The sequence below is a fragment of the Cupriavidus numazuensis genome (genome assembly GCF_905397435.1).
Classification (GTDB): domain Bacteria; phylum Pseudomonadota; class Gammaproteobacteria; order Burkholderiales; family Burkholderiaceae; genus Cupriavidus; species Cupriavidus numazuensis.
On sequence record NZ_CAJPVI010000033.1, the window covers coordinates 1 to 56,357 of the forward strand.

Annotated in this window: 54 protein-coding genes and 2 pseudogenes; 32 read left to right on the forward strand and 24 right to left on the reverse strand. The window is 61.5% G+C overall.

The annotated features are described in order from the left end of the window. Window positions 1-493: 493 nt before the first annotated feature. Window positions 494-1,666 carry a porin gene (locus KHO41_RS24140; RefSeq protein WP_211955784.1) on the reverse strand — a complete coding sequence of 391 codons (1,173 nt, stop codon included), beginning with the start codon at window positions 1,664-1,666 and terminating at the stop codon, window positions 494-496. A gap of 758 nt (window positions 1,667-2,424) precedes the next feature. On the opposite strand from KHO41_RS24140, the pseudogene KHO41_RS42085 reads away from it, so the two are divergent. Further along, a pseudogene (locus tag KHO41_RS42085) lies at window positions 2,425-2,961 on the forward strand (IS110 family transposase); the annotation flags it as partial. A gap of 132 nt (window positions 2,962-3,093) precedes the next feature. Here KHO41_RS42085 and KHO41_RS24150 read toward each other — a convergent pair. The 8 genes from KHO41_RS24150 to KHO41_RS24185 form a co-directional block, all read right to left on the reverse strand. Further along, window positions 3,094-3,456, reverse strand: a complete 363-nt coding sequence (locus KHO41_RS24150) for a type II toxin-antitoxin system PemK/MazF family toxin (RefSeq protein WP_211955785.1) — start codon at window positions 3,454-3,456, stop codon at window positions 3,094-3,096. Further along, window positions 3,456-3,710 carry an AbrB/MazE/SpoVT family DNA-binding domain-containing protein gene (locus KHO41_RS24155; RefSeq protein WP_211955786.1) on the reverse strand — a complete coding sequence of 85 codons (255 nt, stop codon included), beginning with the start codon at window positions 3,708-3,710 and terminating at the stop codon, window positions 3,456-3,458. Before KHO41_RS24155 ends, KHO41_RS24150 begins: the two co-directional genes overlap by 1 nt. A gap of 209 nt (window positions 3,711-3,919) precedes the next feature. Next, window positions 3,920-4,129: a hypothetical protein gene (locus tag KHO41_RS41325; protein ID WP_244874002.1), complete on the reverse strand. Its 210-nt coding sequence runs from the start codon at window positions 4,127-4,129 to the stop codon at window positions 3,920-3,922. 852 nt (window positions 4,130-4,981) lie between these two features. Continuing rightward, window positions 4,982-5,242, reverse strand: a complete 261-nt coding sequence (locus tag KHO41_RS24165) for a hypothetical protein (protein WP_211955787.1) — start codon at window positions 5,240-5,242, stop codon at window positions 4,982-4,984. A gap of 404 nt (window positions 5,243-5,646) precedes the next feature. Further along, window positions 5,647-5,970 (reverse strand): helix-turn-helix domain-containing protein, encoded by a 324-nt coding sequence (locus KHO41_RS24170; RefSeq protein WP_211955788.1) that lies wholly within the window; start codon window positions 5,968-5,970, stop codon window positions 5,647-5,649. 235 nt (window positions 5,971-6,205) lie between these two features. Next, the gene (locus KHO41_RS41935; RefSeq protein ID WP_211955789.1) at window positions 6,206-6,763 is read right to left on the reverse strand and encodes a TniQ family protein; all 558 of its coding nucleotides are present in this window, start codon (window positions 6,761-6,763) and stop codon (window positions 6,206-6,208) included. Continuing rightward, window positions 6,723-7,577, reverse strand: a complete 855-nt coding sequence (locus KHO41_RS24180; RefSeq protein ID WP_244874004.1) for a TniB family NTP-binding protein — start codon at window positions 7,575-7,577, stop codon at window positions 6,723-6,725. Before KHO41_RS24180 ends, KHO41_RS41935 begins: the two co-directional genes overlap by 41 nt. Window positions 7,578-7,596: 19 nt before the next feature. Continuing rightward, a complete protein-coding gene (locus tag KHO41_RS24185) occupies window positions 7,597-8,802 on the reverse strand; it encodes a Mu transposase C-terminal domain-containing protein (protein WP_244874005.1) in 1,206 nt (401 codons plus the stop codon). A gap of 644 nt (window positions 8,803-9,446) precedes the next feature. Here KHO41_RS24185 and KHO41_RS24190 point away from each other — a divergent pair. The 3 genes and pseudogenes from KHO41_RS24190 (at window position 9,447) to KHO41_RS24200 (ending at window position 11,541) form a co-directional block, all read left to right on the forward strand. Further along, complete coding sequence (locus KHO41_RS24190) at window positions 9,447-10,733, forward strand: IS701 family transposase (RefSeq protein WP_211955792.1); 1,287 nt, start codon at window positions 9,447-9,449, stop codon at window positions 10,731-10,733. Window positions 10,734-11,010: 277 nt separating this feature from the next. Continuing rightward, a pseudogene (locus tag KHO41_RS24195) lies at window positions 11,011-11,229 on the forward strand (IS630 family transposase); the annotation flags it as partial. A gap of 12 nt (window positions 11,230-11,241) precedes the next feature. Continuing rightward, entirely contained in the window at window positions 11,242-11,541 is a 300-nt protein-coding gene (locus KHO41_RS24200; RefSeq protein WP_209765686.1) for a hypothetical protein, read from the forward strand. Window positions 11,542-11,660: 119 nt separating this feature from the next. Here KHO41_RS24200 and KHO41_RS24205 read toward each other — a convergent pair whose 3' ends face one another. From KHO41_RS24205 to KHO41_RS24215, 3 genes are all read right to left on the reverse strand, one after another. Further along, window positions 11,661-12,800: an acyl-CoA dehydrogenase family protein gene (locus tag KHO41_RS24205; RefSeq protein ID WP_211955793.1), complete on the reverse strand. Its 1,140-nt coding sequence runs from the start codon at window positions 12,798-12,800 to the stop codon at window positions 11,661-11,663. 119 nt (window positions 12,801-12,919) lie between these two features. After that, window positions 12,920-15,583 (reverse strand): LuxR C-terminal-related transcriptional regulator, encoded by a 2,664-nt coding sequence (locus tag KHO41_RS24210; protein WP_211955794.1) that lies wholly within the window; start codon window positions 15,581-15,583, stop codon window positions 12,920-12,922. A gap of 559 nt (window positions 15,584-16,142) precedes the next feature. Further along, window positions 16,143-17,036, reverse strand: a complete 894-nt coding sequence (locus KHO41_RS24215; protein WP_211955795.1) for a LysR family transcriptional regulator — start codon at window positions 17,034-17,036, stop codon at window positions 16,143-16,145. Between the two features lie 114 nt (window positions 17,037-17,150). On the opposite strand from KHO41_RS24215, the gene KHO41_RS24220 reads away from it, so the two are divergent. The 4 genes from KHO41_RS24220 to KHO41_RS24235 all read left to right on the forward strand — a co-directional run bounded on the left by KHO41_RS24220 (window position 17,151) and on the right by KHO41_RS24235 (window position 21,820). Beyond that, window positions 17,151-18,119: a Bug family tripartite tricarboxylate transporter substrate binding protein gene (locus tag KHO41_RS24220; protein ID WP_211955796.1), complete on the forward strand. Its 969-nt coding sequence runs from the start codon at window positions 17,151-17,153 to the stop codon at window positions 18,117-18,119. 5 nt (window positions 18,120-18,124) lie between these two features. Beyond that, window positions 18,125-19,327: an FAD-dependent monooxygenase gene (locus KHO41_RS24225; protein WP_211955871.1), complete on the forward strand. Its 1,203-nt coding sequence runs from the start codon at window positions 18,125-18,127 to the stop codon at window positions 19,325-19,327. Between the two features lie 166 nt (window positions 19,328-19,493). Beyond that, on the forward strand, window positions 19,494-20,939 hold the full coding sequence (locus KHO41_RS24230) for an IS1182 family transposase (protein WP_211955797.1): 1,446 nt from the start codon (window positions 19,494-19,496) through the stop codon (window positions 20,937-20,939). Window positions 20,940-21,493: 554 nt separating this feature from the next. Next, the gene (locus KHO41_RS24235; RefSeq protein ID WP_244874006.1) at window positions 21,494-21,820 is read left to right on the forward strand and encodes a hypothetical protein; all 327 of its coding nucleotides are present in this window, start codon (window positions 21,494-21,496) and stop codon (window positions 21,818-21,820) included. Window positions 21,821-22,292: 472 nt separating this feature from the next. On the opposite strand, the gene KHO41_RS24240 is transcribed toward KHO41_RS24235, so the two are convergent. Together KHO41_RS24240 and KHO41_RS24245 are read right to left on the reverse strand one after the other, a co-directional pair. Next, window positions 22,293-22,997, reverse strand: a complete 705-nt coding sequence (locus KHO41_RS24240; RefSeq protein ID WP_280519716.1) for a GntR family transcriptional regulator — start codon at window positions 22,995-22,997, stop codon at window positions 22,293-22,295. 26 nt (window positions 22,998-23,023) lie between these two features. Then, window positions 23,024-24,052: an asparaginase gene (locus tag KHO41_RS24245; protein WP_211955800.1), complete on the reverse strand. Its 1,029-nt coding sequence runs from the start codon at window positions 24,050-24,052 to the stop codon at window positions 23,024-23,026. Between the two features lie 94 nt (window positions 24,053-24,146). Here KHO41_RS24245 and KHO41_RS24250 point away from each other — a divergent pair, with 94 nt between their 5' ends. Continuing rightward, complete coding sequence (locus tag KHO41_RS24250; protein ID WP_211955801.1) at window positions 24,147-25,487, forward strand: MFS transporter; 1,341 nt, start codon at window positions 24,147-24,149, stop codon at window positions 25,485-25,487. A gap of 505 nt (window positions 25,488-25,992) precedes the next feature. Here the strand turns inward: KHO41_RS24250 and KHO41_RS24255 are convergent. Then, the gene (locus KHO41_RS24255; protein WP_211955802.1) at window positions 25,993-26,424 is read right to left on the reverse strand and encodes a carboxypeptidase-like regulatory domain-containing protein; all 432 of its coding nucleotides are present in this window, start codon (window positions 26,422-26,424) and stop codon (window positions 25,993-25,995) included. Between the two features lie 426 nt (window positions 26,425-26,850). Here KHO41_RS24255 and KHO41_RS41940 point away from each other — a divergent pair, with 426 nt between their 5' ends. Further along, complete coding sequence (locus KHO41_RS41940; RefSeq protein WP_376989738.1) at window positions 26,851-27,075, forward strand: PDZ domain-containing protein; 225 nt, start codon at window positions 26,851-26,853, stop codon at window positions 27,073-27,075. Between the two features lie 325 nt (window positions 27,076-27,400). Here KHO41_RS41940 and KHO41_RS24265 read toward each other — a convergent pair whose 3' ends face one another. The 3 genes from KHO41_RS24265 to KHO41_RS24275 form a co-directional block, all read right to left on the reverse strand. Beyond that, window positions 27,401-28,591: a trypsin-like peptidase domain-containing protein gene (locus tag KHO41_RS24265; RefSeq protein ID WP_211955804.1), complete on the reverse strand. Its 1,191-nt coding sequence runs from the start codon at window positions 28,589-28,591 to the stop codon at window positions 27,401-27,403. Window positions 28,592-29,007: 416 nt separating this feature from the next. Further along, window positions 29,008-29,457: a universal stress protein gene (locus KHO41_RS24270; RefSeq protein ID WP_211955805.1), complete on the reverse strand. Its 450-nt coding sequence runs from the start codon at window positions 29,455-29,457 to the stop codon at window positions 29,008-29,010. 382 nt (window positions 29,458-29,839) lie between these two features. After that, window positions 29,840-30,265, reverse strand: a complete 426-nt coding sequence (locus KHO41_RS24275; RefSeq protein ID WP_211955806.1) for a hypothetical protein — start codon at window positions 30,263-30,265, stop codon at window positions 29,840-29,842. Window positions 30,266-30,377: 112 nt separating this feature from the next. On the opposite strand from KHO41_RS24275, the gene KHO41_RS41945 reads away from it, so the two are divergent. Further along, window positions 30,378-30,572 carry a hypothetical protein gene (locus KHO41_RS41945; protein ID WP_376989739.1) on the forward strand — a complete coding sequence of 65 codons (195 nt, stop codon included), beginning with the start codon at window positions 30,378-30,380 and terminating at the stop codon, window positions 30,570-30,572. On the opposite strand, the gene KHO41_RS41950 is transcribed toward KHO41_RS41945, so the two are convergent. After that, window positions 30,569-31,504 (reverse strand): trehalase-like domain-containing protein, encoded by a 936-nt coding sequence (locus tag KHO41_RS41950; protein ID WP_376989740.1) that lies wholly within the window; start codon window positions 31,502-31,504, stop codon window positions 30,569-30,571. The two genes, KHO41_RS41945 and KHO41_RS41950, sit on opposite strands and share 4 nt — an antisense overlap. Window positions 31,505-31,849: 345 nt before the next feature. On the opposite strand from KHO41_RS41950, the gene KHO41_RS24285 reads away from it, so the two are divergent. From KHO41_RS24285 to KHO41_RS24320, 8 genes are all read left to right on the forward strand, one after another. Beyond that, entirely contained in the window at window positions 31,850-32,578 is a 729-nt protein-coding gene (locus tag KHO41_RS24285) for a slipin family protein (RefSeq protein ID WP_211955807.1), read from the forward strand. 531 nt (window positions 32,579-33,109) lie between these two features. Continuing rightward, the gene (nhaA, locus tag KHO41_RS24290; protein ID WP_211955808.1) at window positions 33,110-34,504 is read left to right on the forward strand and encodes a Na+/H+ antiporter NhaA; all 1,395 of its coding nucleotides are present in this window, start codon (window positions 33,110-33,112) and stop codon (window positions 34,502-34,504) included. 124 nt (window positions 34,505-34,628) lie between these two features. Continuing rightward, window positions 34,629-34,790, forward strand: a complete 162-nt coding sequence (locus KHO41_RS24295) for a hypothetical protein (RefSeq protein ID WP_211955809.1) — start codon at window positions 34,629-34,631, stop codon at window positions 34,788-34,790. Between the two features lie 256 nt (window positions 34,791-35,046). After that, window positions 35,047-35,319: a DUF883 family protein gene (locus KHO41_RS24300; protein WP_211955810.1), complete on the forward strand. Its 273-nt coding sequence runs from the start codon at window positions 35,047-35,049 to the stop codon at window positions 35,317-35,319. A 320-nt stretch (window positions 35,320-35,639) separates the two neighbouring features. After that, entirely contained in the window at window positions 35,640-37,031 is a 1,392-nt protein-coding gene (locus tag KHO41_RS24305; protein ID WP_211955811.1) for an ABC transporter substrate-binding protein, read from the forward strand. A gap of 17 nt (window positions 37,032-37,048) precedes the next feature. Next, on the forward strand, window positions 37,049-38,077 hold the full coding sequence (locus tag KHO41_RS24310) for an ABC transporter ATP-binding protein (RefSeq protein WP_211955812.1): 1,029 nt from the start codon (window positions 37,049-37,051) through the stop codon (window positions 38,075-38,077). Beyond that, the gene (locus KHO41_RS24315) at window positions 38,074-39,021 is read left to right on the forward strand and encodes a carbohydrate ABC transporter permease (protein WP_244874007.1); all 948 of its coding nucleotides are present in this window, start codon (window positions 38,074-38,076) and stop codon (window positions 39,019-39,021) included. Before KHO41_RS24310 ends, KHO41_RS24315 begins: the two co-directional genes overlap by 4 nt. A 1-nt stretch (window position 39,022) precedes the next feature. Continuing rightward, on the forward strand, window positions 39,023-39,877 hold the full coding sequence (locus tag KHO41_RS24320; RefSeq protein WP_211955813.1) for a carbohydrate ABC transporter permease: 855 nt from the start codon (window positions 39,023-39,025) through the stop codon (window positions 39,875-39,877). Window positions 39,878-39,936: 59 nt separating this feature from the next. On the opposite strand, the gene KHO41_RS24325 is transcribed toward KHO41_RS24320, so the two are convergent. After that, window positions 39,937-43,029, reverse strand: coding sequence for a transglycosylase domain-containing protein (locus tag KHO41_RS24325; RefSeq protein ID WP_211955814.1), 3,093 nt, complete (start codon window positions 43,027-43,029; stop codon window positions 39,937-39,939). 299 nt (window positions 43,030-43,328) lie between these two features. On the opposite strand from KHO41_RS24325, the gene KHO41_RS41955 reads away from it, so the two are divergent. Both KHO41_RS41955 and KHO41_RS24335 read left to right on the forward strand, forming a co-directional pair. Next, entirely contained in the window at window positions 43,329-43,697 is a 369-nt protein-coding gene (locus KHO41_RS41955) for an ATP-binding cassette domain-containing protein (RefSeq protein ID WP_211955815.1), read from the forward strand. Between the two features lie 199 nt (window positions 43,698-43,896). Next, window positions 43,897-44,172 carry an ABC transporter permease subunit gene (locus KHO41_RS24335; RefSeq protein WP_211955816.1) on the forward strand — a complete coding sequence of 92 codons (276 nt, stop codon included), beginning with the start codon at window positions 43,897-43,899 and terminating at the stop codon, window positions 44,170-44,172. Between the two features lie 334 nt (window positions 44,173-44,506). On the opposite strand, the gene KHO41_RS24340 is transcribed toward KHO41_RS24335, so the two are convergent. Next, entirely contained in the window at window positions 44,507-44,734 is a 228-nt protein-coding gene (locus KHO41_RS24340; RefSeq protein ID WP_211955817.1) for a hypothetical protein, read from the reverse strand. A 171-nt stretch (window positions 44,735-44,905) separates the two neighbouring features. Here KHO41_RS24340 and KHO41_RS24345 point away from each other — a divergent pair, with 171 nt between their 5' ends. From KHO41_RS24345 to KHO41_RS24385, 9 genes are read left to right on the forward strand one after another with little or no spacing between them, the layout of a single operon-like run. After that, on the forward strand, window positions 44,906-45,418 hold the full coding sequence (locus tag KHO41_RS24345) for a periplasmic heavy metal sensor (protein WP_211955873.1): 513 nt from the start codon (window positions 44,906-44,908) through the stop codon (window positions 45,416-45,418). 55 nt (window positions 45,419-45,473) lie between these two features. Next, entirely contained in the window at window positions 45,474-46,838 is a 1,365-nt protein-coding gene (gene atpD, locus KHO41_RS24350) for a F0F1 ATP synthase subunit beta (protein ID WP_211955818.1), read from the forward strand. Window positions 46,839-46,855: 17 nt separating this feature from the next. Next, on the forward strand, window positions 46,856-47,251 hold the full coding sequence (locus tag KHO41_RS24355) for a hypothetical protein (protein WP_211955819.1): 396 nt from the start codon (window positions 46,856-46,858) through the stop codon (window positions 47,249-47,251). Then, complete coding sequence (locus KHO41_RS24360; RefSeq protein WP_211955820.1) at window positions 47,248-47,523, forward strand: AtpZ/AtpI family protein; 276 nt, start codon at window positions 47,248-47,250, stop codon at window positions 47,521-47,523. Before KHO41_RS24355 ends, KHO41_RS24360 begins: the two co-directional genes overlap by 4 nt. Next, window positions 47,520-48,209, forward strand: coding sequence for a F0F1 ATP synthase subunit A (locus tag KHO41_RS24365; protein WP_211955821.1), 690 nt, complete (start codon window positions 47,520-47,522; stop codon window positions 48,207-48,209). Before KHO41_RS24360 ends, KHO41_RS24365 begins: the two co-directional genes overlap by 4 nt. After that, window positions 48,209-48,475 carry an ATP synthase F0 subunit C gene (gene atpE, locus KHO41_RS24370; RefSeq protein ID WP_211955822.1) on the forward strand — a complete coding sequence of 89 codons (267 nt, stop codon included), beginning with the start codon at window positions 48,209-48,211 and terminating at the stop codon, window positions 48,473-48,475. Before KHO41_RS24365 ends, atpE begins: the two co-directional genes overlap by 1 nt. An 8-nt stretch (window positions 48,476-48,483) precedes the next feature. Continuing rightward, window positions 48,484-49,233, forward strand: coding sequence for a F0F1 ATP synthase subunit delta (locus tag KHO41_RS24375; protein ID WP_211955823.1), 750 nt, complete (start codon window positions 48,484-48,486; stop codon window positions 49,231-49,233). Continuing rightward, window positions 49,230-50,660 carry a F0F1 ATP synthase subunit alpha gene (locus tag KHO41_RS24380; protein WP_211955824.1) on the forward strand — a complete coding sequence of 477 codons (1,431 nt, stop codon included), beginning with the start codon at window positions 49,230-49,232 and terminating at the stop codon, window positions 50,658-50,660. The genes KHO41_RS24375 and KHO41_RS24380 overlap by 4 nt, the downstream gene beginning before the upstream one ends. Further along, window positions 50,657-51,490, forward strand: coding sequence for a F0F1 ATP synthase subunit gamma (locus KHO41_RS24385; RefSeq protein WP_211955825.1), 834 nt, complete (start codon window positions 50,657-50,659; stop codon window positions 51,488-51,490). Before KHO41_RS24380 ends, KHO41_RS24385 begins: the two co-directional genes overlap by 4 nt. A gap of 34 nt (window positions 51,491-51,524) precedes the next feature. On the opposite strand, the gene KHO41_RS24390 is transcribed toward KHO41_RS24385, so the two are convergent. Continuing rightward, window positions 51,525-52,424: a glutamate/aspartate ABC transporter substrate-binding protein gene (locus tag KHO41_RS24390; protein WP_211955874.1), complete on the reverse strand. Its 900-nt coding sequence runs from the start codon at window positions 52,422-52,424 to the stop codon at window positions 51,525-51,527. A 340-nt stretch (window positions 52,425-52,764) separates the two neighbouring features. Between KHO41_RS24390 and petA the strand changes: the two genes are divergently transcribed. After that, window positions 52,765-53,361 carry a ubiquinol-cytochrome c reductase iron-sulfur subunit gene (gene petA / locus KHO41_RS24395; RefSeq protein WP_211955826.1) on the forward strand — a complete coding sequence of 199 codons (597 nt, stop codon included), beginning with the start codon at window positions 52,765-52,767 and terminating at the stop codon, window positions 53,359-53,361. A gap of 53 nt (window positions 53,362-53,414) precedes the next feature. Further along, window positions 53,415-54,851 carry a Do family serine endopeptidase gene (locus KHO41_RS24400; protein WP_211955827.1) on the forward strand — a complete coding sequence of 479 codons (1,437 nt, stop codon included), beginning with the start codon at window positions 53,415-53,417 and terminating at the stop codon, window positions 54,849-54,851. Between the two features lie 61 nt (window positions 54,852-54,912). Here KHO41_RS24400 and KHO41_RS24405 read toward each other — a convergent pair whose 3' ends face one another. Further along, on the reverse strand, window positions 54,913-55,386 hold the full coding sequence (locus tag KHO41_RS24405; RefSeq protein WP_211955828.1) for a carboxypeptidase regulatory-like domain-containing protein: 474 nt from the start codon (window positions 55,384-55,386) through the stop codon (window positions 54,913-54,915). 473 nt (window positions 55,387-55,859) lie between these two features. Continuing rightward, window positions 55,860-56,252, reverse strand: coding sequence for a SpoIIAA family protein (locus KHO41_RS24410; protein ID WP_211955829.1), 393 nt, complete (start codon window positions 56,250-56,252; stop codon window positions 55,860-55,862). Between the last annotated feature and the right edge of the window lie 105 nt (window positions 56,253-56,357).

Sequence of the window (56,357 nt, forward strand, 5' to 3'; positions counted from 1 at the left end):
CCCTGCTCGGCATCGCTGGTGACGTCACCGCGCCGACCTATGCCGAGCTCTACGCCAAAAAATCGCTACCCACTACATCTAGTAGGTCTGGGAGCTAACCGGATAAGCACGGTCCCAACATGAAATTAAATTCGCGCTAATGGCATGCAACGGTACGCCGATCGCGCCCACTCTATCGAGCGCTTACTAACACAATCTGAATTGACGTTGATATGGACAGATGTGGCACGGCTCGCCCCCCTATCAAACACGTTCTCACTCATTCTGACTCTACAACCCCGAGATTTTCTTCCACACCAGATTGACTTATACGTACGAATATTCTTTACTTATTTGAACATTTGTTTATCAAAAACTTTTCTGTCAACGTGACGGTACAAAACTGAGTGGGAAATCTATATAAGAACTAAAAAACAACCCCCTTTCATCCAGGTCGGGGGCTAAAATTCCTGATGGCAGCCGACGCCACCATCAGGGTGGAGACAATGAGCAATTAGAACTTGTGGCGAATACCCACAGCCGCGCCGAACTGATTACTACTGCCCTGCGAGAGGAAATAGCCGTTGGCGAAACCATTGGCCGAAGTGTCAAAGTTCAGGCCGGCATTCTTTGCATAGGCCGTGGTCAGATACACATCAGTGCGCTTGGACAGGGTGTAATCTGCAATAAAGCCGACTTGCCACGGATTCGCGGGGTTAGCCGCCGGCGCTGTGGAACTCAGCCGCAACGTCTTCAGATCGTCATAGTAGTACCCCAGGCTCAAGGAGAGGGCTGCAGTTGCCTGGTAATTTGCACCAATCCAATAGTAGTCATCCCGAACCAGCGAATTTCCAGTGGCGTCCTTGTTATCACCCCAGCGATAGCCAACATAAAATTTGGCTGGACCCACGCTGTAGCTCGCAGCGACGCTCGCCTTTTTTACAGTCCCCGGGTTTCCTACCGTCACCGCGGGATTCCACTGGTCGTAACCGACCGCTACGCCAAATGGGCCTCCGGCATACGTCAAGGCAGCCCCGTATGCTGAATTGTCGCGGAAATGACCTGCAGTTTCCCCAGCACCTCCGCCGGCCAGCGGCTGTACCGCTAGAGCCCCCACACCCGCACCAAAGCTCCAGTGAGCAACGGCTGTGACACCCCCGAATACCCCCGTGTATTTCATCATATTATCTTCCCGGAAGGTCGAGCCTAGCTGTACGACAATGGGGTCATATAGTGGCGCCCAGCTCAGCGGCCCGAAATTCGTGAAAGCATCGAACATCGAGGTGTACTGACGCCCAAAAGTCAGCGTTCCGTACTGTCCGTGTCGCAGACCGACAAAAGCCTGCCGTCCAAAAAGGCGGCCACCTTGCTGTGATTTGCCATCATCAACGCCGAATCCACTTTCAAGCACGTACAGTGCTTGCATACCGCTACCAAGATCTTCGACCCCGCGCAGCCCCCAGCGGGGTCCCGACAACCCACCAGTAGTCTGTAGTGCAAAGCGGTTCCCGCCGGGCTGCTGAGTGACAGTGCCCGTCGCCGCATTGACGGTAGGGGCAGCGCTGGCCATGTGATTGACGTATTCGATCGGTAAGTCGAGCACTCCATACAGGGTGACGCCAGACTGCGCATGCGCCGTTCCCGTAAAGGCACCCAGCATCCCAATCACCATAGCCATCTTCTTCATGTTCACTTGTCTCCTCTCTATGTTATTTCTGGCATCTGGGCCGGCCGCCGTCAGTGCACGATCGCGTGGCTTTGAACATTGCTGCGGTGACGGCAACACGCCACTTCACGCGCTTGCCTAGCGTCCCGTCACGATTCACCACCCCGTGTAGCCCAAATCGCAGAACGCATTCACCCCATCGCCATGCAGCAAGGCAAGGGCTACGAAACGTCAAACAGAGTTGCCGCCGTGCCGTTACATTCCTCTTCAGTAAAACTGCTCTAACGCTGAATCTTTGGCTCATCCCTGGTCACGGACGTGGCGGCGCTTCCAAGCCGCTCAAGGCTAACTGCTGCAGAGAACAAATCATGCTCTCTTTGCACATACATGTAATGATGAATCGTGATTCATCATATTGCCGTGTATCTACGCTGTCAACGACGGAAGCGCTCAGGGGAAACCACTACTTTGAAGGAGCTTGCGGGGATCCAAGTCGACGGCTACGTCCGGCCACTTCGGCTCTTCCGGGCTGTAACGATTCCCATCGTTCGGCATGTCAAGTACGTGGCATGGCAAACGCCTTCGACCCTCAATGGTCGTCGTACTTCGCGCGCCGTCGCGCCGTGGACGCATCTGATTGATTGACCGGTTCCCGATACAGCGGGCTTCTCACGAAGCTCGTCGTGCAGCCCGACTTTACATTTCCCGATAGCTAGCTCGAGCGAGACCGCCAGTATGACTTCGTCGGTATGGGCGACCGATGGCTGATTTGCGCACATCCGGTGGCCCAACCACAAGCCCGGACCCGCCTACAGGCGCTGCTGGATCTGATCGAGAAACAAAAAGAGAAATGGTCACTGCCAGCCGACGTTCGTGTTGTTGTCAGCTACGAAGCCGGCCAGGACGGCTTCCGGATCTATCACGCACTGCGTGCTCGCGGCGTTGAGTGTTATGTGATCGACGCGGCGAGCATTCCGATCCGACGTTCAAGCGACGCGCGAAGACTGATCGGCTCGATGTGGTCAGTCTGGTCATCAACCTGCGCGCCTGGCGATCGCATGCACGTGGTTCGTGTACCGTGCCCACAGGACGAGGCCTCGCGGCATCTAATGGCGTGATCGAGGTCAGCCGCAAAAGGAAGTACTGCCCGCATGAGAGAACTACTCATGACCGTTGGCTGCTGGGACGAAGTTGACCATAAGGCGTTCGCTGACCGGCTCGAAAGCGGCAAGGTCGCCTGTCACGACGGCGCGGCCCTGCCAGCGGAATTGCGCGAGCAGTTGCTACGCGAGACAGAACGGCTCGCGCTGGCCGAGAAATCGTGTCCTGATGGGCAGGCCCTTTCGATGGCGGGCGCCGAAGTTGACCAACGTAGGTGTTGCAGGAAGCTCGATATTCGCGCGGCCATACATTTGGCGCTTGAGGAGCTTGTACCGCCAGGCACGCCCTTACTCTGCAATGGCGATGATCTGGTTCAGTTGCTCACAAGCAGCGGCAAAGACGTCCAAGGGAGCCTGCTTCCAAGGGTGGGCCTTGGCATTGCGGGCTCGCCAGTCGAACGACTTCGGTTGGTGAGCCAACACGTAGCTGTTCTTTCCCTTCGGCCCCTGAAACTTGATGGCAAATGGATTGGTCTCGTTATAGGCTGCCGTTGTCATCGGCATGCCAATGACGATACTGGTCCGCTCATTAAACGGCCGCGGTGAGAGCACCAGCATCGGATGCATGTCCTTCATCTCCCGGCCAGCTTGCGGATTGCAGTCGATCCAAATAATGTCACGTCGTTCCGGCACCCACAGCTTACCCGCCATTACATGGCCTCCGCGCCGACACGCTGCGTGACCATGGCTTCCCCACCGTGCTGATTCGGGTCGAATAGCGCCAGCTTCTCCGCGAGCGTGAGGGCACGGCGGCCGACAGGCCTGACCGTGACACCGATCTCGTCGACCGACACCTCGACTTGCTGCCCTTCAGCAAAGTGCGCGGAACGAGCCACCGCCGTGGGGATGCGGACGGCCAGGCTGTTGCCCCACTTTTGAATCGTCAGGGTTGCACTTTTGCGCATGATGGATACTCCTCGCTATGTTGATACAAGTTTAAACGTCTCCATCATTTGTTTCAACAAGTAGATACATTGCCTCCTTATGCCTTGTCGGCGCCGCCCAATTTGATGTGGCTCCTGCGTCGCCTCGTAACGCGCATCCTCCTCGCTGTGCAGGTAGGCGCTCGTGGTTGCCATCGAGCATGGCCAAAGTTGTCGGGCACTGTTGAGGATCAGGGATCGCGCGCAGTGGTCGCGCCATCCCGATCCTCAACAACGGTAGTCCGATCGCCATCCCATGCGGGTAAGCTCACGCGGCCGGCATCCACTGACTGCCCGCCCATCTGGCTGAAGACGCAGGGCAATTCAGTGGCGATCCCATCGTCAAAGTCATCGTCAATGCGGCGCAACAGCGAAACCAAGGCAGGCAGGGCTTCGGTCATTTTGAGTGCCCCGAGAATTTTCCAGGCATGCACGGGGGCGAATGGCACAGGCACGGATCCCGTGTGTAGCGCTTCTTCAGCGACGACAGCCATCAACCCAGGGAGGTGGCGTTGTCAACGCCGAGTTTTGCCTACCTCTTCCACGCTTCGAGTCTCCGGTCTACCGCCTCGAAGGATTGGCCCAGGGCAAGAAGCTGGCTGACAGGGTATGAATATGAGGGGTTCATTGGCGTAGGATCAGTAGGTGGGGCGGGTTCGATTACCCAGTCACGCAGCGGTGGCGCCCCGCGCCCACGCAGGGCAGCAACGTCGACACCGCTCCGGCTGATAGCGAAATGGCCCGGCGCCGAAGGGCCTTGAAGACGGGGGGCGTCGTTCCTGCCGTTTGCTGGTTCGATCATTGCCGCGACGGTACCTGCCCCTCCGTTCCGCTGTCCAGAATTCTGAGGAACTCGGGATAAGCGAACACCCGCCCGCGTTGCTTCCCCGAGGCTGAAGACGGTGAGCAAGGCCGGTCGATAGGGTCGCAAGCCCGTCTTGGGCCGACGCGTCGTCGTAGGACGGGAGGCTTCGCCTAAGTGAGGGCTGCTTAACGACCGTCACACGCTAATAAAATATTAGCCGCAAATTTTACCTAGCTTAGATTAGTGCGACCCGGCTTCCGCACCGGGTGGCAGCACGTGCGCGGCTAGCCTCCTCTGCTCGAGCGCTTCAATGGTTCTTTTTTGCCGTTGGGTACAGCTCACCCCCTCGGTTGCTTACCTGCCTGGCCCGAAGCCGCAACGGCTTCCGCAATGCCGCGCACCCCAAGCGACTGCAGGAAGTGGATGTCGTGCGCAGGCATGGCTGCCCTTACTTCGGCACGGCGCGCACAAGACTCTGGCCGTGGATGGTGGCCTCGGGTGGCACGACAAAGAAGTGATAGTCCAGCGGGTTGAGTGCCAGGATCGGACATTCGAGCCGCGTGGCCACGCCTGCCTCTGGCGACCAGTTGCCATAGATCACCTTGGTAGTCAGATCCACCGAATCCACGCGCGCGTAGAGCGCGGTGGCAGGATAAAGGGTGGCAGTATCCGGCGGTGACTGCACCTCTTTTCTGTGAGTGGTCATCATGGACCTCCGCTGTCTCCTGTGCTGCCTGACAGCATAGGCACTGGGCGGCTGCCCCTAAAGTGAAAATTTTGGAGGGTGCATGCCAGCGCAGGTCTTCCAGTTGCAGAGTTGCAGGATGTCGATTTCCGGCAGATTCAGGACACCATGCTGATGCCGCCCGCCAGCCGAGCAGGAGGTAGACCCCGATGCTCGTCTCGAGTGAAACCGTAAAACGGCCTGGGAAGCCAACGCGCACGAGATATCGTCTCCGTAACTACGAGACGCCTGGATAACGATTGAGCTCAGGGGCACGGCACCAGCGAAACGCCCTTCCCCGCGCAGCATCCTGGCCAACCTCGCAACCGGACATTTCACCCCCGCGACATCCGAGATTTACGCTTTTTGGCGCCACGCCACGCCTGCGCCTACGCATGCGGTTCCCACGCAGCCCCCTCGCCGATCCTGGCCGCATGGGCCGCGGCCTGTTCGAGCCAAGGCGCATGCGCCTTGGGCACGGCCAGCATCGTCAAACCCAGTCCGTCCATCACACGCAGGGCGTGCTCGAGATTGACGCCCTTGCCGTTTTCCAGCTTGGACAACATGCCGACGGAGACCCCGCAATGACTCGCTGCCTGGTCAATGGGCATGCCTTCTGCAGCCCGGGTGGCTCGGATGCGGTCGCCCAGCTGCTGGATGGTGCGAATCGTTGCACGCGAAGGCGGGGTTGGGTCAGGGAGTGGTCGTGGCATGGTGGGTCGGTCCGTGGAGAAGGAGGCGCGGAGGCTGTTGTTTCATTAACATGAAATTATACGCTGCGTGGGACTGACCCCCTTTGTTGCTGGCTCCACAGTTGTGTGGATTGCGAGCAGTAGGCGATTAATTGCGTTTTTAAATTTTCGCGATCAAAGCTTCCGTCTGTTGTTGTTGAAGATCGCGGTTCATGAGACTCACGCTCAACGATCATGAGATTATTGGTTTTTTTGCTCAGAATTCATGCGACAGTATCTTTTCCATGCGAACAAGGTCCCGGTGGGGCGTTGCGTAGGCTCTTCGCAGCAGTTGATGGAAATTGCCAACGTCATGGAGATTCCAGTACCAAGTCGTTTCGAGCTTGCCAGGATGGCGTACGCACATTGAAAAGGCTGGATCCAGCCACTCGCGTTTCCAGAATGGCGAACAGACATCGGCGCGATCCAAGGTCAAGCAGGGATAGCAATACCGTAAGCGACGTCTTTCGTAGATCCAACTAATTGGAGTCTGCATCGTTCTCAGGCGATCCACGCTCACGTGGGTAAGCTGTGAGAGACGTTCCAAGGTCTCGATCGGCACTGGCGGAAACAGTAGCCATTTCCTTTGCGTCAGGGTTGGCATCGGGCCGAGATTGGCCTGGGTCCAAAGCTGTTCGACCGTCAAGTAGTACTTGGCAGCGAGTCGTCCAAGCCAGCCTCCAAATGCCTCTCCCTCAAAGGGACGCGGCGCAACTGGCCACGGCCTCGGCCGGTTAGAACACGCTGCTTCGAGCTTGTTCAATGTGGGAGACATCAATCATTTCCCTGCCATCGCGGATCGCAAGCTCGGTGGCTGCATTCAAGAGCCGCGAGACCTCACCGGTCAAACCTCCGCTCGCCGCCAGAACGGCCGAGACAACTTCTCGCTTCGCCAGATTTGATGGCCGTCGCAAAGGAAGAATGCGCTCGAATGCCGCCAGTAGACCCCGGAAGGCTTCCGACTCCTGCCATCGAGGCATCACGAAGCGTGCAAAGCGACTGCTCATTTGCGAATCAGTTTGCAGTGCAAACTCGGCATCTTGCGTTCCCACAAGGACAATCGTCATCTGGAGGTCGTTGGCCAGAAATTTGAGCAGGTTTAGTGAGGCGCGCTGCTCGCGATAACTTCCCGCCAAGAGGTGATGAACTTCATCGACAACCAGCATGCGCGGTGAAATTTCCCGTAGTACCTCGCGAGTCAGCTTCTCGAGTACGCTGAGCTTCGCTGCGGCGTTGAACGGCGCTCCCAGCTCGAACAGGAGCGATGTGTAGAAGCGGCTCTGGTCGGGCGTCGGTGGCATTTGCATAGACACAATCTTCCGGTGCTCCACGCCCTTTTCTTCGTCATATTCCGGAGGATGGCGTCGCTCAAATTTCGCGATGACCTGGGTCTTCCCGATGTTCGAGTCGCCATACAACAGCACGCACGGCATACGCTGCCGTGGCGGAATCTTCACCATCCAGTCCAACAGCTTGAACGCCTGTGTTGCGCGGGGATAGTCAATCCATCGATCGCGAGCCAAAGCGAGAATGCGAACATTGTCGTCGCTCTTTGCTAAAGAACGGACTTCCGGCAGAAGGTGTGTCAAGGAAGCACCCATTGCCTGATCACAGTTGCTCGACGTGATAAGTTGGAGCCGGCTTGCTGTAGTCGACATCCGGCGTTGGCGATGACGTATCGGGGGATTTCGCCTGCCGACTGGACGGCCCGCTCGCCGGGAAAGGTGACGTCTGCCCTGCTCTGCCGCGTCTGTCTGCCGATCGCCGCCTCGCTGTTGCCCCCTCTACGATGCTGCGTTGTGCGGCGATCGCGTTGAAGATCGCAGACTCCGTGACGTGGGATTTTCCCTGCGACCGGAGATGCTTCAGTACCGCCTGTTGCTCCCACAGGGAGATTCGGCCACGCCGCAAGTCGGCAAAGCTTGCCTCAACGTATTCCTTGCCATCGGCACTGACGAAGATTCTCGATAGGTCCTCTGGATGGTAGCGCACCACGACGCGACGGTTAGCTGCCCGCCAGGCGGTGAAGATCGGATGCCAATAGTGCAGATAGAACAGGGTCAAGCCGTCAGCCTGGATGGTGCGTCGGTTCATCGGCAGGAACTGAATGAGGAAGCGAAGTTCTTCAGCAACTGAGTCGGGAAGAAGCCGCGGCTTCGATGCTTCAGACAACGTCGACCACGCGGAGTATGGCGTCGCGCCGCTTAAGCCTCGATGGGCACTGTGATGGTAGGTCTGTCCGATTTCATACATCAGCCACTGCTCGAACTCCGGGAGGGTTAATGCGGCCTCCGCTTCTGGCTTGCGAGCCTTTCGTCCTTTCGTCGACGATCCGGTCGAGCCTGGCAGACTGTGCACCTTCTCCATCATGGTACGGTTCAGTCTTTCTATATGGCCCCCGAAGTAGGGTCGGCCAGGCGGGCGATACATCAGTTCGATGCCGTACTGATTGCAACCCGCTTGCAGTGCTTTACTTTTGAACTCAGCAGCATTGTCCAGATGCAGTACCTTCGGCACGCCATGCATCGGCCAGTCTACGGCGACCTCCCGGCTCGCCAACCAGGGCGCCTTGGGCAGGACCATCCGCGTGAGGAGTAAAGCGACAGTCGCCGCGTTAGGGCGGTCGAAACCGACATACATTGCCACGACCGATCGTGTCGCAATGTCGATTGCCAAAGTCAGCCACGGTCTGCCAATCGTGTGGCGAAACACCTCATCGACCAGCATGATGTCGGCAAGTGTGTGATCGATCTGCACAATATCCAAAGGGTGCTTTGCCACAAGGTGGCCCGGCGCGGCGCCCGAAAGCTTCATGCATTCTTTGTCACGGTGTTCCGCCCACCGGCGGGAAATCGTTGCGCGCGATGGTGCTGTGGCGCCTGCAGCGGCGCACCGCATGCCGACCTCTCGACAAATGGCATAGAGGGGATGCGCTGGATGCTTTTGCCGCGGAAGCCAATCGGATAGGACCTCCTGGACGATGGCCTCTACTTGGTCCGATAACAAATGTCGGCCGCGCGGCGGTCCTGGTCGACACCGCACCAATGACGCTGTCACCGGATCTGCCAGATAGCGTCGGCGCAACCGGTAAACTGAAGAACGGTGTAAGCCTAATAACTTCCCTGCAAGCAATGCCTGCTTGTGCGTGAGCGGTGCCTCGCCAAGGGGTTGGAAGATTTGCGCCGCGGCTAGTTCACGCTTGTCGGGCTCCTCTGTCATCGAAGGTCCCTGAGAATTTTTCTTCGTCTTACATTAGGCGATTTTGACCGCTTCGACGTAGTCTCACTGGACTTTAGACATTCAGCGCCCCGAATCGGGGGGCGAGAAAGTAGTTGGAAATCGGAAAAACGCTTGACATGGATAGGCAATCGTGAGGCCGCTGCGCTGCTTGCGCGGGTTTTTAGCGCAAGCAGCGCAGCGGCCAATGAGGATCGTTTTCGATCCTTATTGGCCCATCGATGTCCCTGTCTGAACGTACACGGTTTTACCTGTCCGAATGGATCAACATTCTCCTCATCGCCGTCCCGCTTCGCTCGCAGGCCAGCTTCGTGGAACTGCTGTGCGGCTGCATGGTTTCGCCGGAGGGTTGGGTGACGCGAGCGATCTCGGCGATCGACAGCAAGAAGCACTGGACGACGTACTACAAGTTGCTGGAACGCGGCAGCCTGCGCACGGTACGGCTCGCACGGGCACTGCTGCGGTTGGTGATTGCGGTATTGCCCTGCGATATGCTCACGTTGGTCCTCGACGACACGCTGGTGATGCGCTGCTCGGAGAAGGCCCCGGGTGTTGCCTGGCGGCGCGAGCACAGCGGCAAGACCAATCGCCCCCGAAATGTCTGGGCACAATGCATCGTGACCTTGGCGGTGAGCGTGTTGGGCAGCAGCGGCATCGGTATGGCGCTGCCGATCGTCTCGCGTCTGGTTCCCCAGCGGGGCAACACCAACAAGCTCAAGATCGCGCTGGCACTCGTGCGAGCGATCTCCGGCGTGACCGACAAGCCCATCCGCGTGCTGTTCGACTCGTGGTTCATGCGCGCACGCCTGGTCTTGCCACTGTTGCGCCGGAACATGCATGTCATTGGCCAGGCTCGTATCGATACCGCCTTGTTCCAGTTGCCCGTGATGCCCAAGAGGCTCCGGCGTGGCCGACCGCGTACCTATGGCGAACGACTGAGCAAGGAAGCTATCGAAGCGCTGCCGGCGACCGAATTGAGCCTGCCGGTCTACGGCCAGGAGCAACGCGTTCGCTTGCGCTCGATGATTGCCGTGGTCCGCTTCCTCAAGGGCAAGCCAATGCGTGCCGTCTGGTGTCAGTTCTACGACGAAAAGCGACAGTGCTGGACGAGGGCACGATTGATGCTGGCCTCCGAAACGGAACTGGACGCTCAAACGGTCGTGCTGCTGTACGCGCGACGCTGGGCGATAGAACCGCTGTTCCACAACCTCAAACGCTGGTTTGGCTTCAACAATCTCTGGCAGCAGACGCGTACCGTGCTGGAGTTGTGGATGCAGATCCGATCGTGCGCGTGGACGCTCACGCAATTGCTCAGCCTGGCGATCGCCGACGCGTTCCCGATGGACACGATCGCACCGTGGCGTGTCGGCCAGCCCGTCACTGCCGGGCTGGTGGCCCAGTGGCTGCGCCGCGAATTTACCGGACTTGCACTGGGGTTGGCCGAATTGGCCAAGTGCTGGAAATTCCGCCGGCCAGAACCGAGGCATGCTCCCGCAGCAACCGGGTAACGCCGCTTCCGCGGCCTTGCTCGTACGTTTCATCGCAATCACCATCTCGTTTGTCACTCCACGATCGCTCTGCTACGCGCGGTCGCGGAGGGCATTCGAGTGTCTAAAGTTGAGGTAGTCTCAATAACGCTGAGAATCGAGGGCCTGGACGTTGCTTTTCAGCAACTGCCGAAAAACGTACTTGCGGGCGGATTTCCCATAAGAATCACGGCTGAACGCCCGCGTGATCTGTCGCGCATACGCGCGCAGTAGTCGCGCTATCCCCGATCCTCAACAGCGGTTTCACTTCCACTTCACGCCGTTGCACGCGAGTTGGGTCAATCAGATCGAGCTCTGGTTTGCCTGCTACACGCGCCGAGTGCTGCGCCATGCGAGCCACACCAGCATCGCGCACCTGCGCGAACGCACCGAGCAGTTTGTCGGCGCGCACAATCAGGTGGCCCGCCCGTTCAAATGGAGCTTCCGGGGCTATCCACTGCAAACCGGCGCATCGTAATCGAGAATCGACATGCCAGCCTTACCCGCCAAACACTACGCTGCCGAATTGCAGCGGCAACTGCGCAGCCTGCTCGGCCACGAGCAGATCATCACGCAAGCCTACGGACGTCACCTGCTGATCAAACGTCTGGACGACGAGGAGCCGACGGTGGTGGCCCGGCTGACCGAGCTCGGCCGCCAACGCTATGGAGCCGCCTTTCGTACCCACAGTGGGCGTTGGGAGCCACTGCCTGGCACCGGCACACTCGACGAGATGGCCCAGTTGATCGTCACGCTCCTGGAGCCCTATTTACAGCCCGATAATTATTAAAGGTATTTGCGGGATGTTGTACTAGGGCTCGCGCCCGGCTTGGAAAAGGGGATCATGCCGACACCGGCAACCAGTACTTTCTCACTCATGATGACTCCAGGGTCTGGGGGGTGCGTGGTTCAGAGCTTGCGCGCAATCAGGTCGCGCAGGACTTCGCTGGTACCGCCGAAGATGCGCGTCACTCGCATGTCGGCGAACGAGCGGGCGATGGGATACTCCAGCATGTAGCCGTAACCGCCGTGCAGTTGCACCATTTCGTCCACGCACTTCCACATGGTTTCGGTGGCGAACAGCTTGGCAATGGCCGCTTCCTGCAGTGTGAGCTTGCGCGCCATGTGCTGGGCGATGTAGTAGTCGATCATCGTGCGTACGGCGATGGCCTGCGCCTTGATGTCTGCCAGCTTGAACTTGGTGTTCTGGAAGTCCCAAACGGTCTGGCCGAACGCCCTGCGATCCTTGACGTACTGGAGCGTCAGTTCGAGTTGGCGCTCCAGGCGTGCGGCGCTGTAGACGCCGATGATCAGGCGCTCCTGGGGCAGTTCCTCCATCAGGTGGATGAAGCCACCGTTTTCCACGCCAATGAGGTTGTCCGCCGGCACGCGCACGTTGTCGAAGAACAGCTCGGCCGTGTCCGCCGCGTGCTGGCCGACCTTCTCGAGCTTGCGGCCCCGCCGGAAGCCTTCGCGGTTGGCCTCGACCATGACCAGGCTCACGCCCTTGGCGCCGGCAGTGGGATTGGTCTTGCAAACCACCACGATCAGGTCGGCATTCAGCCCGTTGGAAATGAAGGTCTTGCTGCCATTGATGACCCACTCGTCGCCATCGCGCACGGCGGTCGTGCGGATCGATTTCAGGTCGGAGCCGGTGCCGGGCTCGGTCATGGCGATCGCGAGGATCTTCTCGCCGCGGCAGATTTCCGGCAACCAGCGGCGCTTCTGCTCCTCGGTGCCGAGGCGGACGATGTACGGCGCGGTGATGTCGGAGTGGACCGAGAAGCTCGGGCCGGACACGCCGGAGCGGTGGTACTCCTCGGCCAGCACGGCGGCATGGCCGAAGTCTCCACCGCCACCGCCGTAAGCCTCGGGCACAGTGACGCACAACAGGCCCTCGCGGCCGGCCTTCAGCCAGATATCGCGCTCGACCTGGCCGGCCTTGTCCCACCCGGCCTGGCGCGGCGCGCACTCGGTCTCGAAAAAGCGGCGCGCGGTGGCGCGGAACATCTCATGGTCTTCGCGATAGACAGTGCGCTGGATCTCCACTGCTGATTCTCCCCATCCGTTGGCGGCACCGGATCGGTCCCGCAATGGAGTGAGTGTGGGTGCGGCGGCGAACGAAATCCCTACACCGGTGGTGTAGGTGGGCGGGGATCCGGATATCCTTAGCCCAGACGTGGCGCCTGCGTCTCCCGCAGGCGGGCGACAGCTTCGTCGCGATTGCCGACGCCGAGCTTGGCGTAAACGTTGCGCAGGTGGTATTTCACAGTGTCGAGCGACACGTTGAGCACGCGGGCGATCTTCTTGTTCGGCATGGCTTGCGTCAGCAGCATCAGCACCTCGTTTTCGCGGTCGCTGAGTGCCTCGAGCGCCGCGTGCTGCGACAGTGAGGGGTTCGGAGCCGGCGTTGCGTCAAGCGCGGCTTCGTTCGCCAACCGCTGGGCATAGAAGCCCAGCACGGGATCAAGAGACGGGTCGCCAGCGACGTCGGCCATCATGGCTTGCGCATGTGGCGAGACGTCGAGCAGGCTGCGAACAAGGCCGAGGCGATGACCGAGCCGGAGCGCCTCCACCAGATGGGCGCGGGTCCTGTCAGAATTGCGCCGGCCCGATTCCGCGATGGCCATCTGCAGGTGCAGCGCAGCCACGCGGCACCAGCGGCCGCCGGCGCTGGACAACTCCTGCAACGGCGCCAGACGGGCTAGCGCGGCATCGAAGTCGTTGTGGTGCAGATGCATGGCGGTGGCAGCCAGGTCGGCGCAAACGCGTACTTCCCATGCTGTGCTGCGCGTGGCGCCGCGGTACTGATCGGCGAGCCCTTCCAGTTCGCGCAGGACCGACGCGGCGGCGTCGACTTCGCCGACCTCCAGATAACAGCGTACGCGCAGCCACTGTGCAGTCGCCAGCAGGCGGTTGGTCCGGCGCCGCCGCGCGTAGCGTTCGAGCCGGTCGAGGCAGGCGAACGCTTCGGTCCGGCGCCCGGCCAGCCACTCGGCACACGACAAGGTCTGCAGCGCGCGCAGCACCGTGTCGGGGATCGAGATACGCTCGAGCACGTCGATGCGCGCGGCGAGCATACGCGCGGCGGCGTCGACGTCATTGAGTTCGTACTGCGCTTCGCCAAGCAACGCGGCGGCCATGGAGGCGACGCCGACGTAGGTGCGGCCCTGCTGCTCGGACTCTGCCAGCACGTCGCGGAAGATGCGTTCAGCGAGCAGTACGTCGCCCTGCGCAGCATGCGTCATGCCGCCCATGCAGCGGCCGAGCAAGATGCCGCGCGGCGCGCCGTCGCATGGCGCTCCGTCCTCGATCACCTGGCGCGCCTCACCGTACTCCCCCCGATAAATGTGCATCCACGACAGGATGTTGGCGCGCGCCGTGAGCGCAAAGTCGTCGGCCCCTTGCGACACATCGGCCGTGCCAGGCGATTCGGGCCAGGCATCCAGGCGGCGCAGGCTCGCTTCGAGCGCGTCGCCGTCGCCAGCATACATATGGAGGTAGGCCATCGCCAGTTCCAGGCGAAAGCGGGCCGCAATGGCGGCAGCCGGCAGCCGGCGCAGCAGCGCGGCAAGCTGGCCCAGGTCGCCGCGCTTGAGACGGTTGATCGCGGCTTGCTCCACCATGTCGGCAGCGGCTTCCGTGTCGCCTGCGCGCACCGCATGCCCGACGGCTTCTTCGACCAGTCCGTGCGACGCGAACCAGTGCCAGGCGGCCATGTGGTGCGCGTTGCGCGCGTCGTCGGGCAGTGCGGCGGCGCGCGTCTGGAGGACTTGCCGCAGCAAGGGATGGAGCCGGTACCAGGTGCGCTCGCCAGCGGCGTCGCCAAGTCGGACAAGGAACAGCCCGTCGAGCGCCAGGGCGGCAAGACGTCGTGCGATCTCCGGGCCAGTGTCGGATGCACCGGGTAGGGTCGCACCGAGCGCGCCGCAGAAGCGGTCGCAGGCGGACAGGCTGGTGAGCAGGTGCAGGTCGGCAGGTGCGAGCCGCACCAGCACTTCGCGCTCGAAATAGCTGGCGAAGGTCTCGGCATCGCGCACATGGACCGGCACATAGCTGCCACCCTGCTTGGCCCGGAGGTCAACGGTGAACAATTGCAGCCCCGCGGGCCAGCCGTCGGTCAGTTCGTGCAGCCGTCTGGCGTCGTGCGTCGCAATGGCACCGAGCTGGTCGTACAGGAATCGCGCGGATTCTTCGGCTGAGAATCGCAGGTCCTGCAGATCGAAGTGGGCAGCCATGCCGCGTGCCGCCAGCCGTGCGAGCGATAGCGACACGGGCTCCGGCAGCGGCCGCCGCGAAGCCAGCGCGATGTGCAATTGCGATGGCGCGTAGTCGAGCAGCCAGCGCAAGGTGGACAGAACGCGCGGATCGCGCAGCACGTGAACGTCGTCAAGCATCAGCACCAGGTCGCGCCGGTATGCGGCGATGGCGCGCACCAGCGTGATCACGCAATGCTCTGCGGCACCCGGCGTACGGTCGCGTCCGGCCAGAAGTTGTGCGTTGGCGGCGAGGGCCGGATCGACGGCCGACAAGCTGGCGAGCAGGGCTTCGAGGAAGGTTGCGGGATCGTCATCCTCGGCTGCCAGCGACAGCCACGCCACATCGTAATCGAGCGCCAGCAGCGATTGGCGCCATGCCACAAGACTGCTCGTCTTGGCACTGCCGGCCGGTCCATGGATCGTCACGCAGCGCAGGCTGCGCGCTTCGGTCAGGCGGGCCGTGAGGCAGTCGCGCCTCATCAGCGGACGGGCGCTGCGCGGTGGCGTGAGCTTGCTCGGCGAGACGGGGGGCGTGTGCGGCAGCGTGTCCGGCACGCCTGCGGCTGGCGGCATGGCGGGAACTCCTGAAAAGCCGGACGGCGGGCGTTCGCGAATTGTAGGATCGGGCAGTCGCGTCGGGTGGCTGCGGCAAGACCGGCAACCCGATATGGGTGGGGCTGCACGTGAGCGCGTCGTGCCTTACTCTGTGCATTCTTTGCGGTCTGGAAACGTGGCGAAGAATGCTACCCGACATGCCTCGGCGGACTCGTCCTTACTATCCTGGCTGGGATAGGAACGTCCGTGCGCGGGCCGAAACCGGCCATGGGCTTGGTTTGCCGGAACTTCCCAAAGGTAACCGCAATGGTCGCTCGCCGCGGTTCTTCCAAATGGCCGAGATGGGTCGTACTGAGACTGCGCTAAGCTCTTCCGATCCGGCCAATGCCGGCATTCTCGAAACAGGAGTCTCCATGGCAGGGCAGGAGCTGCGAACGGCCCGATGGGAAAAAGCCGGAGAGCGGAAGTCCCAGACTATGCGTTAGGTCGTTGAAACTCGTTGAAACACCCATGTCTTCGCGGAATCGGTTGGCAATTCGCGGTTTAGCTTCGCTTGGGCTACCGCAAAATGTTGACTCTAAGGCCCGTAGCGCCTCAGTTCTTCGCCGATCAATTCACCTAACCGGCTCGCGTGCTCAGGTGCAGGTCGACCCGAACGACTGATGCAGTAGTAGTGGAGGTAATCCTTCGCCTGCACCATGCGTTCCAGGCAAACGTTGTATCGCGAGGCAACGCCCGCACAGATCGAAGGCAGGACCGCTACCCCGAGCTGGCTGGCAACCATCGCAATAACGGTTTCGATGTGCGTCACCTCCATGCGGCGGTCTACAACTGCACCGGCCCGCGACAAGTGATCGTCGACTAGGATCTGAATAGGATTTTCCTTCGGCAGGCATATCAGGGGGGCGCCATCCAACTGGCGCCACGGAATGTCGCCCCGTCCTTTGGTGCGCGCGGTTGGCGAGACCCTTACGAGATCGTTGCTGAACAGCGAACGTCGCGTCAGACCGGATGCCGCCTTGAAGAACAGACCGTAGCCGGCATCGACCATGCCTACGTCGACCAGCATCTGAATGCGCTCAGGATCGACATCCCAGACTTCTACCTGAAGCTCGGGCACCTCACGCTTTAACCGCACAAGAGCCCCCGGCAAGAGGCTATTCGCGACAAGTGGTGTCACCGCAATTCGCAGCGGGCGACGCGCCCCGTCGACCCGCTGTACCGCTTCAAGGGCAGCATCAATGGCCGCAACGGCGGCTTCTGCCGATGGCAGAAATGCCTGGCCCTCCGGCGTCAGATCGACCAGACGGGTGGTCCGGTACAGCAAGCGACATCCCACCTGCGCTTCCAACTCCTTGACCATCGCGCTCAGCCCCGCCTGGGTGATGTGCATCTGCTGCGATGCCTTGGTGAAGTTCCTGAAGCGCGCCGCAGCCAGGAAAGCTTTGAGTTGGCGGTACGAGGGATTCATAACGTTTATTTGTTAATTCATAGAATACTATAGCTTCTCTTGTTGCCGTTCCTGAGCTTCAATTGACACGTCGGTACGCCGACTACTCGAAAAAGACCCCCGGAGACGAACAACATGTGCCCCCAACTCAGCGTGCTTGGCGCTTGCCTCGCCGTCGCCCTGGCTTTGCCCTTCGCGTGCAAAGCCGACACATTTCCCGCCAAGCCCATCACGATCGTCGTGCCCTTTCCGCCAGGCGGTCCGACTGACAGTAGCGCCAGGCTGCTGGCCAAAGCCATGGGTGACTCGCTTCACCAGCCGGTCATCATCGACAATCGCGCAGGCGCCGGTGGCACGATCGGATCCGCCTACGTCGCTCGCGCTCAGCCTGACGGCTATACCTTGCTCTGGGGCGGCACCAGTAGTCTCGCGGTAGCGCCGGCACTGTATGCTTCGCTGCCCTACCAGCCACTGAAGTCCTTTGTCCCCATCGGCCAAGCGGTGAGGAGCCCGATGATGGTGGTGGGAAAATCCAGCCTCGCCGCTACCGACATGACTCAACTCATTCAGGCGGCGAAGTCCTCCTCCCTGACCTTCGGTTCAGCCGGCAACGGATCGATTGGCCATCTCACCGGGGAACAACTGAATACCACCCTCGGCATTAAGCTTCTTCACGTCCCCTACAAAGGCGGCGCCCCGGCACTGACCGACGTCCTTGGCGGGCAAATCGATCTCATGATCGACACCGCGCAGTTCCTGTCGCCTCACGTCCAGTCCGGAAAGGTCCGCGCGTTCGCAGTGGCTGGCGACAAACGTTTTCCTTTGCTGCCCAATGTGCCCACCGTCCGGGAAGCCACGGGAAAGCCGTTCGAGGCCTATTCATGGTTTGGCCTGGTAGCGCCGGCCGGCACGCCGGCGTCGATCGTCAATCGCTTGGAAACGGCGCTGAACGCTGCCATGCGCGACCCTGCCACGCTCAAGCAACTCACCAGCAGTGGACTAGAGCCTGTAAATAGCTCGCCCAGTGCCTTCGCAGCAACCATTTCAACCGACCTGAAGAGGTGGACCGAGGCAGTCCGCATTTCTGGCGTCAAGCCTGACTAACTTTCATCATGACCAATTCATCTCGACATATCATCATTTGCGGCGCAGGACTCGGCGGTCTGACCGCTGCGTTAGCCCTCCTGCGACGCGGTTTCCGGGTGACAGTACTAGAGCAGGCATCCGCGCTTGGGGAAGTTGGTGCGGGCATCCAACTGAGCGCGAACGCAACAGGCGTGCTCTACCGTCTGGGTTTAGGCGATGCATTGCAAGCCGTTGCGTCGATTCCGACGGGAAAACAAATCCGCCTGTGGAACACAGGGGAAGCGTGGAAACTCTTCGACCTGGGTGCAGAGTCGCAGGAGCGATATGGATACCCCTACTTCACCATTTACCGCGCAGATCTGCACCGTGTGTTGGCCGACGCTGTGATGGCCGCCTCGCCCGATGCAATACGCCTGAATGCGCGCTGCGTCGCCGTCGAACAGACAGACCATGGCGTCAAAGTCAGCCTGGCCGATGGCGGTTGGGTCAGCGGCGACGTCGTAATCGGGGCGGACGGCGTCCATTCGCGAATCCGCGCTGCGCTGTTCAACGACGACAAACCGCGCTTTTCCGGGTGCCTGGCTTGGCGCGGCGTCATTCCTGCCAAAGACTTGCCCGAGCACCTGCGCGAGCCCGTGGGCAACAACTGGATTGGACCAGGGGCGCACGTCATCCACTATCCGTTGCGGCGGGGCGAACTCGTCAATTTCGTCGGCATCGTCGAGCGCGACGATTGGCAAGTGGAATCGTGGAATGAAGCGGGCAATACCGATGAATGTCTCCGCGACTTTGAGGGCTGGCACGAAGATGTACAAACCATGATCAAGTCGATTGTGACGCCGTTCAAGTGGGCCCTGATGGTGCGCGAGCCTATGGATTCTTGGACGGTCGGCAACATTACCCTGCTCGGCGACGCGTGTCATCCGACCTTGCCATTCCTGGCGCAAGGCGCTGCCATGGCGATTGAGGACGGCTACTTGGTAGCACGAGCCTTGGACACCCACGACAACTCAGCTGTCGCGCTGCAGCGCTATGAAGCCGCACGCAAAGAACGTACATCGCGCATTGTTCGCGGATCCGCGGAGAACGCGAGGCGTTTCCATAACCCAGCGCTCGCTACCCGCGAAGGTGCGACGGCCTACATCGACGAGCAATTCAGCGAGCCACTGGTACGCTCGCGCTATGAGTGGCTGTTTGAATACAACGTTGAGGCCGTGCCGCTCTGAGGCGACTTGGCACAATTCGCACCTCATCGTGCCGGGTTCAACGGACCGCTTTTGTCGGGGCTATGGACGGATCAAGCGGCTCCTTGAATGTCGGAGATGGGTCGAGGCTGTGTGAAAACGGTTCGATCACCTAGACTGGATCAACGCATTCAGATTGGGGGACCGGATGAAGCGATTCATAGAGGGAGAAGACCGCAAGCAAGCTACGCTGCTTCCAGAATGCCTCGATGATTTCATCGCCGAGGATAACCCCGCCAGGATCATCGACGCGTTCGTTGAAGAGTTGGATCTCGAGTCGCTCGGGTTCGAAGGTGCCAATCCTTCGACTACAGGTCGCCCCTCATATCATCCTGCCGTCCTGTTGAAGATTTACATCTATGGCTACCTCAACCGAGTCCAGTCCAGCCGCCGTCTGGAGCGCGAGTGCCAACGCAATATAGAACTGATGTGGCTTACCGGCCGACTGGCGCCGGACTTCAAGACGATTGCAGACTTCCGCAGGGATAACAGCACGGGCATTCGCAATGTCTGCCGTCGTTTCATAGTTCTGTGCCGCGATTTAAAGTTGTTCTCGCAGGCCCTGGTCGCCATCGACGGCAGCAAGTTCAAGGCAGTCAATACTCGGGACCGCAATTTCACGGCTGGCAAAGTCGACAAACGCCAGCAGCAAATCGAGGAAAGCATCCAGCGGTATCTGAGCGCGCTGGAGACTGCCGATCGCACGCAGCCGGCGGAGATGGAACTCAAGACAACTCGACTGCGCGAGAAGATTGCGCAACTGCGTCAGCAGATGCATAGCCTTGGCCAGATAAAGGAAGAGCTCAAGACACTTCCAGATGGTCAGATCTCGATGACCGATCCTGATGCGCGTTCGATGGCGACAAGTGGCAAGGGCTCCGGAATGGTCGGCTACAACGTACAGATGGCCGTAGATGCCAAGCACCATCTGATCGTCGCTCATGAAGTCACCAATATTGGCAATGATCGGGCGCAACTGAGTTCGATGGCTCGAGCCGCTCGCGATGCGATGGGTAAGACCAGGCTTAAAGCCATAGCTGATCGTGGCTACTTCAGCGCGCAGGAGATCAAGGCATGCGCGGATACGGGAGTTGCTGCCATCTTGCCCAAGCCAACGACGTCCAGCGCGAAGGCGGGAGGTCGATTTGATCGGGCGGACTTCATCTACATTGCCCGGGACGATGAATATCAATGTCCCGCCGGTGAACGTGCGATATACCGCTTCACCAGAGAAGAACATGGACTGCAGCTACGCCGCTATTGGAGTAGTGCCTGTCCTCAGTGCACCATGCGATCTCACTGCACGCCGAGTCCGTACCGGCGCATCTCCAGATGGGAGCATGAGGAAGTGCTGGAGGCCGTCCAGCGCCGGCTCGACAAGACGCCGGATGCAATGACGGTTCGTAGGCGAACCGTCGAGCATGTCTTCGGAACCTTCAAACATTGGATGGGCTACACGCACTTCCTGACGCGCACGCTACCGAATGTAGGTACTGAAATGAGCCTGCATGTTCTGGCGTACAACCTGAAGCGCGTCCTTCGAATTCTCGGGTTCTCGAAAACAATGAAGGCAATGCGCCTGGTGGGTGCGTAAGCACCCATTTGCGCCCAAAAAATGGGCTGAAGATCGCCCTCAGGAGCTCACTAGCGCTGTTCGCACCCGTTACGGCGTCGTCCCATGACCAGATTGGCCGAAAATTCGATAAGACAGGCTACGCCCCGGAGGAGACGCGCATTAGTCCGATTCGAGAGACGTTTCCACACGGCCTCGGTCGGACACCGTCAATCACCACCGTTGGAGAGCCCCGGCAAATGCCCCTTCAAAAAAAGTCCCGGACCCACATAATCTGGTTCGGGCCGGACGCCACCCGCCCTCACCGGCCACGTAGGCGGCGTCGAGCACGCTGCCGGTTCCTTGTCGCCGCCGGCACCACCCCGTTCTGGTGCATCTGCCGCCCCGAGCGCCTTGGCACCGAAAAGCTGACGGTCTAGTGGCCGAGCCGCCGCCCTTCGAGCCAGAGAACCCATGGTGCGGGCGTGTGGGCTTGTCACGTCACGATGTCGCCGTAATAATGAAGGCCGTTTTCCAACGGCGCCTTACATCACAATATGACGAAAGCCAGACGTCTCAGGCTCACGGCAGCGGCCATGGGACCTGAGTTGTCCGAAGCCGAGTATGTCAACCAGGCGTTGGAGCAATTCAAGGCCTTCAGCCTGATCCCGGGGATCGTCGGGCCCTACATTGCTGAGTCATTGGTCTGGCAGGACGTCAGGTACTACTACGTTCATGCCCGGGACTACATCGGCCAACGCCGTCTCATTGAGGTATTCGTCGTAACCGACCAGCGAAAACTCGAACCGGTGCTGGCATTTCAATACCCTCCGCCCTTTCGCGGACTGTTCCCCGCCGATTTTGCGCTGCTTTACAGCGACGACCCATGGGCGGAGGCAACTGAAGTCCAAGAACGCGCTTAACGCAGCGACTTGCTCGCTCCCGAGCACTTACAGGTCTCCACCATGCCGCTAGCCACCTTCGAGAACAGCCCGCTGGAGCTCACTACCATCCTGCTTCGGCACCACGGCATCCACCGCGGGCTGTGGAGCTTGACTGTGAACTTTCACGTTCAAGGCACAAATATTCGCCAGGACGACCTTAACGGTGCTGCGTTCCCTGGCGCGCTACTGGCTGTCCGAAGTATCGGGATCAGGCAGGTTGATGTTCCGGATGCTCTCACAGTCGACGCTGCGGCGGTCAATCCGGCGCCCTGATTCTCGAACCGTGCTCAGAATTTTTCACATAATCGGTCAGGAAGGGTCAGACGTCACAGCTCGCAATTGGATTTTGACCGACCGCTTGGCCCTAGGCAACGGACCTTCGCGATAAAGCATCGACAGTCATTGGTTATCTGATGCTCATGCTCTCGGCACACATTGGAGGAAGTCAAAGCTACCCCTCGAAGGTGGCTTCGGGACTGTTACCCGCTGGTGCCGACGAGGCGTCGGATTGTTGAATCACCTGCACGATGACCTTCAGCGTCTCGTCCAGATGATGGACTGTCTGGCGCTTCGCTGCTTCCACATCGCGTTGCCTGTACTGAGCCAGCATCTCGGCATGCTCTGCATTACTGAGCGCGAGGTGTTCCGGGCACATGTAGAGCGACAGCGAGATATACGGCGCGGATGAATCGCGCAACGTCTTGACCAGATGGGCGAGCCGGCTGTGCTCCTGCGAGGCCCATAGCGCCGCGTGGAACGCCAGGTTCAGCTCGGTCCATCGCGTGACCTCCATGGTGTTGAGCATTTCCGCATGGAGCGCCTCGGCCCTCGCTATCTCTTCAGGCGTGATTGCCGTGATAGCGGCTTCGACCATCATGGGTTCAAGCACCTTGCGCAGGCGGTAGATTTCCTGCACATCGTCAAGCGTCAGACCACGCACCACTGCGCCGCGATGCGCATCAAAAAAAACCAGTCCTTCCGAGATTAGTGTGCGCAGCGCTTCGCGCACCGGCGTCGTGCTCATTTCCAGCCGCCTGGCCAGGTCGTCCTGGCGAAGGCGATCCCCTGCCTTCATACGGCCCTGGAGGATGTCGGCGCGCAAAGTCTGCAGTGCAAACTGATAAGCAGTAAGCCGACGCGGTGGCGAGGCTTGCACGCCGGGCGTGGGAATAGGCAAAGTCTTCAAGGGACTGGCTGCAGGTTGGTTGGTGAATGGCGTGGCAGTTTACCCCACTTCGCCATCATCTCTGGAATGCATGCCTGCTCGGTCTCGGCCGCCAGTAATGCAGCCAGCAGCAGGCGAGCCTTGTAAGGGTGGAGCCATTTTGCGAGCATGGCGCCGCGCCGCGCCAGATCCACCTCGGAACCTGAGAAACCATAGGTGTGCAATGCGGTCGGTCCGGCCCCGGTGCGACTGGCGATCACGACGGGAACCCGCTCCGCCAGGCGCTCGACATGCTCGGCAAAGGCCGAAGAGACATGCCCCGCACCGAAGCCGGCGACCACGATCCCTTCATAGCCGAAGTCCGGTGCCGCCGCGGCCAGATCGCCATCGTCGCCCAGGAGCGCGGTAAAAACCGCCACTTTCGGGAAAGGCCGTGTGGGCCGGCTTACCAGTGTCCGCTGGACCGGCGCATGGAAATACTCCGCCTGCCGCTCCACCACACGCCCAGCCGGCCCACCGCCAGGCGATACAAAGGTATGCAAGGACAGGGTATCCGATTTGGTTACCCATCGCGCCCGGTGCAACGTGTCGTTCATGACGACAAGCACGCCACGTTCCCGGCTCTGCGCATCGACTGCCACCTGTACGGCCGCCAGAAGGTTCGCGGGACCATCCGCCCCCGCTGCCTGCGGAGTACGCATGGCGCCGGTAATGACCAGCGGCTCGGGATGGCGCCAATACATGTCGAGGAAGAAGGCAGTCTCCTCGATCGTATCGGTACCCTGGGTCAGCACCACACCACATGCGCCGGCGGCGATCCTGCCTTCGGCCCATGCCAGACATGCCAGCAACTGCTCGGGGCCGAGCGACGCACTCGGCAACTGAAACAGGGACTCCGCAGAGATATCGGCCACAGCGTCAAGCTCCGGCACGGCTGCAACCAGTTGGGCGGCGTCCAGGCGGGGAATGACACCGCCGGCCGTGGCCGACGGCGTCATGCTGATGGTGCCTCCAAGGGAAGCAATTGCAACGATGGGTTTCGACATATGGTTTTCCCTTAGCTTGTGCGTTATGCATTGTGCATTATATATAATCTACACCTCGCAGCACAACGCATCCACAACGCTAGGGAGACCATCAATGCAACAACATCCGCCGCCAAGCCAGTATCGGTACACCATCTTTCTGCTCATCGTCGTCATCGCTCTGGTGAACTACATCGACCGAGGCGCCATTGCTTATGCGGCCGGGCAAATCACTGCCGAATATGGCTTCGATCGCGCTGGATGGGGCTCCGTGCTTGGCTACTTTGGCTATGGCTATATGTTCGGTGCGCTGATCGGCGGCGCGCTCGCCGACCGCCTCGGCGCCAAACGGGTATGGGTTATCGCGGGGATCGCCTGGTCACTGTTCGCGATCGGCATGATCTGGGCCGGCGATCTCGGCATTGCCCTCTTCGGCGGCTCGGCGTTGAGTGGCTTTGCCATGGTCCGCATCCTGTTCGGTTTTTCGGAGGGCCCGGCGTACTCGATCATCAACAAGACCATGTCGGCATGGTCGCCGCCCACTGAGCGTGGCTTTGCCGTATCGATAGGCCTGTTGAGCACGCCGCTGGGTGCGCTGCTCACCGCGCCGGTCGCGGTCGGCCTGCTGCTGCTAACTGACAGCTGGCGATCCATGTATGTGGTTCTGGGCGCGCTGGGACTGGTTCTGATCACCCTCTTCGCTCGCCTCTATACCAACCGGCCCGAGGATCACCCGAAGGTAAATGCCGGCGAACTGGCCTCGATTCGCGGGGGGCGTGCCGAAGCGGCAACGGCGATGAGCCAGGCCCAACCCGCCTTGCCATGGTGGGCCTTCTTCCGAAGCCGGACGCTGGTGTTCAACTCCATCGGCTACTTCTCCTTCATCTACGTCAACTTCATGCTGCTGACGTGGACACCGAAGTACCTCCATGACCAGTTTAATTTCACCCTGTCGTCGCTCTGGTATATCGGGATGATCCCGTGGGTCGGAGCATGCTTTACGGTCCTGCTTGGGGGGCGAATCTCGGACTGGCTGCACAAGCGCACCGGCAAGTTGGTGATCGCGCGGAGTTGGTTTGCGGCGGGCTCGCTGCTCCTGACCACGCTGTGCTTCCTTTTGGTGTCGCAAGCACAGAGCGTTTGGGCCGTGATTGCGCTGATGACATTGGGAAACGCCCTTAACGCCTTGCCAAACTCGGTGTACTGGGCGGTGGTAATTGATACCGCGCCATCGCGTGTGGGGACGTTTAGCGGCATCATGCACTTCATCGCCAACATCGCTGCGGTGCTCGCGCCCACGCTGGCCGGCATCCTGTCAGCACGCTATGGCTACTCCTCGATGTTTATCGCAACCGCCGTCGCGACGGCGCTGGGCGTATTCGCCATGCTGCAGGTTCGCCCAGGCGTGGGCCCCCGGGTGGAAGCCGAACCGAGCGTTGTCGTTGCAGCCGAATGACCAAAAGCGCTGGCTTCGCTGGCGCTTTGGCGCGCACACCAGCGTGCCCTGCAATGCTGGCGCAGCCCTCAGGGGCATTAGTGAGCAAGAGACCCTTCGGAACCACATCGCAGACTCTGGCCCGCCTGTGATTGACAGGCAAGCCGCGAGTTCTACAGTCGGGCTTCGGCATCCCCTTCGCGGAAGAGACAGGCGACTACCTCCGTACGGAGAGTCTGAAGGGCGCAAACACTTTCGCTAGTGGGCACCATCCCAGGCCGCAAAGCGAGTGCTTGGATTGCGCAGATGGAGCCCATCCGATTGCTGCGCAATACCTCCATGTAAAAGACACTACTTCGTCGAATGCAAGCCATGTCGCACCACCACATGCAGTTGTGGTCGCTGGCTAAAACGGCTGGTTCACCGTTCGACGCCGAAGCGAGCATGCCCTGCCATCGTCGATTTCTCTTGTTCCGAAAGCCATGTGATTCCGGACAGCCTTGCGACGCGTGGGCAAAGTCCGGCGTCATTTCTTAGCAAAGCGGTACACCAATCCCCTTGGCTGGCCATCCCGGATGGTGGCTTTCTTCACTTGGCGCTGCCCTTCGAATTCGGCCGTGATGCGATAGGCGCCAGGGGGCAACTTGGCGAATAACAAAGGGCCACGGGACGTGGTCTCCAGGACCTTCGCATTATCGGCGTTCTCGATGATCACCTTGACATCAGCCAAATACTCCCCACTTCCCGGCCGCGCGAAGGTAAGCCGGAGGTTGTAATCCTTGCGCATGACCTTCATCGCGTCTTGCTGTCCATCGCCGATACCGCCGCTCACATATTCAATGCCGGAAGGCGTCGTTTGTGGCTTCATGACCGTCGTTTCCTGCGCTATCGCTAGGGCGGAAGTTGCAGATATCGCCAACGCGAGAACCGCTTTGAGAGAGATCAATTTGCTGTTCATGGCACAACCTCCTTCAATGAATTCGGCTTCCTGCTCGTTTGAGGTCGCATCATCCGTGCCAATTGCCAGACGGCAGTTGCTTGCCGGGTAACGGACTGTCTACCACTCGTACAGCGCCTTGTGCGCTTCGGGGGCAGCAATTGAAATCCCGCATCGGGACATGTCCAGCGAAGGGTCTCTTTTTGCTGCACACGTCCGCAGATCCGATCGCTTTTCCACTACCGGCAACCTGGCGGATTTACCCTCGCACAGCGCGGCCCATGCTCCGGAAGCATGTCGATCGGGAGGCTTTTTGTCCGACGGGCGCCATCATGTCGCGCACGGTGAGCCGCGAGCTAGGGGCTTATGCACGACTGCTGGTAAGCAATATCGAGCAGGGCAGCCGGCTCTCCGTGTACTGCCGCCTTGGCATGGGGTGCTGTCAGAGTGCGGAGCGTCAGCAAGCATGCCGCACCCCAAAGCTGTCGAACTAATCCCGACCTTCGGAGCCAACCAGGAGATCTCATCCTGAGGCTCAACGACGTGCCGGTGCAAGGCGTATCGCAACTGGAATCGCTGTTGAAAAGTCATCAGGGAAAATCGGTTGCCCTGCTAGTCAGACGGGGGCCAGATACGTTGTTCTTGGCTCTGCAGGTGCCATCGGCGGAATGACATGGCGCATGACCACATCGCCAACTGAGCGGAACCCCGGCGCGTGACGGCGGATCTGCAGGAACCTGCGCGGCCATCGCATTGCGCTCCAGCACTTCCGGTACTAACCGAAGTGCGTGCCGAGATCCATGCCGGTGTCCAAGCGGGGGGCAAGCCATTGAAGCTGGGCTGCAATGAAGGAGGCGGATACAACGAGGGGCCATAGCAAGGTCAGACGCAAATGGCAAGGTGTGTGAAGCCGTGTCACGGATCTGCGCCGGTCTACGGCTACGCAGCCGCGGCAGATTGCTCAGAAACGCTGATGTCCGTAGGAGGACTGACTTTTTCAGATGGCGGACTCGAAGAATCCAGATTGGTGGAACTCGTGCTGCGGGAGATCACCATGTTGACTGGTATCGACGGGAATATAGGTCCGCACATCTCCCCGGAGCACCAGCAGCGCAGCTTTCGTATCCGTGGCAGCCATGGCGGAATGCAGCTGGGCCGCGGTAGTGACCGCGATGCCGTTGACGGCGAGAATCACATCGCCCGGTAGAATGCCCGCTCGACGCGCTGCGCCCCTGGCTTGCTCAACCAGCACCCCCCCGTTTATTCCGCTTGCATAAGCCTCCGATGCAGCAAGACGACGTACCTGGAGTTCCGGGCCAATTCCACCGACGGCATCCGACTGGACGCGGCTCGCCGGGACAGCGAGCGATGGAGGCGCGCCGATGACGACAGCGACGGCTTGTAGCACCCCGTTTCGCACCAGCTGCAGCCGGCTGTTGCTTCCCGGTCGCAGGTCGCTGACCGCCATTGCCAGCGCCATCGCGTCGGCGACCCGGGCATCGCCGATCTGTACAATCACATCGCCAGCCTTCACACCCGCTTGCGCGGCGGGGCTGCCAGGTTCCACCTGGTCGATCAACGCCCCCGCGACAGCCGGTAAGCCGAAGGCCTCGGCCAGGTCCTGGTCGACATCCTGCACGCCGACGCCAAGGTGGCCGCGCTTGACATGGCTGGAGGTGACGAGCTGTTGCGCGATGTGCATGGCCGGGTTGATCGGAATCGCGAAGGACAGGCCCTGGAATCCACCGGTCAACGTGAAGATATGGGTACTGACGCCAATGACTTCGCCGTTAGCGTTGAGCAGCGGCCCGCCGGAGCTTCCCGGATTCACCGCCACATCGCTCTGGATCAGCGGTATCGGCGCGGAGCCGGCCGTGATCGTTCGTCTGACGGCGCTGACGATGCCGAATGAGGCACTGTTCTGAAAGCCGTATGGTGCGCCGATTGCCACGACCCAGTTGCCGGCGCGGACCCGTGACGAATCGCCTATCGTCGCGACGGGAAGGTCATCGCCATGAATGCGCAAGACCGCAATGTCGCTGCGCAGGTCGCTTCCCACCACTGTGGCCTCGAACTCACGACGGTCGGGCAGCTTCACGCGCACGAACCTGGCGCTCTCGATCACGTGCGCGCAGGTTAAGATCAACCCTGCCGGACTGAAGATGAATCCGGAGCCGTTGCCGCCCACAACCTTGTGACTGCTTTCCGATGGCGAGTATGCACCCAAGTATGCATATTGAGACCACCGAATATGGATGTCACCTGCGGCCGGAGCGGGGGGCGCTTCCCCCAGATAAGAACGCCCGTCCGCGGTTGCGCTGATACTCACGACAGCGCTACCGGATGTCCCGATCACGCGGGCAAGGTCCGGAGGGGGGACCATGCTTTGCCGGTCAAGTCCCTGGGCACAAGCCGCGACCATGACGGGTAACGCACACGCCAGAAGAGAACGCAGCATCTTCGTTCGATTTCGCGTAACGGCTACATAGCATCAAGGAAGGCGTGGGACTCGTACCCTTCACCCAGCGCGCTACAAGTTTGACGACGCTCGATCACGCCAGTTCCATGGGACGCCGTCCATCGCGCGGGCCGCGGCCACCCGGACTATGCGTGCTGGTCTTGATAGAGGTGCCAGGCCACCAGCAGCACGGGCACGGGTGCCGTCGACAGAACACGCGCCGCAACTGAACCCATGATCGCCGCGAGGAATGCCCCGCGTCCGTGCGTGCCCATTACGATCAGATCGGCGTTGCAGGCGCGGACAACCTCGAGAATCTGGGGGGCTGCTTCGCCGACGCGGCAGTGTTCGGTGACTGTGCATTGCGCCGCCCTGAGGATGGGCCGCATGGGGATGAATGCTTCCTCTGCCGCCTCGCGCGCCCATTGGTCCATCTGCGCCCTGGAAAAGTACGCTTGTGGCCTACCGGTAAGTTCTGGGAAGGCGTGGATCAGATGGACTTGCAAAGGCCTTTCGAACAGGCCAGGAGTCACTAGCCTTCGCGCCGCCGCGAGGCTGTGCGGGGAGCCATCACTCGGAAGGGCCACGATTGTCATGATGGGGGCACAGCAGGCCGCTGTGGCCGTGAGTAAGGCGCCAATATCGGTTGGACGCGGGATATGGGGAGCAGTTCGCTACCCCTGCCACGACACAGCTATCTACAAGCCCTTATCGCGGTCTCGAGCCTCTCCTCATACCGAATCCGCTGCTCGAGTTCTGCCAGTGCAGCCTTTCCTTTGGCGTAAATGTCGGCCTCGGGATCTATCGAGTCCAGCGCCCATGCCGGACGATCGATCTGCGGCACCTGACATCGGGCCTGCGGCGTGCGGACCGCCGTCTCGGGCTCTGCTGCACATCCGGCGAGAAGAATTGTAAGGCACTGCGCACAACAGGTTGCGTGTATCCAGAGCATCCGGGAGCCAGTCTGCCTTGGGAGTCTCATTGTTCTCTCCGACGCTTGATCGTGTCGGTTAGCAAATCGTCAAGCTTGTCGCATGCGCTGGCGGAATCCGCCACCAACGGCCGACGCGTCTGATCGTGCGCCCATTTTTGCGCTAACTCGGCTTGCTTCCTGGCAAGGGACAGATCGTCTTGCGCCGTGGCGAGCGCCGCCTCCGCCTGGTTTAGCCGTTCGGTCAGGGTTGCCGTCAAGTCCTGGCCCGCCTTCTTTTCGAGCGAGAGGCTCTCCTGGCACGACCCGAATCGCGCCTCGTTGACATCCAGCTTCTGGCCATACGCTTTGAGCGTAGCCGTCGTATCGGTGAGTACGGGGCCATACCACGCATGGGTCCCCCATATCCCCAAGGCTAGTCCGAAAACGCCTGCTCCGATGCAACGCCATCGATTTGCGGTGCGCGGATCCATGATGTGCTTGGTCCCATAACATAAGGTTTCGACGTGTCCTGCAGTGTTCGCCAGCCAGTTCTGCTCGATTCGCACCCGTTGAAAGCGCAGGCGTTCACCTCGTCAATCTGGCATGCTGATCCAAGAGCAAGGCCGTGTTGACCAGCGCGATATGGGACAGCGCCTGCGGGAAGTTTCCGGCCATGCGACACATGAGCGGATCATATTCTTCGGCGAGCAGACCGACATCATTGCGCAGCAAGAGGAGGCGCTCGAACAAGGTTCTGGCGTCGTTCCAGCGGCCTGCCAGCGCATAGGCGTCGGCTAGCCAGAAGCGCTGCAGGCCAGAAAGGTTGCTTCCTGGCCCACGCGGATGTGATGGCCAATGGCTTCAACCCGGCTCGCCACAGCCTTCGTCCAGCGGTACCGGGGCAATACCTGCGACGCCGGCCTGTTGTTGTTGCCCATGGTCGGTTTCATCGATGGCAAGGACCCGCGCATGTGTTGTGTCCGAGCCAGGTTGCCCACGCGAACGGGCCGTGCGCCGCGATAACCCCGCAGCCAGTCGAGTTCCCACTCCCACAGATGGCGCTCGCCACCAACACCGTACATGATCTGCGCCTGCTCGGGACTGCCCGCCACCGCGCGTACCTGCCGGCCGCGCCAAGCCTGCGCCTCGGCACAATACCCGGCCGCCATCAGGGCCCGCAGCGTGCGCGTGGCCTGCCCTGCCTCAACGGTGAACTCGGCCACGGTGGACAGGTCCTTGCCTTGCAAAGGAACGGGCGTGCGCAAGACCGCCATGGCGGGTCCTGCCACCGCGCGTATGCCGTGCTCACCCGCCAGCCGTGTCACCCAGGGCACCGTTGCCCCGTAGTCAAATCGCAAAGTCAGGTCCATTCTCATTCGTACCCTGCCGCGCCGACCGAATACGATCCGAATGAGATTCGCCCGGGCGCTTGAATCGGACGTGCCTTGGCGCACCGGCATGTAGTCGACGATCGCCACCACACCTTCAGGATGGTCAAATATAGTTTCAGCACCATGGTGCCGGGGTGGTAAGAACGTTTGCTTTTGCCCTCGCTTGCTGCCGGCGCCAGCCGCCAACGCCCATGCCTCCGCGGTGCCGAGCAGCGCGGCCAGGCAGGCGGGCGAATCAAAGCGCGGCGGGCATAGCCAGTCGATGCTACCTGCCGCGCAGACCAGTGCGACCGTTTCACAATCGCCGATCAGTGCGTAGTCTTCGATGGAAGCAGGCATGGCATATCCAGATCAGAAGTACGAACGAGCCATTGTGTCGAAAGGAGCCAAGGGACCGGCATGAGGGCTTTGCTTCCCCCGGGGATGCGTAACGCCTCAAAAAGTTCGACGCGAGGTAGCCGCAAAGGTGCCAGTCGTGGTTCATGGTATGCAGCGAGAAGGTTCTAACGCGTTGTCACCTCCTGGGCTTTCGCAGCACATTTTCCTAGACTGAAGAGGCGGACGCCGCACGGCAAAGCCTGGTAGACCGGGTCACGTCGGAAATTGCCAGTATGGTGCAGCGATGGAGGATGCATCAACCTCGTGCTTTGTATCGTTGGAAGCGTCAGTCAGCGGAGCGCAAACATGGAATTCGTCGTCAGCGCCACCAGCATCGCCGTCATGGGAGCCCTGCTTGTCATCTCTTCTTTCCGTGTACTGCGAGAGTACGAACGGGGGGTGGTCTTCATGCTCGGGCGCTTCTGGAAGGTCAAAGGCCCCGGGTTGATACTGGTCCTGCCGTTGGTCCAGCAGATGGTAAGAGTTGACTTGCGCACCGTGGTCCTAGAGGTACCGCCGCAGGACGTCATTTCGCGCGACAACGTTTCAGTGAAAGTCAGTGCGGTCTTGTACTTCCGTGTGGTTGATGCCCAGTTCGCCATCATCCAGGTCGCCAACTTCCTCAATGCCACGAGTCAGCTATCACAGACCACACTGCGCTCCGCCCTGGGCAAGCACGAACTGGACGAGATCCTGGCCGAGCGCGAACGGCTCAATGCCGAGATCCAGCAAGTGCTCGATAGCCAAACCGAAGGCTGGGGGATCAAGGTGTCGAACGTTGAGATCAAGCATGTCGATCTCAACGAGAACATGATTCGGGCCATCGCCCGCCAGGCCGAGGCTGAACGCGAACGCCGCGCCAAGGTGATCCACGCCGAAGGCGAAATGCAGGCTTCGACGAAGTTGCTCGAGGCAGCGCAGATGCTTGCCAAAGCCCCTGAGGCGATGCAGCTGCGCTATCTGCAGACGCTCACGCAGATCACTGGGGAGAAAAGCTCGACCATCGTCTTTCCGCTGCCGGTCGATATGCGATGACCTTCAGTTGCGATATGGCGCATGGACAAAGCACCTGAGTGGAGCGGCTTTGCTGAACTGAGCCCAAAATATGAATCAACATGATTTGACACGCCTAGGGGCAACGGCCCTCGCGCTAATGCTGGCGGGTTGTCCGACCAAACGCGAGGAGAATGCTTGCGTCGCAAAGGGGGCAAGTCTGCTGTGTGGTGGATACCGGTCCCGCTCAAGACATCCAAATGTGTGTACTAGATGGCAATGCTTGCTTGGCGAAGCGGCCCGCCGGCACGACCACACCTTATCCGCGGCCGCATACCGAAACCGATTTCGATCTGTGCACCGGCGGCTAAATCAGCCTACGCCGGTGGACCGGTGGACCGTGAAATCGTATCGACTCCAGCTGGCTGGACTGTACTGGCCAGTACGCGACAACGTTCGCGGATTATCGCGAGACCGGTCTGTTTTCCGTGTAAAATCGGCACAGGGTGTCAGCACTGCGCATTGCAGTGAGACAGGTTGACGCGTTGGTCGGGCCGCCAACGCGAATCCTCTATGACCGTGGACCGCCCCCCATCCCAACAGGAGTTGCCGCGCGCGCAGGCCTTTGCTGAAAAGGCCTTCTCGGCGCTTGAGCACTTCATTCATATCGAAGCCGTAAGCGGCATTGTGTTGCTGGCCGCCGCCGGGATCGCGCTGCTCTGGGCGAATTCGCCAGCAGCCGACAGTTACCACGCGCTTTGGCATGCCCCGCTGTCGGTGGGGATTGGCCCTTATTTGCTCTCGCAGTCGCTGCATTTCTGGGTTAACGACGCCCTCATGACCATCTTCTTTCTTGTGGTGGGGATGGAAATCCGGCGCGAGATCCATGAAGGCGCGCTGGCGAACTTGCGACTGGCGGCGCTACCTATGGCGGCGGCGCTCGGCGGCGTGATCGCCCCGGCATTGCTGTATCTTGCGATGAACGCAGAGATGCCCGAGCGCCGGGGTTGGGCGATACCGACCGCGACCGACATTGCATTTGCCGTCGGCGTGCTGGCACTGCTTGGCAAAGCGATACCGGGCAATGTTCGTGTGTTCCTGCTTGCGTTAGCGATCATCGACGATATCGTTGCCGTGATGATCATAGCGGTGGCCTTTTCCGCCGGGCTGGACTATTCGGGGTTACTGGTTGCCGGTGCAGGTATTTTGATGGTTCTGGGGCTGCAATGGATCGGTGTGGGGAGCGCCTACGCTTACGTCATCCCCGGAGCCATTCTGTGGTGGGGCATGTTGAAAACTGGTGCGCACCCCACCCTCGCTGGGGTTGTGCTCGGTATGATGACCCCGGTGCTTCGTACGCGGGAGAGGCCCATGGACGCCCTCACCCAAGCGCTAAATGATCTTCGTGCACGCGCGCGCGGTCCGGCGCCGCAGGCCGAGCATCTTGCAGCACCACTCAGACAACTTCGCCAAGCGCAGCGCGAGGTGCTGCCGCCTGTGACGCGCGTGCAAATGGCGCTCCACCCTTGGGTTGCGTATCTCATCATGCCGCTCTTTGCGTTGGCAAACGCAGGAGTCAGCCTCGATGGCGTTGATCTCGGGATGGGAAGCGCGCAAGGTGTGCTGCTCGGTGTGGCGGTTGCACTGATTGTCGGCAAGCCTCTGGGCATTGTGTCGGTCAGCTGGTGTGCAGTGCGCCTGGGCTGGTGCAAGCTGCCGCCGGGCGTGACATGGGGCGGCGTCTGCTTGATTGGCCTGTTGGCGGGGATCGGCTTCACGATGTCCATCTTCATTGCCACGCTTGGCTTTTCGGATGCCAATCTGCTCGGCGCTGCCAAGCTTGGTGTGCTGTTGGCATCCGCTGTGGCCGCTGTCAGCGGACTTACCTGGGGCTTCATCTATGCGAGGCGCCCGGGGTCGGAGACAGAAAAACGTGCAGGCGAAACTCGTGCCACGATTGCAGACTGACGCTCGTGCAACGCTGGCTGGCCGCAGTAGGTGCGCGAAGCAACCCTGAGTGCAGTATTGCATGCCGCGATTGAGATCGCTCAGTCGATTGCGGATCCGAGTTCAGCGGAATGGAGGAGACGTTATGGATGGCGGCTTGAAGATAGGCTTGACGGCTTTGGCACTGCTCGCCGCTGCCATATACACGGCAGCGCAAACGTTGACTATGGATATGGGAGTCGCGGATGTGGTGGCGGTGCTGGTGCGGGATGGCACCGACTTTCTGCATCGTCTTTTCAATCCGTAAAATTTTCCTAACGATAAGTTAGGCCGTCCGGCATCCAGTCATGGCGTTCCACCTTGGCACCGGCCCCGTCACGTGGCAGCGCCCTACGCCATCCCCCGCAGATAGATTCTGAAGTCTCAAGTGAATGGCTCAGCGTTTCGCATTGGTTGCTCTCTCTGCTCGGAGGAATATGGAGCCTGCAGCCGTCGCGCTGATGTTTAGCGATTCTCGTTTGTAGATCTGAAGTGCAGTCACCAAATGCGAAGAGGTGAATCAAATGAATCAGGTCTCAGCGGCCCTATCCGACGCCGAGCAACTTCTCCAGCAAGCGAACAAGAGTTCCGGCCAAAAGGCAGCCGCGCTTCGTGAGCATGGCATGGATCTGTTAAAGCAGGCTAGAGAGGATGTCCGCACCTTGCAAGCGGGCGGCGGCACCGGCCAGCTTAGCGTGGAAATCAATGCGATCATACGCAAGCGCCCTTGGTGCGCGTTGGCGTCGGCCATTGCCATGGGTATCTTATTAGGCCTGCTGTTGACGAAGCCGAAGTAAGGAGCCCCTGTTCATCGCATCTGCGGCGCATCTCATTGATTCACGGCAAAGTTCTAGTCGGTAGGGGGCGCCTTGCCCAGCGAACGCCCCGCGGCGACCGTGATGGTGTTTCGCCCTCTCAACTTTGGCGCTTCTGTGCGGATGCTTTTTTGATATCACTCAACGTAGGATTCTTTCTGTGATAGGTAAGTGCCTTATTCACTTCATGGTGTGTACCGGGATTCCCTATTCATGAAATGAGGCCTACGCTTGAGGTGATCAGACAGATCGTTGCTCTACCGGGATGGGAGCCGACGCTTTCTCGCATGAGGAGATAAGCCATGGCCAAGACAGCGCATCCAGGTGGGCCCGACACGGTAGTCGCCGCCAGCAGCAAGACAAAGACCAACTCCGGCAGGCGCAGGTTTATCCGTGCCACCGGCGCCGCGGGGCTTGCCGCCGGCCTTGGGCCTTTCGTGATCACGCGCCACGCCCGCGCGGCGAAGCGCACGCTGAAGGTCCTGCAGTGGAACCACTTCGTGCCCGGCTACGACAAGTGGTTCGACGACACCTATGTGAAAGAGTGGGGCCAGAAGAACGATACCGAGGTGGTGGTCGACCACGTCGGCATTCCCGCGCTGGCCACGCGGGCGGCGGCGGAAGTGTCGGCGCAGAAGGGGCATGACCTGTTCATGTTCCTGTCGCCGCCGCCGGTGTACGAGGAACAGGTCATCGATCATGGCGAGATCTACGAGGAGTGCCAGCGCAAGCATGGCAAGCCGGTGGAGCTGGCGATCAAGAGCACCTACAACCCCAAGACGAAAAAGTACTTCGCCTTCTCCGACAGCTTCGTGCCGGACCCGATCAATTTCCGCAAGGACCTGTGGGACGAGGCCGGCATGAAGCCGCCTGACACCTGGATGGATCTCCTGGCCGCCGGGCGCAAGATAAAAAGCAGCCGCGGCATCCCGATCGGCGTCGGGCTGTCGGCGGAGCTCGACACCGCGATGGCGATGCGCACTATCCTGTATGCCTTCGGCGGCTCGGTCCAGGATGAACGGCACGCCGTGGTACTGAACTCAAAGAACACCCTGGAAGCGGTCAAGTTCGTCAAGGCGCTGTACCAGGAGACGATGACCCCCGAAGTGATGGCGTGGGACCCGTCATCCAACAACCGCGCCATGCTGGCCGGCAAGATCTCGCTGTGCCTGAATGCGATTTCCATCACCCGCGAGGCGGAGAACAAGAACCTGGCGATCGGGCGCGACATCTGGCTGACGCAGGCGCTGCAGGGGCCGGCGCGGCGCATCGCGTTGGAGCACGTGATGGACTGCTATGTGATCTGGAAGTTCGCAGAGAACATTGCCGGCGCGAAGAAGTTCCTGGTCGACTATATCGACAATTTCAGGCAGGGCTTCCTGGGCAGCGAGTTCTACAACTTTCCGTGCTTCCTCAGTACCGTGCCCGACCTGCAGAAGCTGATCGCGAACGATCAGAAGGCCGCACCGCACGACAAATACAAGGTCCTCGGCGCGCTGATGAACCAGGCGACCAATGTCGGCTATCCCGGCTATGCGAACGCGGCCATCGATGAGATCTTCAATACCTGGGTACTCAACACCATGTTTGCCAAGGCAGCCACGGGCGACGAGACGCCGGAGAACGCCGTCCGCATTGCCGACGCCACCTGCAAGCGCATTTTCGCCAAGTGGCGCGAGAAGGGCATGGTGTAGCGCGATCTTGACTGTCTATGGCTTCCGTGGAAGTTCGCTCGCTCACCAAGCATTTCGATGGCGCCAACGCGGTCGACAACGTCGACCTTGGCGCCCGCGATGCCGAGTTCCTGGTCCTGCTGGGGCCTTCCGGCTCCGGCAAGACCACGCTGTTGCGCCTGATTGCGGGGCTGGAGGCGCCGAGCGGCGGCGATATCCTGGTCGACGGGCGCGTCGTCACGGCATTGCCGCCCCGCTTGCGCAACATGGCCATGGTGTTCCAGAGCTACGCCCTGTACCCGCACCTCAATGTGTCGGAAAACATCGCCTTTCCGCTGCGGGCCCGGCATGTATCGCGCGAGGAGGCTGAGCGCAAGGTGGGCTGGGCCGCACAGCTGTTCGGCATCGACCATCTGCTGCAGCGCAAACCGCGCCAGCTCTCCGGCGGGGAACGCCAGCGGGTCGCGCTGGCGCGCGCAGTGGTGCGCGAACCGGTGGCGTTCCTGCTCGACGAACCCTTGTCCAACCTCGACGCCAAGCTACGCACTTCGGCACGCGACGAACTGCAGCGCTTCCAGCGGCGGCTGGCCATCACCACCGTCTACGTTACGCACGACCAGATCGAGGCGCTGGGGTTGGGCGACCGCATCGCCATTCTCGACCATGGCAGAGTCCACCAGATCGGTACGCCGCAGGAGGTCTACGAGCATCCCGCCGATCTTTTCGTCGCCACCTTCATCGGCTCGCCGCCGATGAACCTGATGGAAGCCGACGGTGTCGTGACCGGCTTCCGGCCCGAGCATTTCCTGCCGCGCGAAGCCTATCCTGCGGAGGGGGCGCTGCGACCTTTCATGGTGGACGTGACTCGCATCGAGAACCTGGGATCGGACCGCCTGATCTACGGCAGGCTGGAGCCGCCGCTACCGCAGGCCAGCGTGGTTTCGCGCATTCCCTGTACGGTGACCGTGCCGATCGCGACCGGCGGCGGACACCGCTTTGTGGTGCCCGAGCACAAGCTGCGCCGCTTCGATGCCAAATCCGGCGCCAGCCTGGGAGGCTCGCCGTGAAGCTGCTGCACGTCGCGACCAGGCAGCCTGCGCAGGAACGGGCGCGGCACCCCGTGCCACGCCTGGCCGACGACGACGGCTGGCTCGGCCGCGTCATGCTCGCGCCGGCGGTGATCTACATCGCTCTGCTGGTCGGCTTTCCGTTCCTGCTGTCGCTCTACTACAGCCTGACGGATGTCACGGTGGGCAGTCACGCGCTGCACTTCGTCGGCCTGCGGAACTTCCGCCGCGTGCTGGAGAGCGACACGTTCTGGCGCTCGCTGGGCAACGCGCTCGTATTCACGCTGGTGTCGCAGGTACTGGTAGTGGTGCTGGGCAAGATGCTCGCTATGGCCCTGTACAGCGACTTCCGCGGCAAATGGCTGGTGCGCCTGCTGATCCTGTTGCCATGGGTGGCGCCGATCTCGCTCGGCACCATCGGCTGGCTGTGGATCTTCGATCCGGTCTACAGCATCATCAACTGGATTTTGCGCGCGGTCGGGGCGCTGGGGCCGCATGGCGGGCCGGTGTGGCTCGGCCAGCCGGATCTGGCGATGGCATCCGTCATCGTGGTTGACGTCTGGCGCTTGCTGCCGCTGGCGACGGTGATCATCCTTGCCGGCCTGAGCGGCATCCCGCAGGACATCCACGACGCCGCCGAGATGGACGGCGCGGGCTTCTGGCGCCACCTGTTCCTCATCAATATTCCGCTGGTGATGCCCATCATGCTGGTGGCGCTGCTGTTCGGCATCGTGTTCACCTTCACCGACATGATCATCATTTACGTGCTGACCCGCGGCGGGCCCTACGACACCACGCAGGTGCTGGCCAGCCTGGCCTTCTTCACCGGCATACAGGGCGGTGACCTGGCGGAAGGCGCGGCGATCTCGCTGTTCCTGTTCCCCGTACTGGCGGCTGTCGTGATCGTGCTGCTGACCGTAGCGCGCCGCACGGAGGTGACCTGACATGCGCCCTGCTGGCATCACTTACCGTCGCTGGGCCGCTCGCGGCGCGCATTTTGGCATCATCGCCGCCTTCGTGGCGTTCTGCGCGTTCCCGTTCTACTGGATGCTGATCACCACCTTCAAGGACGTGCATGACCTGATCAACACCGCCAACAACCCCTTCCTGTTCAACCTGCCGCCTACGCTGGACAACCTGCGGGTGCTGTTCGGCGAGACCCGCTATGTGCGCTGGGTGCTCAACACGCTCGTGGTGGCCGTTGGCGTGGTGGGAATTACGCTGCTGCTGTCCGTGCCCGCTGGCTACAGCCTGGCATGCCTGTCGGGACGCTGGGGCAGGCAGTGGGCCATCGGCATCTTCCTGACCTACCTGATCCCGCCAACCATCCTGTTCATCCCGTTCTCGCGCATCATCGGCGCGCTGGGCCTGCAAGATTCGCTGTGGTCGCTGGTGCTGGTGTACCCCAGCTTCACGGTGCCGTTCTGCAGCTGGCTGATGATGGGATTCTTCAAGGCGGTGCCGCGCGACATCGAGGAAGCCGCGATGATGGACGGGCTAAGCCGCTTCGCCGCCTTCCTGAAAGTAGTGGTGCCGTTGTCGTCGAGCGGGATCCTGACCGTGGTCATCTTCAGCGCCACCTTGGCAATGCAGGAGTTCGTCTACGCACTGACCTTTATCACAAGTTCGTCGCAGTACACAGTGGGCGTGGGCGTGCCGACCTTCCTGGTGCGGGGCGATGTGTACTTCTGGGGGTCGCTGATGGGCGCGTGCCTGATCGTCAGCGTACCGGTGGCGGTGCTTTACAACAGCTTCCTTGACCGCTTCGTGGCCGGGTTTACCGTCGGCGCGATCAAATAAGCCTCAATCACACTGTGGGTGATCTGCTGCATCGTTCGCTGCCAAAGACCGATCGACCTTCACCACGCCGGCATCGCCGCCGATGGGGGAGCTTGCGGCAACCGGATCCCCGGCGGCCAGTCACTGCAGCGCAGCAGCGGCTGGCTGCTGCCGGGCACGGCCATTGCCGCCACCTGTGGCGCCATATAGCGCAGCAGATGCACGGCCAGCGCGCTTGTAAAGCTGTAGTGCACTGCGTAGGGCGCCATGGCGCTAATGGTCACGGTCCCAAAGAAGCGCTCGCCCAAAATGAACACAAAGGTCGCCGAGCGGCTCACCGAGCGCGATGCGATTCGCCGCCCGCCCGTCGCGTACACTTGGAAGCGCTGGTCTCCTGTGCCAGTCTTGCCCGCCACCGGCAAAGGTATCCCGCCCTTGCCGGGCACGACAAAGGCGCCATTGATCGACTTGGCCGTGCCACGCTCCACCACATCCAGCATTGAACGCCGCACCACCGCTGTCAGCTCGGCAGGCAGTAACCGCTTCCCCGGCAGGGGCTGGAGGACAAAGCGCGTCGCATAAGGTGTATTGGCCGCAAACTCCAGGCTATGGACCGTGGTGTTTTGCGTGACAACGCCGTCATTGAGGATGATGCCGGCCAACTCTGCCAGCGCGGCGGGCCGGTCGCCCGAGGCGCCAATGGCAGTTGCATAAGACGGCGTCAACGAATCAAAGGGATAGCCCAAGCGCTGCCAGCGCTTCGCGATGCGCTGGAATGCCTCCCGCTCCAGCACGGTGCGGATGCGATTGTCTTGAGCAGACTTGCTGTGGGAGCGAAACAGCCAGCGGTACACCGTCTGGCGTTCAGCCGTGCTGTCGCGCAGGATCTGCGACAGCGTGGCGTCAGGATGCTTACCTAGGTATTCCACCATCCAAAGTTCCAGCGGGTGGATGCGCGACAGATAGCCGCGGTCATTGAGGTTGAACTTGTCGTGCCCATACTTGCGGTACAAGGCCGGCAGGTCCTCGCCGGCCAACTGCTTGGCGGACCTCCGTGAGCGCATGATGCGGACAAAGCTGTCCTCGTCCAAGTCCGGCCGGGCGCTCAGCAGCGTGACCGACAGGCGCACCGCGGTGTAGTGCGGCGTGCTCAGTTGCACGCGCCCCAGCAGCGTCGCCAGGCGCTGGTCTGAATCCTTGCCACGGTAGTGCTGGTAGAAGCCGGTCATGTAGGCCGCGCCCTCCTGGTCGGCAAAGCGTTCCAGGTAGGCACGGCGCTCAGGCGAATGGCGGTCTTCGAAGAGGTTGCTCCTGTCGGGCCGGGCGTGGAACATGTCATGGCGCACGATATCGCGCATGATGCGGATGAAGACCAGGTTGACCGAATGCTGGAAACCTTCTCGCACAGTCATGATGCGCTCGCCCTCCCAGCGCTCGAAGTTACTGAAGCTCTGCAGGCCGCCTCCGGTAAAGAAGGCTTCGCCCGGGTTGCCAGAATACTTGCGTTCCATGGCGGCTTCCAGCATCGGGGTCAGTTCGCGGTCTGCCGGCGAACGCGCCTGGGTCAGGTAATCGACTGCCCAGCGGCTGAGCGCATCCTGCTTCGCCAGCTTCACGCCGGCCAGCTCCACGCGGCTCATGCCGGCATAGCGGGCATGCAGCTCGGTGACGATCTCCAGGTAGGTGACCAGCGTGCGCAGCTTGGCGGTGGAGCCCAGGTTGAGGCGGGCGCCGCTGTTGATGTCGAACGGCTGGTCCACGTTGTCTGCCTGCACCCGCACCACGCTGGCATTGCCCACGCGCTCGAACAGTGTGAAACTGGCCATTAGCTTCGACGGGTCATCCTGGTCGCGCAGCATGTTGTGCCCATATAGGCCCATCTTACGGGCATCATCCTTGTTCTTCAGGCGTAGTAGCGTTTGGGTCGCCATTCGCTGGGCTTCGCGGTTGATGGTGCCGTCCACGGTCAGGTCCAGGCGGTCCATGTCATAGCGGCTGTCGACTCCGGTCAGCCTGCCAATGTCAGCACGCACGCGGTTGATGGCCTTGCGGGTAATGAAGGGTTCCGCTGTTAACTTTGCCGGGGGCGCGGCCTTGTCAAGCGGCTGCTGCAACGCAGCATCGCGAAGTTGCGGCGTAATAATCCCGTTCGCGGCCAGCAAGCGCAGGTAGCTGCCGGTCAATGCATCCAGGTTGGTGTCGTCGCGGCGCAGGTGGTACGACGGCCGGCGCTGCGAGATGATCAGCGACAGCGCGCGCTTGAAGGCCAGAGCCTCGCGGCCAGCCGGAGCGCGGGGGTCCATCTCCCTCATGAGCCGGTTAACCCCGCCGAAATCCTCCCCGTACCAGACCCACAATGCGTCGCCGATCCCATTGATCTCGCCGAAACCCGCGCGCGCGGACAGTGGCACCGTATTTAGGTAGTCGACCACAATGCGCTCACGGGCACGCCGTGTGTCCGGGCCGTCCGCGTAGGCCCTCAGCGAGGCCGAGGTCATCTGCCGGAACTTCTCCCCAATCGATTGCGTGCGGCCTTCAGGTGAGTGCCGGTACTTCTCGATCTGCGTGGCCAGGGTGCTGCCACCGGGAGATTCATGCGAACTGTCGACTAGCCGGATGAGCCGGTCGATCGCAGCCCGCGACAGACGTTTCCAGTCTAGCGCCGGGTTCAAATTCGGGTACTCGGGGTTAAGCAGCCCTTGGTTCTCCACGAACAGAAGTGCGCCAACCAACACCGGCGGCACCGCTCCAAAATCTTCATACTGCCGCTGCGGATAGCGTTCGAAATCCAGCGTAAGACCGTTGCAGTCGCGCAGCGCCAAGCCGGCCTGACTTTTTTCTCGGTACGGGGGAAAGATCCCATATTCCATCATCCGAACCATCTCGGGCGACATGCGCGCCTGCTCCGCCAGTACGTAACCGCGCTGCGTCAGCCGCTCGGCAAAGAGCGGCATCCCGCCATAGCCCAGGCGAGCGTCATAAGGACCGGAACGTGGGAAGGAGATGCTGTCGCTGGCACCCGGCCGCACCTCGAACGTTAGTTCCTGGCTGAACTGGCCCAGCAGGCGCGCCTGCCATAGCGAATTTCGCACTTCGCTGGCGACGAGACTATAAGCGACATACCCGCCCCCACAGAGGGCCAAGAAAGCAAAAATCCGGCCACGTCGCAACACGTCACGGCTCTCCGGTTACCAACGCACGTCGGCGATGCAGACTACCGCCGGCTTCAAGCGTGAATGAGGCGGGCCATCTTTCGCGTGTACCACCTATCTACATATTACAAGCCACGCAAGGCGTGTGGGTGCGTGGCTGTGACCGCGCAAAAAAGGTAGGCTAGCAAAATTGCAGTCGGATTCTCGGGCAATGGAGAGCACGACTGGTCCATATATGACTGCAACTAGTCATTGAGCACGGCCCTATTCCGGCACCGAGAAAAGCAGATTGGCTTGCGACCAGTCATCGCGCACTGGGAATGCTCGATACCAGCGCAAGCGCGCACACGGAGCGTATGTTCAACCTGTTCCCAAGGCTGGGCGAGCGCCGCAGGCAAGCCAGCGGCACGCTTTCCGGGGGCGAGCGTCAGATGGTCGCAGTAGCGCGGGCGCTGATGGCGAACCCCAAAGTACTGATGCTGGATGAGCCATCGGCCGGCCTGTCGCCCAGCCTGGTGGACACGCTGTTCTGCAAGATGCGCGAGGCGCGGGATCTCGGCGTGACGATTCTACTGGCCCATCATGACAACCCCCGGCGCAGCCCGAGAGAGAGTTCTACGATCTCCGGGTTGCCAAGCAGTTCCTTGGCACTGCCCGTGACGCGATCCCGGCCCTGTGCCAGCACGTAACCCCTGTCGGAAATGGCTAGGGCGGCCTTCGCGTTTGCCCGACCACATTGCAGGCGCCGCCGCGTTCGGCCCGCTCACGTTCGGCTGGAGCGCTTCCTGATCGCACTGGCCGCGGCCGCTGTCATGGCCGCAGCGCTCGCCCTGCTGTTGGACCGGCTGTTCTTCCGTCCCCTGCGCGCCAGCAGTATGGCAGCGACCGTTGTCATTGCGTCGTTCGGCGCCTCGCTGGCACTACGCAATCTGGTGGTATTCGTATGGGGCCCGCAGCCAGAGTACCCACTCGCACGAGATTGCCCTTGTGCAGGAGGTGCTGCCCGGTGTCAGGCTGACCTGCGACGAGATCTTTGTGGTGGTGCTGACCGCGCTACTGATGGTCGCCCTGCATCTCTTCCTGCGCCGCGCCCGACTTGGCAAGGCCATGCGTGCCGTATCAGACAACCCTGCCCTGGCCAGCGTCAGCGGCATTCCCAATTAGACCCGTATAGCCCCAATTGCAGGTTCAGCCCAAGACAGACCACCGCAAAGATCAGCGCCTGGGTCAGGAGGAAGACCGCATAGGAAACGATGCCGCTCATGATCGCTCTCCCAGAATGCCCCTCGGGTAGCACAGCAGGCGGAGAAACATAATCAGAAAGCCCACGGCGGGCTTGTATGTGCCGCGCCGGTCAGGGGCACCTAGATCGACTGGCCAGGCCGATGATCATTCCGACCAGCGCCGCGCCGTAGATGCTGCCGACACCTCCGAGGGATGCCGCCGCAAACATGGGTAACACAAGGGTTAAAGCCCATCTCGGGTGAGATCTGCACCGTCAGGCCATAAAGGACGCCGGCAATGGCAGCCAGTCCGCCACCACCCAGGTCCAGCGGATCACGCCGCGCACATCTTCCGGCCGCGTGGTTTGAGCCGGGAGGAAGCAACCGTATCGCGCGACGCCCGCATTTCCGCCCCGCGAGCGCGTCGGATCGGTCATACCGGTGCACCAGGATAGCCTGCGCGCCGTGTCGGCGTAGCGGCACAAAAACACCTTGATCCACATCAAATATCAGGACATGACATTTTCTATAGTTGTCCTGAAGTCGCCCTTACTCCGGCCGCAGTTCCGGCACGCTGCCGGGCGCCAATCCGAACAAAGGAGATAAGAATGGTCACTCGAATGCTTTGCAATAAGAACAAGCATGCGGCATGGATCCGAGCCTGCACCTTCGCCATGGCGATGACAACCGTATCGGCTATGGCCGCGCCACCCACGCAAGGATCGCGTGGCGGCCACGACTGCGGCCTTGGACCCGGCTACGGAATGATGGGCGGCTACGGCATGGGCATGATGGGTGGCTACGGCATGGGCATGATGGACGGCTATGGCATGGGGCCCGGCATGATGGGCGGGTTCGGTAGTGGGCACGGCGTGATGGGTCCGTTTGGCTGGGACCGCGGACCGGATCTCAAGCTGAGTCCAGAACAACGCACGAAGATTAACGGCATCATGGATGAGACACGCAAGGCACACTGGTCGATGATGGGTGCCATGATGGACCAGCACGCTCGCTTGCGGGATCTCTATGCGGCGCCAAGCCCCGACAAGATCGCCATTGATGACACCTACAAGGCGATCGGCAAGCTGCGCGAGCAGATGTACGACTCTTCGGTAGATGCCCGCAAGCGCATGGAGAGCGTGCTGACCAAAGAACAGCAGCAGACGCTGCGCAACTACTGGCAGTAGCGGTCAGGCCGGCCCCAGAGGCATGGCCCTGGACAATGATGGGCCCGAGTCAGGCATGACGATCCCCCCTGCCTATCGCGTGCTGGCCGTGCACGGCCCCGTGGTCGATGTACGTGGTACGCCCTTGCCTCAGTTGAGCCACGTGCTGACCGCCCGCTTCGATGCAAGAGAACTGGTCATGGTCGTGGCACAGCATATCTCCGAGAACATCGTGCGTGCTATCGCTCTGCATGGAACGGAAGGACTTGCACGCGGCATGGCGGTTGCCGACACTGGCGCCCCACTATCCGTGCCTGCCGGGCCGGCGACTCTCGGCCGCCTGATGGACGTACTGGGCAATCCGCTGGACGGAGGACCGCCCCTTTCCGACGCCCCGAGGCGACCGGTGATGACTGCGCCGCCGCCACTGTCACAGACGCTGCCCGCGGAACATATCCTGCCGACCGGCATCAAGGCCATTGACCTGCTTTGCCCGTTCGTTCGCGGCGGCAAGACCGGGGTGTTTGGCGGCGCCGGAGTGGGCAAGACGGTATTGATGATGGAGTTTATGCATGCGGTGGGTAGCCTGTATCGCGGCGCGTCCGTCTTTGCCGGCGTTGGCGAGCGCATTCGTGAAGGCCATGAACTCTGGCACGACATGCGCGAAGCTGGCGTCATGGAACGTACGGTCATGGTCTTCGGGCAGATGGACGAGACACCGGGCGTGCGCTTTCACACTGGCTTCACCGCACTCGCCTGTGCCGAGGCCCTGCGAGAAGCGGGTCACTCGGAGGTACTGTTCCTGATGGACAACCTGTTCCGCTTTGTCCAGGCCGGCACCGAGATCTCCGGCCTGCTTGGGCGCATGCCGTCAAGCGTGGGCTATCAGCCAACGCTGCAAACCGAAGTCGCGACACTTGAAGAGCGGGTGCTGTCGACCGCCCAGGGTGCGATCACCGCGGTGCAGGCGGTATACGTGCCTGCCGATGACATGAGCGACCCGTCGATCACGGCCATCCAGGCACACTTGGACGCCATCGTAGTGCTGGCCCGCGAGCAGGCAGCGCGGGGCATATACCCCGCGGTCGACCCGCTCGCCTCGAGCAGCCGCCTGATGGACGCGCGGCTGGTCGGCCAGCACCACCACCGCGTGTCCGCGGCTGTGCGCGAGCACCTGGCGCGCTACAAGGAACTCGAGGACATCATCGCGATGCTCGGTATCGACGAGCTTTCGCAGGATGACCGCCGCATCGTGACGCGGGCCCGGCGCCTGCAACGCTACCTGACACAGCCGTTCCAGGTCGTGGCCGACCACACCGGCATGCCTGGCGTGACGGTGCCGCTGGAAACCATGCTTGGCGACTGCGAGCGCTTTCTCGACGGCGCCTACGACGCGCTGACCGAGCAAGCCTGCTACATGCGCGGGGCCATGCCATCATGAGGACATTCACGCTTCAAATGCTCGACGGCCACCGCGCGGTCGATATTGACGACACCACCAGCCTGGTTGCCGCCGACGCAAGCGGCGCCTTCGGCTTGCAGGCTGGCCATGTCGACCTGCTCACCGTCATAGAGCCTGGACTCTTTCGCTATAGGACACGCCACTCACCGGAATGGTGCTACGGTGCGAGCCTCGGCGGCATGCTGCATTGCCGAACGATCCGTGGGCGCACCACCGTGTGCATCGTCAGCGGCCGCTTTCTGGCCCACGCAGACCCGGTGTCACTACAAACGGAGTTCGAGCACATGCTGGAGCGCGAACACCGGCTTCGCGTCAGCACGAGAGAAAGCCGCCTCCAGCTCGATCTGGTCCTGTACAAGCGCATGCAGGAACTCACGAAGGCGGCGCCGTGACCCAGGACGACGACAGACTTCGCCACGCTCTCGCCCGCCAGCTAAGGCAGCTGCGCGATGCGCGGCCCGCCGGCCTCCTCGGCCTGCTCGTCATCGGTGGTACCGCCGGACTGCTTCTGGTAGGACCGGTAATCGCCGGCGCCTACCTGGGACACTGGCTGGACGAACAGGCGGCAGGATATTCCGTGCGCTGGACGGTCAACCTGATATTGCTCGGGCTGCTGGTCGGTGCGGTCAACGTCGTACTCTTCTTTCGCTCGCACGACCGATGAACAACGTCATCGTCTGGCAATTCCATCGCTTGGCCTTCACGGAGCCCATGCTGCTCTCGCTATGCGTAAGCGCGTGCCTCGTCGCGCTGGCCCTCGCACTGCGCCACGCCATTACGCGCGACGACGAAGGCCTGCCACTGGCTGGCGAAATGGCGTACCAGCTCATGCACGATGCCGTCGAGGAAGTGGTGGGCGCCAATTACGTAGAGCGCGTCCTGCCCTTCGTCGGCACGCTGTGGCTGTTTATCCTGCTGGCCAACCTGCTTGGCCTGGTACCCGGACTGCTATCCCCGACGCGCGACCTGTCGGTGACCAGTGCGCTGGCAGTGATCGTGTTTGCCGCCGTGCATGTCTTCGGTATACGCGCGTCCGGATGGAAGGCCTACCTGCGCCACTACCTTGCACCCACCCCTATGCTGCTGCCGTTCCACCTCATCAGCGAGTTCACCCGCACGATCGCCCTGGCGATCCGCCTGTTTGGCAACATGATGAGTCTGGAAATGGCTGCCATGCTAGTACTGCTGGTTGCCGGACTGCTGGTGCCGGTACCTCTGCTGTTGCTGCACGTGGTCGAGGCCCTGGTCCAGGCCTACATCTTCGGCATGCTCGCACTGATCTACATCGGCAGCGCGCTAGAAGCCGGGCAACCGGGCCCCCTCGCGCCATCCCCCCTTGAGGAGCACTGATGAGCGACCTGCATCTGTTCAGCGTAGTTTCGACCGTCGTGGCTGCACTGGCCATCGCACTGGGCGTGTTCTTCCCGGCGCGCGCCATGGGGCAGGCCATTGCCGCAGCGCTCGAAGCGCTTGCCCGGCAGCCGGAGGCCGAAAAGCCGATCAGTCGTACCCTGTTCATCGGCTTGGCGATGATCGAGTCGTTGTCGATCTATTGCCTGGTGATTGCACTCATCATCCTGTTCCGCAACCCGCTGCTGGAATACTTCCTGAAGTAGAGGATGCCATGGAACTTGACGCCACCACCTTCGTGCTGGAAATCATCAACTTCCTGGTGCTTTTGTGGCTGCTCAACCGACTGCTCTACCGGCCGGTCCGCGCCGCCCTCGACACGCGCGCCCAGGCAGAGGCGAGTCGCTGGCAGGCGCTGGAAGACCGCCAGGCAGCCATCGACGCCGACGTCGCGCGGCTTGCACAGGAGAAGGCTGACCTCGAGGCCCGCCGCGTGGCCGCCGAGCGCGATCTGGCCGACGAGGTTGCCGGACTACGACTGAAGCGCCTGGCAGAGCTTGGGCGGGAGCTTGATGCCGAGCGCGAAAAAGCCAGGGCACGCATCCTGCAAGGGCAGGCGCTCGCAGCGGCGCAACAAGAAGACGCACTACGCGAGCGAGCCGCACGGTTCGTCGCCGACTACCTGACACGCCTTGCTTCGCCGCCCCTCGAGGGTGCTATCGTGGAATTGTTCCTTGTCGATCTGGGGAGGCAGGCCGGACCAGCCGGTATCGCCCTGCGCGATGGATGGTCGGACCGCGGCGAGGCACCTCCCGAGGTCCGGGTCAGCACTGCGTATCCGACTGCGCCGTCCACCCGTGCGCGAATCGAAAAGCAGATCGAAGCGTTGATGGGTGCCAACGCACGAACCCGGTGGCAGTTGGATCCGCAACTACTGGCCGGCATCTGCGTCCACCTGCCCGGCCACCAGCTCGAAGCAAGCCTGCGCCGAGGCGTGGATGCCTTCGTCCGCGCCTGCCCATGAATACCCCACAGATCGGCCTTGCCATCGAGGAGGTAGGCACCGTTGTGGGCGTAGCCGACGGCATCGCCTGGCTGCAAGGCCTGCCGTCTGTACCGCTCGGGGAAGTGCTTCGCTCGCCCGATGGCAGCCGGGCTTGGGTGTTCCAGCTCGACGAGAACCTGACAGGCTGCATCCTGCTGGACCAGACCGAGGGGCTGGCGGCTGGCACCCGTATGCGGCGCAGCGGCCAGCGGCTGACGCTGGCATGTGCTGATGCGCTCCTCGGGCGCGTCATCGATCCGCTGGGCCGCGCCTTGGACGACCAGCCCCTGCCGCCTGTGGAAAGACAACAGCCACTTGAAGCGCGCTCGCCGGCAATCATCGACCGCGATCCGGTCACCCGCCCTTTGTACACGGGTAACACTGTCATCGATACCCTCCTTCCCATCGGGCGCGGCCAGCGCGAGTTGCTGATCGGCGACGAAAGCACCGGCAAGAGCTCCCTGGCATTGGATGCAATCATCCACCAGCGGGACCAGGCCATGCGATGCGTGCTGGTACTGATCGGCCAGCGCCGGGCCGAGGTGGCCGAGACCATTCACCTCCTCAACGAGCACGACGCCATGTCCCACACGACCATCGTGGTTGCCGAAGCGGGTGGCCTGCCCGGGCTGCAATACCTGGCACCGTTCGCGGGATGCGCGCTCGCGGAATCCTGGATGCAGGCCGGGCATGATACGCTGATCGTCTACGATGACCTTGGCAAACATGCTCAGGCCTACCGCGAGCTATCGCTGCTGATGCGCCGCCCGCCCGGTAGAGAGGCATATCCGGGGGATATTTTCTACCTGCACGCTCGCCTGCTAGAGCGCTCGACCCAGCTAAACGCAGCCCGCGGCGGCGGCAGTATGACAGCGCTGCCGATCGTGCCCACGCAGCTCGGGGAAGTGGCAAGCTATATTCCGACCAACCTGATCTCCATCACCGATGGCCAGGTCTACCTGAGCTCGAAGCTGGTGGCTGCCGGCACCTATCCCGCGATCGACCTGGGCATATCGGTCTCGCGCATTGGCGGCAAGGCGCAGGCCCGCCCCATCGCGCGCGAATGCAAACACCTGCGGCTTGACTATCTCCAATTCCTTGAGCTGGAACTGTTTCTGCGCTTCGGCACTCGACTCGACGATGAGACGGAGGCACGCGTGCGTCGCGGGCGCCTGGTGCAGGCCTTGTTGCGCCAGGACCGCCTGGAGCCGCGCCCCATCGCCTTCCAGATGGCCTGGCTGGTGGCACTCAATGAAGGGTGGCTCGACGGCCTGGAGCCGTCGGCGCTGCAGGCTGTCCTTGACACGCTGCAGCTGCGCGTGCGCGGCAATGATACGCCAGGCCTCGACGCGCCGCGCCAGCAATGGGTGGCTGCGGTGCGCGCCTGGACGGGTCGTGAACCATGAGCGGTCAGCACGCTCTGCGCAAACGCGCCGCGTTGCTATCTGAGCTGCAGGAGATCGTGCAGGCGATGAAGAATGTCGCTTCCGCTGAAGTACAGCGCGCCACGCGCGAGCGACAAGCCCTGACGCAGGCATTGTTGGCTGTGGCCGACGGGCTGGCGCAGTGTGTCGACATGGACCTCCCGAACGACACACCCACGTTACACGCCGGGAAAAACAGCTGGCTGGCGATCGGAGCCGAGCGCGGGTTCTGTGGAACGTTCAACGCTCGTTTGCTGCAAGCCCTACGATCCCTGCTGCTCGATGATCCGCACGCACATGTCCTCTTGGCGAGCCACCGCGCGAGCGACCGACTCGATTCCGCCGGCAATCGATATGTCGTCCTGCCGGGCTGCGCCACCGTTGATGATGCGCCGGCCGCGATCGACACGTGGCTGGCCGCGCTCGACGAGGAAAGGCGGCAAGGTCGCACTCTATGGTTGTTGCACACGTCCGAGTCCGGCCTCGTGAGCCGGCGGCTGCTGCCCGAACCGGACCTCACCAGCATCATCGCGTCCGAGCCTGCCGCGCAGGATGCCTCTGGGCCACCCATACACTACTTGTCTGCGCCGTTGCTGCAAGCTGCCCTGCAACGCCAGGCATTTCGGCTGCTCGTGCAAACTGCGCTCTGCGAGTCTCTGGAGCACGAGAATCGCTCGCGGCTCTCGCAGATGCAACTCGCGCAAGCGCACCTCGAAGAGCTTGGCCATCTTATGCGACGGCGTCAGGCGGCACAGCGCCAGGCTGACATCACAAATGAACTGGAGACCCTAACCAGCATCCTTGCCCCCTGACCTGCCGCCACGCAATCCGCGCACCAACGGGCGGTCAGCCCAGTGCCTCGTCATTCGGGTGCGCGAACAACGACTTCATATCGTCGGACAAGGGGAAGTCCAGGTTCAGGCCCTTGGGCGGCACCGGTTGCAAAAACCACTTCGTGTACATGTGCTTGATCTCGCCGCTCTTCATCAGTCCCGCGATCACGCCATCGGCAAGCGCCTTGAACTGCGGGTCGTCCTTGCGGATCATGCAGCCATAGGCCTCGCGGGATGCCGGCTTAGCCACGACCGTCCACTCCGATGGTTCACGCGCCTTGGCGCGTTCGCCATAAAGCAGGGCGTCGTCCATCATGAAGGCCACGGCCCTGCCGGACTCGAGCGTCAGAAACGACTGCCCATGGTCCTTGGTACTGATGATGTGCATACCGAGATGCTGCTCGTCGTTCATCTTGCGCAACAGGCGCTCTGAGGTGGTGCCGGCCGTGGTCACCACGTTCTTGCCCTTGAGGTCGGCCCAGCTGTTGATACCGCTGTCCTTGTTTACCAACAAACGTGTGCCGATAATGAAGATCGTGTCGGTAAACGCAACTTGCTTCTGACGTTCCAGATTGTTGGTCGTCGAGCCGCATTCGATATCGATCGAGCCATTCTGCAGCAGGGTGATGCGGTTCTGCGAGGTGATCGGAATCTCCGTGACAATCAGGTCCGGCATGTTGAGTGCCTTCTTGATTGCATCTACGATCTTCACGTTGATGTCATACGAGTACCCGACCTGCCGAACGCCACCGAGGTTATAGTTGAACGGGATGGAAGACTGACGTACGCCGAGCGTAATGACGCCGGTGTCATGGATCTTCTTCAGGGTTCCGGTCAGCGGCTGCGCGCCGTGTGCCAAGGGCGCCAGGGTCAATACGGCTATAAGCAGCGATGCCAGCGTTGCATGTTTCATGATCAATCCTTTCCACGCGAGACGAAGAAGACGCTCGCCAAGCCAGAGGTAAGGCAATTTGCATCGGCCAGTCCGGTTCACGCGCACGCGATGACGCATGTCACGGTCTCGCCTATTCGCACCACCACGCCACATCTGCGCACCTTGCCATAGACGTGGGACATCGGCGGATCGCGTATCGTTCCCACATTTAGATCATGATGTGACACAAAAAAAAGCCGGAATAGAGTCGAAGCCGGCCGCGATTCGCCTGAACTGACGCCGCATTCCATACGTCCAACCATTGTAAATACCAGTTTCTGCACAGACTGCCCGCACCGGCAGCCTGCGTCGAAAAGCGATGGAACAGACTGCAGAGGTCGGCTTCCGTGAACCTGAACCCGCTCGCCGGCGCTGGCTGATCGCGACCGCGACCGCCGGCGGCGTTGGCTGCGTTGTCACCCTTGTTCCCTTTGTGGAGTACTTCGAGCCCTCGGCACGCGCACGCGCCTTGGGCGCGCCGGTCACAGTGGACATCCAGGCACTCAAGGAGCGCGAAGTGGTGACCAAGCGCAGTCCGGACATGCTTGCGCAGATCCCAAAATGCGACGCGCTGGTGGCTGATCCGCAGTCCAGGCACCCATACTCCCTGCCCCTGCCCAAATATTGCCGCAACGAGTTTCGCGCACGGGCGAGCCGGCCAGGCATTCTCGTCGTTACTGCCGTGTGCACCCACCTAGGCTGTACGCCACTTGCGCGCCTCAGGCCGGGTCCGCAGCCGGGGCTCCCGGATGACTGGCCTGGCGGATTTTTCTGTCCCTGCCACGGTTCGACATACGATCTGGCCGGCCGGGTGTTCAAGGACAAGCCGGCTCCCCAGAACCTCGATGTCCCGCGTTTCATGTTCAGCCACCCGGATGTACTGATCATCGGCAAGGACGAACAGGGAGAGGCTTAATCATGGCGGCGCAATCCCGCCGCTGGGCGGGGGACGGGACAAGGAGACCCAAGATGGTACGTCAGATCTTTGCAGGCACGATGATTGTCTTGGCCGCTGCCTGTACCACAGGCAGCGGCTCGCTGTCAGCCCAGACGAATACTGCCCAACAAGCCCAACAGGCCGCATCCACGCAACATGCCGGCGCACCGGACTTTGCCAGCATCGTCGACAGGTATGGTTCCGCCGTGGTCAACATCAGCGTCACCACGGAGGAACAGTTGGCCTCGGAGGGGACGCCTCCAGGGCTCAGCCCTGGTGACCCGCTCTTCGAATTCTTTAAACAGCTGGATCCTGAGTTCACCTGGCCGGAACGCCATGCCCCTCACGTGGTGCGTGGCATCGGCTCAGGCTTCATCATTTCCCCCGACGGCCTGATCCTGACCAATGCGCATGTCGTGGGCAATGCCAAGGTAGTCACCGTGAAACTACTGGATCGGCGTGAATTCAAGGCCAAGGTCGTCGGCACCGATACACGCAGCGATGTTGCAGTCCTGCGCATCAACGCGAGGGATCTGCCCACGGTCAGAGTTGGGGACTCCACACACGTCCGAGCCGGGGAGTCCGTGCTGGCAATCGGCTCCCCTTATGGCTTCGAAAACACTGCAACAGCGGGCATTGTCAGCGCCACCGGGCGGTCGTTGCCTGACGAGACGGCCGCGCCGTTTATCCAGACGGACGTCGCCGTCAACCCGGGAAATTCTGGCGGCCCGCTGTTCGACGCTCGCGGAAATGTCATCGGCATCAACACGCAAATCTACACGCGTACGGGTGGATACCAAGGACTGTCCTTTGCTATCCCGATCGACACGGCCATGCGTATCGAGTCTGAACTGGTCATGCACGGCAAAGTCATCCGCGGCCACCTGGGTGTCAGCGTGCAGGATGTCGACCAGGGACTGGCTACGGCCTTCGGCTTGCCGCGCGTGACCGGGGCACTGGTGGACCAAGTTGAGCCGGGCAGTCCCGCGGCCGCCGCAGGCATCCAGGCCGGCGACGTCGTGACGCGCGTGGGCGATGCGAAGATCGAGTATTCGGCGGAGCTAGCTAACCTGATCTCCGGCCTAAAGCCCGGTACGCGCACTGAGCTTGGCCTGGTGCGGAATGGCGCGCGACAGACGGTAGCGGTGACAATCGCAGCGCTGAAGGAAATGTCCGCCTCCCCGGATGCACTGACGCAGACCAAAGGCGAATTGGGTCTTACGGTCCGGCGCCTGAATAAGACGGAAGCCGACGCCCACGGCATAGCGGGCGGGCTGCTAGTGGAGCAAGCCAGTGGTGCCTCGGCAAGCTCCGGCATCGAAGCAGGCGACGTCATTCTCTCCATCAACGGTGCCCCGGTAACCACCCCACAACAACTGCACTCGCTTGCTACCCACGCTGGCAAGCAGGTTGCACTTCTTGTCCTGCGCAACGGCATGCGGGTCTTTATCCCTGTGGATCTGGGATGAATGCTTGACCACCGGCTGGCCCCTTACCGCACCAGGTTTGGCCAGCGGGAACTTTGCATATTTAGCTGCCGGCCCCCGTCTGCTGCGATGGCGAGAAGTAGATCACCAATTCACGGGCATGACCACGCTCGATCTTCACCTGGCGTGTCTGCTCCTGCGTGCCGAAAGTGGACGACACGCGATAGGTTCCCTCGGGAAGCCTCGCGTAGAGCAACGGTCCGGGCACCATCGCGTCCACTACGCGCTTGCCGTGCAGGTCTTCGACGCGAACACGTATGTCTGCAAGATATTCGCCAGTCCGCGCGCGAGCAAATGTCATGCGCAGGTTGTAGTTCGCCTGCATGCTCCGCATGGCGTCGACCTGGCCCTTGCCGATGCCACCCGCAACGTAGGGAACCCCGCTTGGCGCGGTGTGCTCGGAAAGTATTGCTACCGCGTGTGCGGGAGAAAGGAATGCGGCCATCGCCGCCACAATGGCAGCGCCGATGGCCAATAAAACAAATGCGTGGTCCTTCATCACTTGCTCCTTCATCATCGGGACTGTCTTCTGGTTTCGTGGCTGACGAAGGGAACGTCCCTCTGGGTCAGTCCACCGGATACACACCATGAAAGTTTGATCCCCGTCAGACAGGACTTGTTCGCGACGCAAAGCGCACTCGCGCGATATGTTTGGAACAGGTGCGGGAACACTGACGGCACAAGTTCGAGCATTGATGCGGTACTTTTTGGCCGTGGAGTGTGACCCGGTCGCTCAGTGCATAACCGTGAACTTTTCCCCGCCCACGGTTGATGCTTGGCAGCGGCGCGACGCTCCGTCGATACTCGGTACCAGAGGAACGGCGCGCTCTACGACAGGGAAGTCCTGCGGCATCTGAAGCGGACCTTCCCTCGTATCAGAATCCGTCCCGGCAACTCAACCTTGCGAGCTTCTGCGTCGATCGCGCGCACACAAGCCCTTCGATTCACGGCTATCGGGGACGTGTTCCGCCGGTTGTGAGCCGTCCTGGTTCAGCTCAAACGAATCGTGGTCTTGTGCAGCTCACTCATGATCCAGGTCCGTGCCTCGCCCGCCTGTTCCATCCGAAAAGTCCGGATCTGGCCCGGGACCACGAAGCGAAACACGTCCACTGCGTGGCGGATCCAGTCGTGATCCGTTACTACCGCTATGGCTTCCCACCGGAAGTAGTGTCCGATGCCAAGCTTCAGGTCATCCCAGGCCGCTCCCGCTGCCATCTTCACGAAGCCTGGCCCAAGTTCATAATATACCCGTACTTTTTCCCGCCCGACCAAGGCGGCCTCGACCGCCGGAATCAGGACCTCTTCATAGTCCTCGCGCGATACCTCGCCGCTCGCACTGGCGGCGACCACATTGCCGGGAAAGCCCGTCAGGATTTCAATCATGACCACTCCTAGCCAATCGCAAACTGTCACACTGCCGCAACTGGCGCACACGTATCTCGTGCCGTCGCGTGCGGCTCCGCCCTGTCCCTCCTGACTCCACCGTAC

What these genes read in the sequence shown, in the direction of transcription:
- KHO41_RS24305 (WP_211955811.1), top strand. Translation starts at nt 35,640, where the DNA reads ATGGCCAAGACAGCGCATCCAGGTGGGCCCGACACGGTAGTCGCCGCC.
- atpD (WP_211955818.1), top strand. Translation starts at nt 45,474, where the DNA reads ATGACGATCCCCCCTGCCTATCGCGTGCTGGCCGTGCACGGCCCCGTG.
- KHO41_RS41945 (WP_376989739.1), top strand. Translation starts at nt 30,378, where the DNA reads ATGCTGATCCAAGAGCAAGGCCGTGTTGACCAGCGCGATATGGGACAG.
- KHO41_RS24380 (WP_211955824.1), top strand. Translation starts at nt 49,230, where the DNA reads ATGAATACCCCACAGATCGGCCTTGCCATCGAGGAGGTAGGCACCGTT.
- KHO41_RS41325 (WP_244874002.1), bottom strand. Translation starts at nt 4,129, where the DNA reads ATGACCGAAGCCCTGCCTGCCTTGGTTTCGCTGTTGCGCCGCATTGAC.
- KHO41_RS24345 (WP_211955873.1), top strand. Translation starts at nt 44,906, where the DNA reads ATGGCGATGACAACCGTATCGGCTATGGCCGCGCCACCCACGCAAGGA.
- KHO41_RS24230 (WP_211955797.1), top strand. Translation starts at nt 19,494, where the DNA reads ATGAAGCGATTCATAGAGGGAGAAGACCGCAAGCAAGCTACGCTGCTT.
- KHO41_RS41935 (WP_211955789.1), bottom strand. Translation starts at nt 6,763, where the DNA reads ATGTCTCCCACATTGAACAAGCTCGAAGCAGCGTGTTCTAACCGGCCG.
- KHO41_RS24410 (WP_211955829.1), bottom strand. Translation starts at nt 56,252, where the DNA reads ATGATTGAAATCCTGACGGGCTTTCCCGGCAATGTGGTCGCCGCCAGT.
- nhaA (WP_211955808.1), top strand. Translation starts at nt 33,110, where the DNA reads ATGACCGTGGACCGCCCCCCATCCCAACAGGAGTTGCCGCGCGCGCAG.
- KHO41_RS24320 (WP_211955813.1), top strand. Translation starts at nt 39,023, where the DNA reads ATGCGCCCTGCTGGCATCACTTACCGTCGCTGGGCCGCTCGCGGCGCG.
- KHO41_RS24285 (WP_211955807.1), top strand. Translation starts at nt 31,850, where the DNA reads ATGGAATTCGTCGTCAGCGCCACCAGCATCGCCGTCATGGGAGCCCTG.
- KHO41_RS24405 (WP_211955828.1), bottom strand. Translation starts at nt 55,386, where the DNA reads ATGATGAAGGAGCAAGTGATGAAGGACCACGCATTTGTTTTATTGGCC.
- KHO41_RS24355 (WP_211955819.1), top strand. Translation starts at nt 46,856, where the DNA reads ATGCTCGACGGCCACCGCGCGGTCGATATTGACGACACCACCAGCCTG.
- atpE (WP_211955822.1), top strand. Translation starts at nt 48,209, where the DNA reads ATGAGCGACCTGCATCTGTTCAGCGTAGTTTCGACCGTCGTGGCTGCA.
- KHO41_RS24245 (WP_211955800.1), bottom strand. Translation starts at nt 24,052, where the DNA reads ATGTCGAAACCCATCGTTGCAATTGCTTCCCTTGGAGGCACCATCAGC.
- KHO41_RS41955 (WP_211955815.1), top strand. Translation starts at nt 43,329, where the DNA reads ATGCTCGATACCAGCGCAAGCGCGCACACGGAGCGTATGTTCAACCTG.
- KHO41_RS24365 (WP_211955821.1), top strand. Translation starts at nt 47,520, where the DNA reads ATGAACAACGTCATCGTCTGGCAATTCCATCGCTTGGCCTTCACGGAG.
- KHO41_RS24150 (WP_211955785.1), bottom strand. Translation starts at nt 3,456, where the DNA reads ATGGCGGGTAAGCTGTGGGTGCCGGAACGACGTGACATTATTTGGATC.
- petA (WP_211955826.1), top strand. Translation starts at nt 52,765, where the DNA reads ATGGAACAGACTGCAGAGGTCGGCTTCCGTGAACCTGAACCCGCTCGC.
- KHO41_RS24215 (WP_211955795.1), bottom strand. Translation starts at nt 17,036, where the DNA reads ATGAATCCCTCGTACCGCCAACTCAAAGCTTTCCTGGCTGCGGCGCGC.
- KHO41_RS24235 (WP_244874006.1), top strand. Translation starts at nt 21,494, where the DNA reads ATGGGACCTGAGTTGTCCGAAGCCGAGTATGTCAACCAGGCGTTGGAG.
- KHO41_RS24190 (WP_211955792.1), top strand. Translation starts at nt 9,447, where the DNA reads ATGTCCCTGTCTGAACGTACACGGTTTTACCTGTCCGAATGGATCAAC.
- KHO41_RS24210 (WP_211955794.1), bottom strand. Translation starts at nt 15,583, where the DNA reads ATGCCGCCAGCCGCAGGCGTGCCGGACACGCTGCCGCACACGCCCCCC.
- KHO41_RS24185 (WP_244874005.1), bottom strand. Translation starts at nt 8,802, where the DNA reads ATGAAGCTTTCGGGCGCCGCGCCGGGCCACCTTGTGGCAAAGCACCCT.
- KHO41_RS24140 (WP_211955784.1), bottom strand. Translation starts at nt 1,666, where the DNA reads ATGAAGAAGATGGCTATGGTGATTGGGATGCTGGGTGCCTTTACGGGA.
- KHO41_RS24250 (WP_211955801.1), top strand. Translation starts at nt 24,147, where the DNA reads ATGCAACAACATCCGCCGCCAAGCCAGTATCGGTACACCATCTTTCTG.
- KHO41_RS24275 (WP_211955806.1), bottom strand. Translation starts at nt 30,265, where the DNA reads ATGGATCCGCGCACCGCAAATCGATGGCGTTGCATCGGAGCAGGCGTT.
- KHO41_RS24340 (WP_211955817.1), bottom strand. Translation starts at nt 44,734, where the DNA reads ATGTGGATCAAGGTGTTTTTGTGCCGCTACGCCGACACGGCGCGCAGG.
- KHO41_RS24170 (WP_211955788.1), bottom strand. Translation starts at nt 5,970, where the DNA reads ATGCCACGACCACTCCCTGACCCAACCCCGCCTTCGCGTGCAACGATT.
- KHO41_RS24220 (WP_211955796.1), top strand. Translation starts at nt 17,151, where the DNA reads ATGTGCCCCCAACTCAGCGTGCTTGGCGCTTGCCTCGCCGTCGCCCTG.
- KHO41_RS24375 (WP_211955823.1), top strand. Translation starts at nt 48,484, where the DNA reads ATGGAACTTGACGCCACCACCTTCGTGCTGGAAATCATCAACTTCCTG.
- KHO41_RS24200 (WP_209765686.1), top strand. Translation starts at nt 11,242, where the DNA reads ATGCCAGCCTTACCCGCCAAACACTACGCTGCCGAATTGCAGCGGCAA.
- KHO41_RS24155 (WP_211955786.1), bottom strand. Translation starts at nt 3,710, where the DNA reads ATGCGCAAAAGTGCAACCCTGACGATTCAAAAGTGGGGCAACAGCCTG.
- KHO41_RS24390 (WP_211955874.1), bottom strand. Translation starts at nt 52,424, where the DNA reads ATGAAACATGCAACGCTGGCATCGCTGCTTATAGCCGTATTGACCCTG.
- KHO41_RS41950 (WP_376989740.1), bottom strand. Translation starts at nt 31,504, where the DNA reads ATGCCTGCTTCCATCGAAGACTACGCACTGATCGGCGATTGTGAAACG.
- KHO41_RS24385 (WP_211955825.1), top strand. Translation starts at nt 50,657, where the DNA reads ATGAGCGGTCAGCACGCTCTGCGCAAACGCGCCGCGTTGCTATCTGAG.
- KHO41_RS24255 (WP_211955802.1), bottom strand. Translation starts at nt 26,424, where the DNA reads ATGAACAGCAAATTGATCTCTCTCAAAGCGGTTCTCGCGTTGGCGATA.
- KHO41_RS24310 (WP_211955812.1), top strand. Translation starts at nt 37,049, where the DNA reads ATGGCTTCCGTGGAAGTTCGCTCGCTCACCAAGCATTTCGATGGCGCC.
- KHO41_RS24295 (WP_211955809.1), top strand. Translation starts at nt 34,629, where the DNA reads ATGGATGGCGGCTTGAAGATAGGCTTGACGGCTTTGGCACTGCTCGCC.
- KHO41_RS24400 (WP_211955827.1), top strand. Translation starts at nt 53,415, where the DNA reads ATGGTACGTCAGATCTTTGCAGGCACGATGATTGTCTTGGCCGCTGCC.
- KHO41_RS24270 (WP_211955805.1), bottom strand. Translation starts at nt 29,457, where the DNA reads ATGACAATCGTGGCCCTTCCGAGTGATGGCTCCCCGCACAGCCTCGCG.
- KHO41_RS24300 (WP_211955810.1), top strand. Translation starts at nt 35,047, where the DNA reads ATGAATCAGGTCTCAGCGGCCCTATCCGACGCCGAGCAACTTCTCCAG.
- KHO41_RS24165 (WP_211955787.1), bottom strand. Translation starts at nt 5,242, where the DNA reads ATGATGACCACTCACAGAAAAGAGGTGCAGTCACCGCCGGATACTGCC.